Annotated in this window: 52 protein-coding genes, 1 tRNA gene and 1 pseudogene; 37 read left to right on the forward strand and 17 right to left on the reverse strand. The window is 69.8% G+C overall.

What is annotated here, in order from left to right:
- The first annotated feature begins 208 nt into the window (after positions 1-208).
- From Aut01nite_RS13240 to Aut01nite_RS13250, 4 genes are all read left to right on the forward strand, one after another.
- Positions 209-1,324: a hypothetical protein gene (locus Aut01nite_RS13240; protein WP_152628999.1), complete on the forward strand. Its 1,116-nt coding sequence runs from the start codon at positions 209-211 to the stop codon at positions 1,322-1,324.
- 437 nt (positions 1,325-1,761) lie between these two features.
- Entirely contained in the window at positions 1,762-1,893 is a 132-nt protein-coding gene (locus Aut01nite_RS44275; protein ID WP_275409690.1) for a hypothetical protein, read from the forward strand.
- Entirely contained in the window at positions 1,875-3,257 is a 1,383-nt protein-coding gene (locus Aut01nite_RS13245) for a recombinase family protein (protein ID WP_236643060.1), read from the forward strand. The genes Aut01nite_RS44275 and Aut01nite_RS13245 overlap by 19 nt, the downstream gene beginning before the upstream one ends.
- A gap of 207 nt (positions 3,258-3,464) precedes the next feature.
- Positions 3,465-4,559 (forward strand): TIR domain-containing protein, encoded by a 1,095-nt coding sequence (locus tag Aut01nite_RS13250; RefSeq protein ID WP_161790728.1) that lies wholly within the window; start codon positions 3,465-3,467, stop codon positions 4,557-4,559.
- Between the two features lie 164 nt (positions 4,560-4,723).
- Here Aut01nite_RS13250 and Aut01nite_RS13255 read toward each other — a convergent pair whose 3' ends face one another.
- The 3 genes from Aut01nite_RS13255 to Aut01nite_RS13265 all read right to left on the reverse strand — a co-directional run bounded on the left by Aut01nite_RS13255 (position 4,724) and on the right by Aut01nite_RS13265 (position 9,540).
- Positions 4,724-5,290, reverse strand: a complete 567-nt coding sequence (locus Aut01nite_RS13255) for a RipA family octameric membrane protein (protein ID WP_201775606.1) — start codon at positions 5,288-5,290, stop codon at positions 4,724-4,726.
- Between the two features lie 217 nt (positions 5,291-5,507).
- Complete coding sequence (locus Aut01nite_RS13260) at positions 5,508-7,904, reverse strand: P-loop ATPase, Sll1717 family (protein ID WP_152628997.1); 2,397 nt, start codon at positions 7,902-7,904, stop codon at positions 5,508-5,510.
- Positions 7,905-8,808: 904 nt separating this feature from the next.
- The gene (locus Aut01nite_RS13265; protein ID WP_043530536.1) at positions 8,809-9,540 is read right to left on the reverse strand and encodes an XRE family transcriptional regulator; all 732 of its coding nucleotides are present in this window, start codon (positions 9,538-9,540) and stop codon (positions 8,809-8,811) included.
- A 141-nt stretch (positions 9,541-9,681) separates the two neighbouring features.
- Here Aut01nite_RS13265 and Aut01nite_RS13270 point away from each other — a divergent pair, with 141 nt between their 5' ends.
- Positions 9,682-9,915, forward strand: coding sequence for a hypothetical protein (locus Aut01nite_RS13270; protein ID WP_152628996.1), 234 nt, complete (start codon positions 9,682-9,684; stop codon positions 9,913-9,915).
- Between the two features lie 39 nt (positions 9,916-9,954).
- Positions 9,955-10,503 (forward strand): HD domain-containing protein, encoded by a 549-nt coding sequence (locus tag Aut01nite_RS13275; protein WP_043530532.1) that lies wholly within the window; start codon positions 9,955-9,957, stop codon positions 10,501-10,503.
- On the opposite strand, the gene Aut01nite_RS13280 is transcribed toward Aut01nite_RS13275, so the two are convergent.
- The 3 genes from Aut01nite_RS13280 to Aut01nite_RS13290 are packed head-to-tail and all read right to left on the reverse strand — an operon-like array spanning position 10,500 to position 12,170.
- Positions 10,500-10,958 carry a hypothetical protein gene (locus tag Aut01nite_RS13280; RefSeq protein WP_043530531.1) on the reverse strand — a complete coding sequence of 153 codons (459 nt, stop codon included), beginning with the start codon at positions 10,956-10,958 and terminating at the stop codon, positions 10,500-10,502. The genes Aut01nite_RS13275 and Aut01nite_RS13280 overlap by 4 nt on opposite strands.
- Positions 10,951-11,427 carry an NUDIX hydrolase gene (locus Aut01nite_RS13285; RefSeq protein ID WP_043530530.1) on the reverse strand — a complete coding sequence of 159 codons (477 nt, stop codon included), beginning with the start codon at positions 11,425-11,427 and terminating at the stop codon, positions 10,951-10,953. Before Aut01nite_RS13285 ends, Aut01nite_RS13280 begins: the two co-directional genes overlap by 8 nt.
- A gap of 8 nt (positions 11,428-11,435) precedes the next feature.
- Complete coding sequence (locus tag Aut01nite_RS13290; RefSeq protein WP_043530528.1) at positions 11,436-12,170, reverse strand: helix-turn-helix domain-containing protein; 735 nt, start codon at positions 12,168-12,170, stop codon at positions 11,436-11,438.
- A 153-nt stretch (positions 12,171-12,323) separates the two neighbouring features.
- Here Aut01nite_RS13290 and Aut01nite_RS13295 point away from each other — a divergent pair, with 153 nt between their 5' ends.
- From Aut01nite_RS13295 to Aut01nite_RS13315, 5 genes are all read left to right on the forward strand, one after another.
- The gene (locus Aut01nite_RS13295; protein WP_043530526.1) at positions 12,324-12,515 is read left to right on the forward strand and encodes a hypothetical protein; all 192 of its coding nucleotides are present in this window, start codon (positions 12,324-12,326) and stop codon (positions 12,513-12,515) included.
- Complete coding sequence (locus tag Aut01nite_RS13300) at positions 12,512-12,706, forward strand: hypothetical protein (RefSeq protein ID WP_043530524.1); 195 nt, start codon at positions 12,512-12,514, stop codon at positions 12,704-12,706. The genes Aut01nite_RS13295 and Aut01nite_RS13300 overlap by 4 nt, the downstream gene beginning before the upstream one ends.
- Before the next feature lie 40 nt (positions 12,707-12,746).
- Positions 12,747-13,067, forward strand: coding sequence for a hypothetical protein (locus Aut01nite_RS13305; RefSeq protein ID WP_043530519.1), 321 nt, complete (start codon positions 12,747-12,749; stop codon positions 13,065-13,067).
- Complete coding sequence (locus Aut01nite_RS13310) at positions 13,064-14,806, forward strand: FtsK/SpoIIIE domain-containing protein (protein ID WP_043530517.1); 1,743 nt, start codon at positions 13,064-13,066, stop codon at positions 14,804-14,806. Before Aut01nite_RS13305 ends, Aut01nite_RS13310 begins: the two co-directional genes overlap by 4 nt.
- Positions 14,807-15,096: 290 nt before the next feature.
- Complete coding sequence (locus Aut01nite_RS13315; protein WP_083999747.1) at positions 15,097-16,791, forward strand: recombinase family protein; 1,695 nt, start codon at positions 15,097-15,099, stop codon at positions 16,789-16,791.
- Here Aut01nite_RS13315 and Aut01nite_RS13320 read toward each other — a convergent pair.
- A tRNA-Leu gene (locus tag Aut01nite_RS13320) sits at positions 16,753-16,840 on the reverse strand. The two genes, Aut01nite_RS13315 and Aut01nite_RS13320, sit on opposite strands and share 39 nt — an antisense overlap.
- Positions 16,841-17,014: 174 nt before the next feature.
- On the opposite strand from Aut01nite_RS13320, the pseudogene Aut01nite_RS44790 reads away from it, so the two are divergent.
- Positions 17,015-17,194, forward strand: a pseudogene (locus Aut01nite_RS44790) (hypothetical protein); the annotation flags it as partial.
- A 568-nt stretch (positions 17,195-17,762) separates the two neighbouring features.
- Here Aut01nite_RS44790 and Aut01nite_RS44280 read toward each other — a convergent pair.
- On the reverse strand, positions 17,763-17,894 hold the full coding sequence (locus Aut01nite_RS44280; protein WP_275409691.1) for a hypothetical protein: 132 nt from the start codon (positions 17,892-17,894) through the stop codon (positions 17,763-17,765).
- Positions 17,895-18,346: 452 nt separating this feature from the next.
- On the opposite strand from Aut01nite_RS44280, the gene Aut01nite_RS13330 reads away from it, so the two are divergent.
- The 5 genes from Aut01nite_RS13330 (at position 18,347) to Aut01nite_RS13350 (ending at position 25,893) form a co-directional block, all read left to right on the forward strand.
- Positions 18,347-18,727, forward strand: coding sequence for a fibronectin type III domain-containing protein (locus tag Aut01nite_RS13330; protein ID WP_152628991.1), 381 nt, complete (start codon positions 18,347-18,349; stop codon positions 18,725-18,727).
- Positions 18,728-18,895: 168 nt separating this feature from the next.
- Entirely contained in the window at positions 18,896-21,430 is a 2,535-nt protein-coding gene (locus tag Aut01nite_RS13335; RefSeq protein ID WP_083999740.1) for a fibronectin type III domain-containing protein, read from the forward strand.
- Positions 21,424-22,395 (forward strand): AAA family ATPase, encoded by a 972-nt coding sequence (locus Aut01nite_RS13340; protein ID WP_043530457.1) that lies wholly within the window; start codon positions 21,424-21,426, stop codon positions 22,393-22,395. The genes Aut01nite_RS13335 and Aut01nite_RS13340 overlap by 7 nt, the downstream gene beginning before the upstream one ends.
- Before the next feature lie 31 nt (positions 22,396-22,426).
- Complete coding sequence (locus Aut01nite_RS13345; RefSeq protein WP_083999738.1) at positions 22,427-23,536, forward strand: DUF58 domain-containing protein; 1,110 nt, start codon at positions 22,427-22,429, stop codon at positions 23,534-23,536.
- Positions 23,530-25,893, forward strand: a complete 2,364-nt coding sequence (locus tag Aut01nite_RS13350) for a transglutaminase TgpA family protein (RefSeq protein ID WP_052164345.1) — start codon at positions 23,530-23,532, stop codon at positions 25,891-25,893. The genes Aut01nite_RS13345 and Aut01nite_RS13350 overlap by 7 nt, the downstream gene beginning before the upstream one ends.
- On the opposite strand, the gene Aut01nite_RS13355 is transcribed toward Aut01nite_RS13350, so the two are convergent.
- The 3 genes from Aut01nite_RS13355 to Aut01nite_RS13365 all read right to left on the reverse strand — a co-directional run bounded on the left by Aut01nite_RS13355 (position 25,871) and on the right by Aut01nite_RS13365 (position 28,239).
- Positions 25,871-26,230, reverse strand: a complete 360-nt coding sequence (locus tag Aut01nite_RS13355) for a 4Fe-4S dicluster domain-containing protein (protein WP_043530454.1) — start codon at positions 26,228-26,230, stop codon at positions 25,871-25,873. The two genes, Aut01nite_RS13350 and Aut01nite_RS13355, sit on opposite strands and share 23 nt — an antisense overlap.
- Entirely contained in the window at positions 26,230-27,822 is a 1,593-nt protein-coding gene (locus tag Aut01nite_RS13360) for an FAD-dependent oxidoreductase (RefSeq protein ID WP_043530452.1), read from the reverse strand. The genes Aut01nite_RS13355 and Aut01nite_RS13360 overlap by 1 nt, the downstream gene beginning before the upstream one ends.
- A 249-nt stretch (positions 27,823-28,071) precedes the next feature.
- The gene (locus Aut01nite_RS13365) at positions 28,072-28,239 is read right to left on the reverse strand and encodes a hypothetical protein (protein WP_173476732.1); all 168 of its coding nucleotides are present in this window, start codon (positions 28,237-28,239) and stop codon (positions 28,072-28,074) included.
- A gap of 104 nt (positions 28,240-28,343) precedes the next feature.
- Here Aut01nite_RS13365 and Aut01nite_RS13370 point away from each other — a divergent pair, with 104 nt between their 5' ends.
- From Aut01nite_RS13370 to Aut01nite_RS13420, 11 genes are all read left to right on the forward strand, one after another.
- Positions 28,344-32,069 (forward strand): HEAT repeat domain-containing protein, encoded by a 3,726-nt coding sequence (locus tag Aut01nite_RS13370; protein ID WP_043530449.1) that lies wholly within the window; start codon positions 28,344-28,346, stop codon positions 32,067-32,069.
- 75 nt (positions 32,070-32,144) lie between these two features.
- The gene (locus tag Aut01nite_RS13375) at positions 32,145-32,576 is read left to right on the forward strand and encodes a PPOX class F420-dependent oxidoreductase (protein ID WP_043530447.1); all 432 of its coding nucleotides are present in this window, start codon (positions 32,145-32,147) and stop codon (positions 32,574-32,576) included.
- Between the two features lie 4 nt (positions 32,577-32,580).
- Positions 32,581-33,438, forward strand: coding sequence for a DUF6929 family protein (locus tag Aut01nite_RS13380; RefSeq protein ID WP_043530445.1), 858 nt, complete (start codon positions 32,581-32,583; stop codon positions 33,436-33,438).
- A 197-nt stretch (positions 33,439-33,635) separates the two neighbouring features.
- On the forward strand, positions 33,636-34,436 hold the full coding sequence (locus Aut01nite_RS13385) for a slipin family protein (RefSeq protein ID WP_043530443.1): 801 nt from the start codon (positions 33,636-33,638) through the stop codon (positions 34,434-34,436).
- An 86-nt stretch (positions 34,437-34,522) separates the two neighbouring features.
- Positions 34,523-35,068: a hypothetical protein gene (locus Aut01nite_RS13390; RefSeq protein WP_043530441.1), complete on the forward strand. Its 546-nt coding sequence runs from the start codon at positions 34,523-34,525 to the stop codon at positions 35,066-35,068.
- A complete protein-coding gene (locus tag Aut01nite_RS13395) occupies positions 35,068-35,739 on the forward strand; it encodes a PIG-L deacetylase family protein (RefSeq protein WP_043530439.1) in 672 nt (223 codons plus the stop codon). The genes Aut01nite_RS13390 and Aut01nite_RS13395 overlap by 1 nt, the downstream gene beginning before the upstream one ends.
- Positions 35,736-37,100, forward strand: a complete 1,365-nt coding sequence (locus tag Aut01nite_RS13400) for a glycosyltransferase family 2 protein (RefSeq protein ID WP_043530437.1) — start codon at positions 35,736-35,738, stop codon at positions 37,098-37,100. Before Aut01nite_RS13395 ends, Aut01nite_RS13400 begins: the two co-directional genes overlap by 4 nt.
- On the forward strand, positions 37,097-39,247 hold the full coding sequence (locus Aut01nite_RS13405) for an ATP-grasp domain-containing protein (RefSeq protein ID WP_204037528.1): 2,151 nt from the start codon (positions 37,097-37,099) through the stop codon (positions 39,245-39,247). Before Aut01nite_RS13400 ends, Aut01nite_RS13405 begins: the two co-directional genes overlap by 4 nt.
- Positions 39,244-40,404 carry a non-hydrolyzing UDP-N-acetylglucosamine 2-epimerase gene (wecB, locus tag Aut01nite_RS13410; RefSeq protein WP_043530769.1) on the forward strand — a complete coding sequence of 387 codons (1,161 nt, stop codon included), beginning with the start codon at positions 39,244-39,246 and terminating at the stop codon, positions 40,402-40,404. Before Aut01nite_RS13405 ends, wecB begins: the two co-directional genes overlap by 4 nt.
- A gap of 33 nt (positions 40,405-40,437) precedes the next feature.
- Entirely contained in the window at positions 40,438-41,133 is a 696-nt protein-coding gene (locus Aut01nite_RS13415; protein ID WP_043530767.1) for an HAD family hydrolase, read from the forward strand.
- A 12-nt stretch (positions 41,134-41,145) separates the two neighbouring features.
- Positions 41,146-41,673: a hypothetical protein gene (locus Aut01nite_RS13420; protein ID WP_043530765.1), complete on the forward strand. Its 528-nt coding sequence runs from the start codon at positions 41,146-41,148 to the stop codon at positions 41,671-41,673.
- Here the strand turns inward: Aut01nite_RS13420 and Aut01nite_RS13425 are convergent.
- Positions 41,624-42,436, reverse strand: a complete 813-nt coding sequence (locus tag Aut01nite_RS13425; protein WP_043530763.1) for a PaaX family transcriptional regulator — start codon at positions 42,434-42,436, stop codon at positions 41,624-41,626. The genes Aut01nite_RS13420 and Aut01nite_RS13425 overlap by 50 nt on opposite strands.
- 93 nt (positions 42,437-42,529) lie before the next feature.
- Between Aut01nite_RS13425 and Aut01nite_RS13430 the strand changes: the two genes are divergently transcribed.
- The 5 genes from Aut01nite_RS13430 (at position 42,530) to Aut01nite_RS13450 (ending at position 47,108) form a co-directional block, all read left to right on the forward strand.
- On the forward strand, positions 42,530-43,690 hold the full coding sequence (locus Aut01nite_RS13430; RefSeq protein WP_204037529.1) for an ABC transporter substrate-binding protein: 1,161 nt from the start codon (positions 42,530-42,532) through the stop codon (positions 43,688-43,690).
- On the forward strand, positions 43,687-44,475 hold the full coding sequence (locus tag Aut01nite_RS13435) for an ABC transporter ATP-binding protein (protein WP_307837503.1): 789 nt from the start codon (positions 43,687-43,689) through the stop codon (positions 44,473-44,475). The genes Aut01nite_RS13430 and Aut01nite_RS13435 overlap by 4 nt, the downstream gene beginning before the upstream one ends.
- On the forward strand, positions 44,472-45,155 hold the full coding sequence (locus Aut01nite_RS13440; protein WP_043525646.1) for an ABC transporter ATP-binding protein: 684 nt from the start codon (positions 44,472-44,474) through the stop codon (positions 45,153-45,155). Before Aut01nite_RS13435 ends, Aut01nite_RS13440 begins: the two co-directional genes overlap by 4 nt.
- A 79-nt stretch (positions 45,156-45,234) precedes the next feature.
- Positions 45,235-46,095 carry a branched-chain amino acid ABC transporter permease gene (locus tag Aut01nite_RS13445; protein ID WP_043525645.1) on the forward strand — a complete coding sequence of 287 codons (861 nt, stop codon included), beginning with the start codon at positions 45,235-45,237 and terminating at the stop codon, positions 46,093-46,095.
- Positions 46,092-47,108 (forward strand): branched-chain amino acid ABC transporter permease, encoded by a 1,017-nt coding sequence (locus tag Aut01nite_RS13450; protein WP_083999057.1) that lies wholly within the window; start codon positions 46,092-46,094, stop codon positions 47,106-47,108. Before Aut01nite_RS13445 ends, Aut01nite_RS13450 begins: the two co-directional genes overlap by 4 nt.
- 35 nt (positions 47,109-47,143) lie before the next feature.
- On the opposite strand, the gene Aut01nite_RS13455 is transcribed toward Aut01nite_RS13450, so the two are convergent.
- The 3 genes from Aut01nite_RS13455 to Aut01nite_RS13465 all read right to left on the reverse strand — a co-directional run bounded on the left by Aut01nite_RS13455 (position 47,144) and on the right by Aut01nite_RS13465 (position 49,539).
- Entirely contained in the window at positions 47,144-47,722 is a 579-nt protein-coding gene (locus Aut01nite_RS13455) for a hypothetical protein (RefSeq protein WP_043525644.1), read from the reverse strand.
- Between the two features lie 78 nt (positions 47,723-47,800).
- On the reverse strand, positions 47,801-48,658 hold the full coding sequence (locus tag Aut01nite_RS13460) for an alpha/beta fold hydrolase (RefSeq protein ID WP_043525643.1): 858 nt from the start codon (positions 48,656-48,658) through the stop codon (positions 47,801-47,803).
- Positions 48,659-48,705: 47 nt separating this feature from the next.
- Positions 48,706-49,539, reverse strand: coding sequence for a rhamnogalacturonan acetylesterase (locus Aut01nite_RS13465; protein WP_043525642.1), 834 nt, complete (start codon positions 49,537-49,539; stop codon positions 48,706-48,708).
- 178 nt (positions 49,540-49,717) lie between these two features.
- Between Aut01nite_RS13465 and Aut01nite_RS13470 the strand changes: the two genes are divergently transcribed.
- From Aut01nite_RS13470 to Aut01nite_RS13480, 3 genes are all read left to right on the forward strand, one after another.
- On the forward strand, positions 49,718-50,779 hold the full coding sequence (locus Aut01nite_RS13470; RefSeq protein ID WP_236642733.1) for a hypothetical protein: 1,062 nt from the start codon (positions 49,718-49,720) through the stop codon (positions 50,777-50,779).
- A 128-nt stretch (positions 50,780-50,907) separates the two neighbouring features.
- Complete coding sequence (locus Aut01nite_RS13475) at positions 50,908-52,101, forward strand: hypothetical protein (RefSeq protein ID WP_204037530.1); 1,194 nt, start codon at positions 50,908-50,910, stop codon at positions 52,099-52,101.
- Positions 52,098-53,492, forward strand: a complete 1,395-nt coding sequence (locus Aut01nite_RS13480; protein ID WP_043525639.1) for a hypothetical protein — start codon at positions 52,098-52,100, stop codon at positions 53,490-53,492. Before Aut01nite_RS13475 ends, Aut01nite_RS13480 begins: the two co-directional genes overlap by 4 nt.
- Before the next feature lie 267 nt (positions 53,493-53,759).
- On the opposite strand, the gene Aut01nite_RS13485 is transcribed toward Aut01nite_RS13480, so the two are convergent.
- Entirely contained in the window at positions 53,760-54,266 is a 507-nt protein-coding gene (locus tag Aut01nite_RS13485) for a hypothetical protein (RefSeq protein ID WP_043525638.1), read from the reverse strand.
- A gap of 126 nt (positions 54,267-54,392) precedes the next feature.
- Here Aut01nite_RS13485 and lexA point away from each other — a divergent pair, with 126 nt between their 5' ends.
- The gene (lexA, locus tag Aut01nite_RS13490) at positions 54,393-55,100 is read left to right on the forward strand and encodes a transcriptional repressor LexA (RefSeq protein ID WP_043525687.1); all 708 of its coding nucleotides are present in this window, start codon (positions 54,393-54,395) and stop codon (positions 55,098-55,100) included.
- Positions 55,101-55,164: 64 nt separating this feature from the next.
- On the opposite strand, the gene Aut01nite_RS13495 is transcribed toward lexA, so the two are convergent.
- Complete coding sequence (locus Aut01nite_RS13495) at positions 55,165-56,661, reverse strand: GGDEF domain-containing protein (RefSeq protein WP_236642732.1); 1,497 nt, start codon at positions 56,659-56,661, stop codon at positions 55,165-55,167.
- Positions 56,662-56,707: the final 46 nt, after the last annotated feature.

Consider the following 56,707-nt stretch of genomic DNA (forward strand, 5'->3'; position numbering starts at 1 on the left):
GGGGGTCGCCGCCGTCGATCCGAGTGCCGGCAGCGTCGATGACCGCCTCCTCCAAGTTGCGGCAGCCCAGGCGCCACAGGGCCTCGACGAGCCGCCCAGCGGCTGGCTCGCTCACTATGAGATCAGGCAGGCCCGTGCGGCTCTGGTCATACAGCCTCGCGCATCAGTGCTGCTTCCCGAGCCCTATCCGGCTGCTACCTTGAATAGAGTGGATTTCCACGCCGCTGCTGCGCCACATCTGGAGCAGCTTGAGGATCGTGTGAAGCAACTGCTGGCCGAAGCCGACCTCGAAGCCGCGGATATCGGTGCCGTGGTGCTCCGCGGCGGCGACCCCGTGATCCCGGACCTGGAAGCCGGACTGACTCGGAGCGGACTTCCCGGGGCGGTCGTTCTCCGCGAGCCCCACGCGATCGTGCGTGGTGCACTGCGCCTTACCCAACCGCTGAGCGCCGCTGCCGGCGGAACCGCCGAGACGATGCGGTTGCCGCGGACCCGGCTGACCCTGGCGAGCCTGGCTCGAATCGCCGTCCTTGCCGCGTGCTCCGTTGCGTTGTTCCTGCAGACGGTCACATCCGCGTACGTCTCGAAGATCGGCGGCACGATCGTGTGGGTGCTGTTCCAGGTCGAGAACCTCGGCCTTGCCGCCGCACTCGCGGCCCTCACCGCGTGGGCGGCAGCTCAACTCGCGCCCACCACCTGGGTTCTTGCCAAGCAGGCTGACGACGAGGTCACTACCGGGACTCTGCTGCGTCGTGGCTTCCTGGGCGCGGCGGCTCTGGGACTCGCCATCGCCGGTCTCTGGGGGCTGGGCGCCAGCATCGGTGTCGGCAAGACTGACGAGACCTACTTGACAGTGGCTCTTGCTGCTACGGCGCCTATCGCCCTCAGCGCCGCGGTCATCGCGCTCGTTGCCCCGCGGATTCCCGCACCTTCCTTGCTGGCGTGGCTGCACCGGGCCAGCCCCCCTGTGCTGCCGATCGCGCTGGCTACAGTCGGCGTCTACGCGCAGTGGACGGTGTACACCACCCGTCATCTGCCGTACCTGAATTTCGCTTTCGGGCTTTTGGAGATCGGGGGAGCGGCCCTTCTGGGCGTCGCCACCGCCTTGACAGCGACCCGTCAGCCGTTACTGCGCATCATCGCCGCGGTCATCCTCGGTGTGGGATACGTGCTCGTAGCCGACGTCTCCACCACTGGATATCTCACCATCGCTTACACCGTGCTTCTGGCATGGTGGGCAATAACTACTGCCGTCGCCACTATGATGACCGGCTCAACCGGCATAAGTGCATGGCTTACGCGGATGATTACGCCGCCTAAATAGCAGGTACCGTCGTCCGCTGTTCTGCCGTGAGCGCAGGGTGTGGCTGACCGTTCCGATCCGGGAACAGTAAGCCGCACCCTGTGGCGTTTCCGTGTAACCGGATGCCGGGGCTACCTACCGCTCATGGCTGCCTCCGTCGAGGTTCGCCAACGAGGGCGCGATCCCGTGCAGTGAGCCGAGATCGCAGGGGCCCAGGCAGGTTGAAGTCCGAGTCCAACATGTCTCCAGCTAGGCGAGTTGGCCTGGGCGGTAGCAACATCAAGTAACTACGAGTGAAGGGGGAGTGATGAACCCGGTCGGTGGATTGTGGAAGATGTGGCCATTCTCGGAATCGGGGAAATCTATTGAAAGATCATGTTGCTGATTCGGCGGATTCGCCTGTAAATGGATATGATGGGATAAGCGGATCGACGGGTTCACCGTCGAATGATCATGATGTGATCGTTCCGCCGCTGCCGCCCGAATTCGGTCCGGCGGCAGCCCGTTCCATGTTGCGCCTGCTTGTGTCGATTCATCGCAAGCAAAAGAGTGTTGAGGAAACCGTCAGCAAATGCGTGGAGGAAGAATGATAGTAGACCATGAACGGTTGGAGCGTGAGATCGCAAATGCCGGCTTCACCGCACCCAAGATCTCATTCGCCTTCTATGGCCGGGTCTCAACGGAAGACAACCAGGACCCGGAGTCCTCCCGGCAGTGGCAACTCTCGCTGGCCCGGTCGCTGATCCTGCCGCACGGAGGGCTGATCGTCGCGGACTTCTTCGACATCGGCCAGAGCCGCTCCCTGCCCTGGGCTCGCCGGCCGGAGGCCAGCCGGCTCCTCGCGTCGTTGAAGGACCCGCAGCGAGGTTTCACCGCGGTGGTGATCGGCGAACCGCACCGTGCCTTCTACGGCAACCAGTTCGGCCTCACCATGCCGCTGTTCAGCCACTACGGCGTCCAACTCTGGGTGCCCGAGGTGGGTGGCCGGCTCGACCCGAACAACGAGGCCCACGAGCTGGTCATGTCGGTGTTCGGCGGTATGAGCAAGGGTGAGCGCAACCGCATCAAGGTCCGTGTCCGTACCTCGATGGAGGCGCAGACCAAGCTGGAAGGCCGGTACCTCGGCGGCCGGCCGCCATACGGCTACATGCTTCAGGACGTCGGGCCGCATCCGAACCCGGCGAAGGCGGCCGAGGGCAAGTGCCTGCGCAGGCTCGTTCCGGACCCGCAGACAGCGCCGGTGGTCCAGCGCATCTTCGCCATGTATCTGGCGGGGTACGGGATCTTCGCTATCGCGGAGAGGCTGACCCGCGAGGACATCCTGTGTCCGTCGGCGTACGACCGCGCCCGGAACAAGCACCGTGAGGGAAAGGCCTGGTCCAAGGAAGCGGTCCGGGTCATCCTCAAGAATCCGCGGTACACCGGACATCAGGTCTGGAACAAGCAGCGGACCGACGAGGTCCTGCTCGACGTCGAGGACGTCGCCCTCGGGTACACGGCTGTCACGAAGTGGAACGACCGTGACCAGTGGGTCTCCTCCGAGAAACAGGTCCACGAGGCGCTCGTCGACCAGGTGGCCTTCGACCAGGTGCAGCTGATGATGTCGACCCGGGCGCGGACCGCCACCGCACCCAAGCGGGCGCACCGCTCCCGGCATCCCTACATCTTCAAAGGGCTCATCCACTGCGGTGTCTGCGACCGTAAGTTGCAGGGTCACCACTCGCACGGCACCGCCTACTACCGCTGCCGGTATCCCGAGCAGTACGCCCTGGCGAACAAGGTGGAACACCCCCGTACGGTGATGCTGCGCGAGGACACGCTGGTCGGCCCGCTGGACGCGTGGCTTGCTCAAGCGTGCGCACCGTTGGGATTCAGTTTGTGTCCGAGGCCCAACACTCGGGCTCCGCACACGGTACTCGCGGTTGGTCAGTGGCAGGTCGGCAGTAGCGGCTAGATGGTGATCTGCCGGCAGTACTAGCAGACTCTCGCCAAATAACGCCACAGTACCGGGCGGCGCAGATCCCGCAGAAACGGTTTGACTGCAGTAAATTCTCTTGGGATATCAAGATCAATAGAACGAGCGGGTCCTTGCCGGAGGTGGCCCCTGTAGTCGATGTAATAATGTTGCGGAGTACTCATCGAGGATGATGGAGGGGCCCGCGTGAGTCAGGTTAGGTCGGTTGGATTCTGGAGCTACACCCGCCGCGATGATGACCTCGAAGGGGGGAGAATCCTCAGGCTAGCCGGAAAAATCCAGAACGAGTACGAGTTGATTACTGGAGAAGAGCTTAAACTCTTCATCGACAAGAAAAGCGTCGAATGGGGTGAGGAGTGGAAGCGAGTTACCGATACGGCGCTAACGGAAACCGTCTTCTTTATTCCCATCATTACCCCCAAATACCTACAAAGCGAGGAGTGTCGCCGAGAATTCATCGAGTTCGTTGGTCGAGCAGCGAGCGTCGACGCCAGAGATCTTGTCCTTCCGATCTTGTATATTGACACGCCAGCGGTAAACGATGTGGATACTGCAGATGAGGTTGCGCGCCTCGTGCGCGATACCCAACAAAGCGACTGGCGCACTCTCCGCCTTACTTCCGAGGAATCAGAAGCATATCGGACTGCAATCAACTTGCTCGCACAGCGATTGGCGGATATCACCCGAGAGATGGCAGATCGGCCGCTGCCGGAGTTGGCGGAGGAACAGCAGGATGACAAGAATGAGCAATTGGACGACATAGCGGAAGCCGAAATTGCACTAGAACGGTGGTCCAAGATTCTTCAGGAGCTGGGTGAGGCAACCCAAGATCTTCAACCACTCCTGGAAAAAACGACTGAACAAATTACGGAAAGCGATCGCCGAGGCCGGGGTGCGCGTGGGAGGATTCAGGTCTTAGCGAGATTCGCTGGTGAACTGAAAGGCCCGTCCGATCGGCTATTCGAACTCGGTACCGAATTTGGTCGAACTGCGGTCGATGCGAACCCCGGAGTCATTGCGGCCATTAGTATGGCAAAAACTGCAAGGCAGAATCCTGCCGAGGCCGCAGATGCCGAAGAATTTATTGCGACAGTTCGAGGGCTCGTCGAAATGTCGGAAGATATCGCCACGGCTCTTCGTCAACTGTTGAGCAATATGGAGGACGCCGAATCAGTGTCGCGTGTTGTCAGATCGCCTGTGCGACGAATGAGAAGCGGCCTCGCAGCCATGCTCGATGCACTCACCGTCCTAGACGGATGGATTCAACTCGCTGATGAGTGATTAGATTCGTTCTTTTGTTGCTAGGCGGCTCGATCAATTATCAACTGGGCCGCCTAGCGTAGCGTCAAGGGTATGAACAATTTACTGTTGTACTTCGACGTCCGCTCAGTACGCTTACCGTCTAAAGCAGAAATCTGGACGGTAGTCTTGCAAGTTGAGAAAGTTTAGGCCACCAGCGCTATAGCGAAAGCAGCACCGTAAACTAGCGCAAACATAATTGGAATCCATTGCTCCATATGGCTAAGTGGCCAATACCGTGACGGGTTCCTCCCTTCACCTAGAGCCCTCCACTCAGCGCTCCAATATGGCGACGCAGGTAGTCCTTCCTCCAGCAAACCAATAACAGTGTACTTAGCAGAATTCAGCTGACGATAGAATCGCAAGATCCAGAACCACGCGGCACATTGAATCAACAGCGCCGAGAGGGGAATCAGTAAGTACAAAGGATTCGCGCTTGGTTGATCCTTCCAGAAGACGCCTACCGTTGCAAGGACAAGCGTGTTGAGCGTTAAGAAGAATGAATTGGCAAGACTGCGACGTGCACTGATTCGGTCAGCCATTTCGACATAAATCTTGTACTGCTCAAGTATTGCATTTCGGTATTTCTCTTCGGAGCCGGTGTAGCTCTGGTCGCTGATCGCAGAGGTCCATAGCGATGGACGTATTTCATCAGGACTAGCAACCGTAGTCTTAAGGTAGCGGCCGGCGGATGACCAGAATCTCATGTTCATATTTCGGGCAATTCCTAGATTCGTGGGTTGATGTTGCGAAGAACCATAATCCTGTTGGAGTCGGCGCACCAGGTCAGATACCTAATGGCTGGGCCCCACATAACGAATCCTGTAAGCAGCCGTCGACGTCTGGTGCTTGGTTCGAGTTACACCTTAACCGGCTCGATCGTCTGCGATGCCGCTATAGATGCGACATCTATATCCTGAGTCCTGGATATCAGTAGAAACCGATATCTAGTGCAGCTCTGAAAGCGGGATGAACAACTAGGGAGGCATCGGCAACTTCCGTTTGGAACTGTAGGCGCCTGATGTTGTCTTTAACATGATATGCATACCTAGGTTCGCCCTTTGCGCTTACGACACCGAGAAATCCGAACCACATTAAAAGTTCGATCGTCGCTTTGAGTTCATCGCCGTCGATATTATTCATTGAACGAAGCCGGTCTTCGACATCGGAGATCGATATAGTCTTCGGAGCACCTTCGAATGCGTATAAAACATCCCTCAGTTTTGGATGAGTGTCGGATATCTCGAATGATAAAGCGAGGAGCTGATCCTCCGAGTACCCCTTCTCGGCATATATGATGTCTTCTTCAGTGACGCGCGTGTGACTGCGGTTGATGGCCGTCTGAACCGCTGCGCGAAGGAACTGCAGGAGATCTCTAGGGCGCATGAGGGTACGCTCAAGGATATACGCAAATGATCCGTGACCTTCCACAAGAGGTTCACACAAGTGCGACCACATCTCCTCGAAGTCCCCTCTCAGTCCGGTAGAGGCTTCTATTCTCCGCGCTACAATTTCCTGGAATAATGAGGCGTCTTCCCAGTCAAGCCGGATAGCTGTATCTTTGCCTTTGTCCGGGATTTCGCGTCTAAGGTGCTCATAAATATCAGATCGAAGGAATACAAGACATTCAAAGTGAACGTCTTGTGCCTCTAATTGGTGCTGGAGCTTGCGGGTGGCATCAAGAAGCGCGCGAACAATGAGAATGTCTTCTGAGGAGGTTCCTCTTACAGGCCAGCCCTTGTCAAGATTATCAACGAGAAGCCAAACCGACTGCTTTAGCCTTAGGTACTTCACAACCGCATCTGTCAACTGCCTGAACTCGCCTGAGTAAACGACCTGTGTCAGGCGAGGGCCGACTTCCTCTGGTTTGAGGGATCCTAGTCGGCGGCCAATCCGGTCGACTTGTAGAAGAAGTCGCTGGGAGAAGTCTGATTCCAGTCCCGGATCGTGCTTCTCGTAAATCTGAGCGAGTTCATTGTATGGCGTATTTCGCGCGGGATCAACTTGAGCAATATTCCTATCTGTTTCTAGGGCGCTACGCGCGAGTTCTCCAAGGAGAATGTAGTTCCAGAAGGCAACCATCGTATGCTCCTGGAGGCCTGCGCCCAATCGGTCCAAAACTTCTTCTCTGAGCCTTACGAACTGGTGGCCTTCCGGCTTCAAGTCCAACACCATTCGGTCGTGTCCCCGGCCGATCGAAGTGCGGACGTTATAGAATATAGCTGTTTTCCCTGCCCCCTTACGTCCGATTACTAAACGTGCGTGACCCTGACGGGCTTGCGTTGACTGCCCTGTACTAACGAAATACTGTCGAAGTCCTGAAATTTCGTTTTCAGCAGCCACATCGCCCAGGTCGAGCTTTTGCAGTAAGCCCTGCGATGTCTTTTGCTGCCGGTCCGTTCCTTCTTGCAACCGCTCAAATACGCGGGCAAAGACATCATGGAGCAGGGCGGGAAGATTATTGGGATTGGTCCACGGGAGAACTATGTCCCTGTAGTCAATCGGTTGAACTTCCACTCCCTCTTGAACCATGGCTACAGCTTTACCGGATCCGAGCGCCATTCCTGAAATCAGGGCACATTGCGCATTGTGGGCTAAAGCCTTGGTGCGTTGGGGGGCAAGTAGGTTGGCGATTACGCCGGCCGAACCCGCAACTTGCCGACGAGCCTCATGGAGGGAAAGTCTTGGCGTTTCGACCGGATCATAGGTTCGGAATCGTATAGACGACTTCTTGATAGTACTCTGCAGTCGGATCGTTCCCTCTGTCGGTACGGGACCCTTTAAGAGGTAGATCGGCGACTGCCGAAATTCCTGCGCTGGAACATTAGGTAACGACTTAGCAGCCGGCACTGCCTCTAAAAGTCGCCCGGACAGTTGGTCTGAGTTTGTGAAATCTATGTAGCCTAGAGTGTCCAATAATCCAACCTCTTCGAATACTCTCTTGTCTGCTGAAAAGGTTGGGTCGCGAATAGGGATGACGGGCAGTCCTAGGGACAGGCTGTACCCGATTTCGAACATCACGTTGAAGCTTAAGGTCGTGACGTCGGCTACCACTACGGATGAGGTTCGAAGCGAACGGCAGATTTCGCAGAATATAGTCTGTCCCGGAACGTCCATGTTCTTCCAAGTTTTCCACGCATATGGAGATCTTCTGCCCTCTAGCTTGATGACGGCAGCCTCGATCGTTGAGGCGATCGGTTCGGGTTCAGACGGATATGCAAAGAATACGGTTTTTAGCGCGGATTGGTCGAACGACTGGTCGCATTGGCCGCTCGCATAGTGGCAGTACGACGGCGGAATCAAGATCGAAGGGGCCTGCGGGTCCATGGCAAGACCTTACAGTTGGCTGGAAGGTGATGAGTGCCATCTCTTATGGCGATCCGCCCTATTTTGGGTCGAATGAAGGACCGTCTCCTGTGCTGCCTGGGCGGCTTCGTAGAGGTGGTGTCTCAGGACGTTGAAGGACGCGTAGGCGTAACGAGACGTCCTGATAGAAGCGGTCGGCCTGCCTCGGTTTCGGATGCAGGGTTGTGGGCAGCCGGTATTCAGGTTGCGGGATGGATTGGGACACCGGTGGCTGAGGACCCCGGCCGTCCGTGAGCAGTTTCCGGGCGGTCGGGTGTCACTCGACGGTGTTGCCTCGGCCGGTTCTTGCTGAACGTCGACGGGCGACTGAGTGTGCCGTGACCGTAGATCGGAGTGGTTGTCGTGGAAGGCACCGTCCCTGAGAACGTCCTCCGAATCTCCGCCGGCGCGTACGCAGCTCCCGTGTCGGATCCGATGCCGGGACTTGTTGGGGCCTACGAGATAAGGCTTTTGCTGGGTGTTGGCCGTCAGCGGGCTTTCATGATCACCTGTCGGGACGGGTTTCCGAAGCCGGTTGCTGAGCTGGCGTCGGGGAGGGTCTGGCGTAGGGATGATGTTGTGGCCTGGATCGGGCTGCATCGCCCGGAGGACTATGCGCGGATCACCCGGCGTGAGGCCGAGGGGTTGTGATGGGTCCCAGGGCAAGGATCTCGGGTGTCTATCCCGGCCGTGAGGTGCTTGATCAGATCGGGCAGGTCGAGCGGGACCTCTACGCGCACCTATCGGTCACCGCCGACGGGTTGTGTGCCACGTGTAGGGAGCCGGAGCCGTGCCGAGCTAGGTACGACGCGTTCGGGTTCCTCAACCGGTACGGCGTTCTGCCCAGACGGCGACCCGGCGCCGCCGGTGTCACCGCTTCGGTCGGTCAATCCTTCAACGGCTTTGCTGAGCCCCATACTCGCTCGAACGCGGCGATGTGAGTTGAACTCATGCCGTCGTTGTTGCCGCTGGCCAGATGCAGCACTGGTGCGTGGGCGGCGGGGCTGCCGTACACGTGGGGGTTGACGAGCATTTCGTCGTCGGCGCGGCAGAAGGAGTTGTAGAGCACCGTGTCGTGCAGGCGCACGGTGATGCCGGGTACGCCGGTGAGCGGCTGGAGGTTGACGAGGGCGGTACGGATGCGGACGCTCATGCCGGTCCCGACCCGTTCCTCGGTTCCCCGGTTGGCGATGTGTTGGCCGTCCGGGTCGCCGAGCGCGATGCGTACACGGACGCCGTTGCTCGCCTTGTCCCGCAGGAGGGAGGGCACTGATGCGTCTTCGGCGAGGAAGAGTGCGCTGTACGCGAGGATGTCGATCTCGCGCTCGGCACGGCTGAGAAGGCGAGCCCAAGCGTCCGAAGGCACCGAGGAACGGTGCGGATAGACGATGCGCACCTCGGTAGCCGCCGGGGTGGATGCCGACGGGCGCGGGAGGTTGGGCCACAGGTCGTAGGCGGTCCATCCGGTGAGTTTCACCAGGGCGTCGCGGTGGCGGGGGTAGGGCATGCGGCCGCTGGTCCAGCGTTGGACGGTCTTCGGGTCGACGTCGAGGCGTTCGGCGACGTCGATGACGGTGAGTCCAGCGCTGCGTAGCGCACGGGCGAGTGGGTGGTTCACGCAACGACTCCGATCGCTGGCGAGAGCGTCATCGTAGCCAAGAAGTCCCTAGACGTCCTAGCGCCGCGGTTCACGTTCGGTTACCTACCGCGAAGAATCGTCCTGAGCGGCCAGAGTTGGAGCGAGCGGGGGAGTGGTGACATGAAAGGCGACCGGCCAGGTGCGGACGCTGCACGCACGTCGGCTGACCGTCTGGCGCTGGCCCTCGAAGAGGCAGGCTTCGACGTCGGCCAGGAGTTCCCGGCTCTGCACGACGCAGTGGGACGTCAGGGCACAGCGGTGGTGCGGGTCGGCGATATCTCGCCAGCAGTCGCGGACCGGCTCTCGGCGGTGCTGGCCGGGGTTGAGAACCCGGAGGGCTACGTCGATACATGATCTTGGTTTGCTGCTGGGACGGTCGCATAGTCTGCCTATGTGGATCAGGTTGATCGTGCCCGTGACCTCGCACATTCGCTGCTGGCGGGGCCGATCCCGCGCCGGTGGGCACACAGTCAGGGCGTGGGGCGTAAAGCCGCATCGGTGGCGCACCTGGTCGGCGATCAAGGGGCGGTGATGGTGGCCTCTGCCTGGCTCCACGATGTCGGCTACGCACCCGACCTGGTCGTGACCGGCATGCATCAGCTCGACGGTGCCCGCTATCTGCGCGATGTCGCCAAGGTCGACGACCTCGTTTGCCGGTTGGTCGCTCACCACTCGTGCGCGCACATTGAGGCCCGCAATCGCGGCTTAGCCGAGCAACTGGTGAGCGAGTTCCCGCCGGTGGAGGGCCTGTTGTCGGATGCGATCACGTATGCGGACATGACTACCACCCCGGACGGGGAGCCCGTCGAGGTCGAGCAGCGTCTCGGGGAGATCCTGTCCCGCTACGGCAACGGCGACCTGGTCGCGGAGTCCATCCGGGAGGCGAGCCCGTTGATCATCGGCGCGGTGCGGCGGGTGTCCGTGCTGCTGGCGGCAGGTTAGGAAGCATCGGTACGGGTGATCGAGCCCTGTTCGTCGCGGCTCCACCGTCGGCCGGCGCTGTCGAGGAATTCGATCTGTACGGGTTCGGGCTCGACGTACGTGCGTAGCCACTCCGCCGGCGCCGGGCGCTGGATGGTGCGACCGGGCGGGACGAGACCGACGAACTCCGAGTGGGACTCCTCGCCGCCGCGTGCGGGCAACGGCAACTCCACCTCGTAGATCGGCATGTCGCTCGCGTTGTGGATGTGGAACGCGAGTTCCCGCGTCCCGTCGACCTTGCGAGTGAGTTCCACCCAGGCGCTGATGCGTTCAGCTTGGGCACGGCGTTGGTCATCGGCGCGGTCGGCTTCGCGCCGGTGCTCGCGGCGCAGCAGCGTGAACCCGACGATGAACGCCCCGACCGTCCCGACCGCCGCGAAGCTGTCGGCACCGGCACCGACCCAGTCGCTATCCAAGGTGAATACTGCCCGGCGCGGTGAGGTACTGGTCGACCCGCATCCGCATCGAACGGTCCATCGGCAGTGCAGGGATCTCTGCCGGTGGCACCCAGCGCACCTCGGTCGACTCCGAACTCGGCGTCGGTGCGCCGCCGACCGGCCGGGCCGTGAACACGATCGAGAACTCCTGCCGGGCCTCGTTGTTGCTGGTGTAAAGGATGACGTGCCGGGGGTCGGTGTAGATGCCGACCAGGCCGGTGACCTCGACGTCGATCCCGGTCTCCTCGGCCGTCTCCCGAACCGCCGTCTGCGGCAGCGACTCACCGAGGTCCATACCGCCGCCAGGGAGCGCCCAGTTGTCGTTGTCCGAGCGGCGGATCAGCAGGATCGCGCCGTCGTCGTTGACCACGACGACGTTCGCGGACGGTACGACGCTGTTCGCCTTCGGCGCGGCAGGGTCGTTGTAGTAGTCGATGCGTCGTCCCACGTGTTGCCTCACTCCACCGGTGTCGCGTCGTCCCAGACGCGCTCGAAGCTGTCCAGGTACGTGTTGACCATGCCGCCGCCGGCCACCCGCCGCAGGTGCAGCACCGGGGCTTGCGAAGCGGCGAAGCTGTAGATGTGGGTGTTGACCAGGACTTGGTCGTCGGCGCGGTAGATCGAGTTGTACAGCACGGTCCGGTGTAGCCGGAACTCGATGCCCTCGACACCGAGCAGCGGCCGGTACATCACCAGCGCGTTCTTGATCTTCGCTGCCTGGACCTCGTCCACCCCCTCGTCGGCGCCGCGTTGCGCTACCGACGCGGAGTCCGGGTCGCCGAGCAGGATGCGTACCCGCGCCCCGTTGCGGGCTTTCTCCTGGAAGATGCGGTGGATGCCCGCGTCCTCGGACAGGAAGAGACCGCTGTAGACCAGGACACCGATCTCTTCCTCGGCGTTGTCGAACAGGGTGCGCCACACCTCGGACGGCACGGTCCACCGGTGCGGGTAGATGTTGATGATCTCGCTTTCGCTGGCGCTGGCGACCTGGTCGGAGCTGAGCGCGTCCGGCCACAGGTACACCTCGTCGACTCCGAGACGGGCGGCTACCGCGTACCGATGGCGCCGGTACGGCGTACGCCCGGTGATCCAACGCTCGACGCTCTTCGGGTCGACGTTGAGCACTTCGGCGAGCGCGGCTGGAGTCAATCCGCGTTCCAGCATGGCGGTACGTAGTCGCTCGTTCGGCATCGTCTTCCCGTCAGGACGTCCCGGCAGCCTGACCACCCTAACCAGACGTCTTGGACACGTCCAGCCACGACCTGATCACGTCCCGTCGCCTGATCGCACTCTCAATGGCGTCGATGCGAGCCCTCGCCTCGCCGTACCGAGAGGAGATCAGCAATGGACACTCACCACTTCACCCACGAGGCCCCGGCCTGCCCGTGCGGCGCACAGCTCACCGCCGGACATCCGGCTCTGTGCCGCAAGTGCGTGGCCCGCAACCGCTGGACCCGCCGGCACCAGCCGCGCGGCAGTCACACCGGCACCGATCGCGCCATCCGGACCCGCCGCCGCCGTGGTGGTGACGCGTGACGATCGCCGTCTCCGCCGTCATCCTGCTCGGCGTCTTCGTCTACCTGCTCTGGCGGTACGCCCGGCTGCCGCTCTGGCAGGCCGCCGTCTGCGCGGCCTTCGGCTACTTCCTCGCCTCGTCGTCGGTCGGTCCCGAGGTCGGCAACGGGCTGCGCGCCCTGGCCCGCTTCGTCGCCGGACTCACCCTCTGACATGAGCCCACACCCACCGGAAGGAGACCCGATCCCGCACATGACCCAGGACCCGAACATCCCGCGCCCCACCCTCGACCAGGAGGCCGTCCGCACCCATCTGCACGCCGCCCGCCTACGGGCAACACCGGCAACCATCTGGACCGCCATCGGTGACATCCCGGTCATGCTCGCCGAGCTCGACCGCCTCGCACGCCTGCTCACCCGCACCCGCTGGAACTTCGCCGACCTGCTCGCCGCCGCCCGCGCCACCCTCGCCGCCGACCACGACGGCGAAGCCGACCCGCTGAGCTACCTGCGCGACGCGGTCGCCGAGCACCACGCCTGGGTACGGCCGGATGAGGGCGAACTCGCCGAATGAGATCGTACGGACGCAGGCACCGCCGCTGGAACCGCCGCAACCCGCAACCGCTGCTGTTCGTACCCGATGAGCCGTTGACCCTCGCCGCGCTGGCCGCCATCGGCCGTGCCCTGTACCGCTACCGCTCCGAACTCGCCCCGATCACCACCGCGGTGATCCTCGCGGTCGCCGGACTCATCCTCCACCACACCCACCCTGGAGCGTGGCCACTGATCGCGGCGCTTACCGTGGCCGCAGCGCTGGCCGCCGCACTCCGCGGGGTGCCGTGGGGTCTTACTCGCACCGCCGAACGTGCCTACGCCGCGACGACGACCGCTGTCGCGGGAACCTGGCTCGCCGTCGCAGCGGCGCTCGGACCGGTGCGGTCACCGTTGCTGACCGTCCTTGTCGTGGCTGTGGTCCCGTTCGGTATCCCGTGGTGGGGACACCGGCGACGCCGCGCCCGGGTGCGTGTGGACCGGGTCATCAACGCCTGGCCGAACCTGGCCGAAGTGATCGGGCTGACCGGGTCACGGATCATGTCGGCCGTCGTGGACACCTGGGGCTGGCGTGCCCGGCTGAAACTGCGACCAGGTCAGAGCGTCACCGACGTCGTCACCCGCGTGCCGGCCATCGAGTCGGCCCTCGGCACGAGGCCCGGTGCGGTCCGGGTCGAGCAGGACCCGGCACATGCCGGCCGGTGCACCATGCGCGTCCTGGCGATCGACCCGCACGCCGGGGCGATCCCGTGGCCCGGTCCGACCGCCCGGACCCTGGCCGACCCGATCGAGTTGGGCGTCTTCGAGGACGCGACACCCGTACGCGTCGCGCTGCTGCGCAAGCATGCCCTGATCGGCGGGACCACCGATTCCGGTAAGAGCGGCGTACTCAATGTGGTCCTTGGCAACCTCGCGGCGTGCGCCGATGTCGTGCTCTGGGGTATCGACCTCAAAGGCGGCATGGAACTCCGGCCGTGGGCGCCCTGCCTCGCCCGGCTGGCCACCACCCCGGAGGAGGCGACCGAGCTGCTCGCTGACGCGGTCGCCGTGCTCGACGCCCGCGCACACGCCTCCGGACGCGACAACAGCCGCGTCTGGGAACCCACACCGGCCGCGCCGGCGCTGGTCATCGTCATCGACGAGTACGCCGAACTCGCCGACACCGCACCGGACGCCGTCGGGCACGCCGAATCGATCGCCCGGCGCGGCCGTGCCCTCGCCGTCGACCTGCTCGCCGCCACCCAACGGCCGACCCAGAAAGCTATGGGTGGGGGAGCACTGCGCTCGCAGATGAGCATCCGCGTCTGCCTGCGGGTGCGGGAACGCCGCGACGTCGACCTCATCCTCGACAAGGGCATGCTCACCGACGGCTGGCACGCCCACACCCTCGACGCACCCGGCAAGTTCTACATCCTCGCCGACGGCCACGACCAACCACGCCGCGCCCGCGCCTACCTGGTCACCGACGAACTCGTACGCCAGACCGCCGCCCGCTACGCCGACCAACGACCCGACCTCGACCCGCTGTCCCGCGCGGCGATCGACCACCAACCGAAGCCGATCGAACCGCCACGACCGGCAGCCGACGACCCGGAACAGACGCTGCTGACAGTCCTTGATCAAGCGCCCGCCGACGGGCTGACCGCTCGGGAACTCATCGACCTCACCGGCATGGGACGCACCTGGATCTACAACCGGCTCCAAGCCCACGCCACCACCGGCCGCGCCCGGCAAGTCACCCGCGGGCACTGGCGCACCTGACCCGAACGTCCGCGCGGACGTCCGTCCGCTCGCGCGCGTCTGCGCATAACAGCGCGCGGACGGACAACGGACGGACGACCGCGCGGACACCCCACCCACGACCCGGAAGGAGGCCCGACGATCACCACCGACGACCAGACCAGCGAAGGGAGAAATTGCAGCATACGAAGCTGCAAGACACTGATTCTCGAAGATTCGCAGCTCAAGACGTCCCTAGAAGTCCCGCTGTCTGATGCGGCCGCAGACGCACTGTGGCGCATCATCGACCGCGCCCGGAAGACTCGTCGGTCATGAGATTCGCGTTCTACGGACGAGTGTCGACCGAAGACCAACAAGACCCGCAGGCCTCCAAAGCGTGGCAGCTCTCCCGCGCCCGCAGCCTGATCGAACCGGCCGGGGGTGAGGTCGTCGCCGAGTTCTTCGACATCGGGCTGTCCCGCTCGCTGCCATGGAAACGCCGGCCGGAAGCGACCCGCCTGCTCGACGCGATCAAGGGTGCGGGTCGTGACTTCGAGGCCGTGGTCATCGGTGAGCCGCAGCGCGCGTTCTACGGCAGCCAGTTCGGTATGACGTTCCCGGTGTTCGTGCACTACGGCGTCGGGCTGTGGGTGCCCGAGGTCGGTGGCGCCATCGATCCCGGTTCCGACGCCCACGATCTCGTGATGGCGCTCTACGGCGGGATGAGCAAGGGCGAACGTAACCGGATCAAGATCCGTGTTCACTCCGCGATGAAGGCACAGACCGAACTCGAAGGCCGCTACCTCGGCGGACGCCCACCCTACGGCTACCGCCTCGCCGACGCCGGCCCGCACCCCCACCCCGGCAAAGCCGCAGAAGGCAAGCGACTCCACCAGCTCGACCCCGACCCGGTCACCGCACCGATCGTGAAGCGGATCTTCGCCGAATACACCGCCGGGCGCGGCATGACCTCGATCGCGCGCGGTCTCACGCAGGACGGCATCCCGTGCCCTTCGGCCTACGACCGGGCACGCAACCCGCACCGCAACACCCAGGTCTGGGAGACCACCGCGGTACGCGCGATCTTGCAGAACCCGCGCTACACCGGCCACCAGGTCTGGAACCGGGCGCGCACCGACGAGGTCCTGATCGACGTGGACGACGTCGCGCTCGGCCACGAGAGCCGCCACCGGTGGAACGACCCCAGCAAGTGGATCTGGTCGCGCACCCCGTCACACACGCCGCTGATCAGCACCGACCTCTACGAACAAGCCCAGCGCACGATCAAGAAGCGCGGCACGAACAGCGACGCCGGTAAAGCGCCCCGCCACACCGGGCACCCGTACCTGTTCCGGGGCCTGATCACCTGTGGCGTCTGCGACCGCAAGATGGTCGGCAACCCCAACCACGGACGCCTCTACTACTGCTGCACCGCCAGCCGCGACTACGTCCGCCAACACCAGATCAGCCACCCGCCAGCGCTCTACCTGCGCGAAGACCAGATCACCAAGCCCATCGACCGGTTCCTCCGCGAGGAGCTGACCGGGTCGGCGCTGACCGACAACACTCAGCGGGTGGCCGAGGCGCAGTACCGCGCCGCACTCGCCGCCCATGACACCGCAGGTGAGGTTGAACGACTCCGGCAGACCATTGCCGACGCGGACGCCAAGATCAGCCGCTACCGGGCGACCCTCGACGCGGGCGGCGACCCCGCACTGATCGCCGACTGGATCAGCGAGACCACGACGATCAAGAAAGCCGCCCAGGCGCGACTGGGCCTCACCGAGGCACCGCCCCAACGGATGACCACCGACCAGATCGACGCCATCGCCGAAGCGTTCAACGACCTGTTCCGGCTGCTACGAGACGCCGACCCGCGCGACAAGGCCGAGCTGTACAGCCGCATCGGCCTACGGATGATCTACAAACCTGGGCCAGAAACACTGATCGCCGAGGTTTGCACCCCGGCGAGTTCTCGTGTCTTTGATTGGTGTCCGAGGGGGGACTTGAACCCCCACGTCCGATAAAGGACACTAGCACCTCAAGCTAGCGCGTCTGCCATTCCGCCACCCGGACCGGTGTTGTTCGTACAGCTTAGCGGGAGCGTCTGCCAGGCTTTCACCTGGGTTTCGGCTGCCCGGTCGGCCGCACGGACAGAACTATATACGGCCGCTGGGTGGGGTCGAAGTGGGGGTGGGAGGCCGTGGTCATGGAGATCGAGTGTGGCGCCGGGCGGGCGAACGGGGGAGCATGGCGGACGTGTCGCAGCCGTCCCCTCTCGTTCCAGTTCTTGACCGTGCGCGTGGTCTGATCGCGGCCGGCTCCCTCGATGCGGCCGAAGTGCTGCTCAAACGGGCGGTGGAGATCGGGCGGGACAAGCTCGGTGAGGATGATCCGGATGTGCTGACCGCGCAGCGGGAGCTGGCGGGGGTCTATCTGCGCATCGATGATCCGATGGCGGCCCGGCGGGAGCTGGAGGACGCGTACGCGGCGGGGATCTGGAAACTCGGTGACAGTGATCCGCTCATGCTGCACATTTCGCATGACCTGGGGGTCGTTGCGGAGGAGCTCGGCAACAAGCATGAGGCGCGCAAGGCGTTCGGCAGGGTTCTGGCGCACGGGCCGGCGGCTCTCGGTGACGGGCACGCGTTCATCGCCCGGGCGCGGACCTATCTCGGTGAGGACACTTCGGGCGCGACGGCGCTGCTCCAGACTGTTCCCAGCCCGGCGCCCCCTGCCCCCGCTCCCGCGCCGAACCCGGCGCCGGTGCCCGCGCCTGCACCGCCGCCCGGTCCCACTCCGGGACCCGGCCCGGCCCCGGCTCCTGCACCGAGCCCGAGCCCCACACCCGATCCGGGCCCTGTGCCGACGCCCGATCCGGCGCCTGCTCCTGCGCCCGGTCCGGCTCCCGCTCCGGCCCCAAACCCGACTCCTGGCCCAAACCCGACTCCTGGCCCAAGCCCCGCGCCTGGCCCAAGCCCCGCGCCGAGTCCGGCACCTATGCCTGGTCCTGCACCCGCGCCCAGCCCGGCTCCTGCACCTGGCCCGGATCCTGCACCTGGCCCGGCCCCCACACCCGGGCCGGCTCCTGCGCCCAGCCCGGCTCCTGCGCCCAGCCCGGCCCCCACACCCGGCCCGGCTCCGGATCCGGGCCCCGCTCCGGTGCCCGGCCCGTATCCGCCCCGGCCTGCGCCTGGCCCTGTGCCCGGCCCGGCTCCCGTGCCCGGCCCGTATCCGCCCCAGCCCGCGCCGCGCCCCGTGCCGGGCCCGTATCCACCCCGTCCGGCGCCCGGCCCGACCCCGCAGCCGCCATACCCGACCCCCGCACCGGGCCCGGTCCCGCCGCGTCCGGGACCCCCGTCCTACCCGAGCCCGCAGCCGCACCCCGGCCCGCAACCGCACCCGGGACCGCAGCCCGGCCCGTATCCCGTGCCCGCTCCGGGCCCGAATCCCTACCACGTCACCCCGCAACCGCAGCCCTGGCTACCCCAGCCGCATTCGGTCACCCCGTACCCCCATCAGGAAAGGACCGAGGGCAAGGCCAGCCGTGCCGTCGCCATCACCCTGACCGCCGTCGCGACCTTGATCTCCGCGCTCGCCGTAGGCGCGCTCGTCGTCGTGCTCGCGGACCGTTCGCAGAAGGACGAGCCGGAGGCGGCGCCGACGGCGGAGGTGACCGGGCCGCAGGATTCGGGTGCGCCGCCGACGGCGGTGACGATCGTGGACCGGGGCACGTCGGTGCGGATCGCCTGGAAGGACCCTACGGGTGGCAAGTACGGGTTCATGGTGTCGATGGCGCGCGCCGGTCAGCAGTTGAAGCCGGTGGCGCAGGTGGGGCCGGGCAAGACGCAGACGGAGGTGATCGGTCTGCAGCCGTCGTTGCAGTACTGCTTCGTGGTGGTGGCCGTCTATTCGACCGAGGAGTTCGGCACTTCGACACAGGTGTGTACGGAGCGTAAATAACTTATCCACAGCGGTGCGGAGCGGGTACCCGCGATCGACGCGGGTTCCCTATGATGGCCTGCGTCCCGTAGTCGAGCCGCAAGGAGGACGACCACTGTGACCAGCGCAGATGCCACCAAGGTGGCGGGCCGTGGGCGGCGGGTGCCCAGCCGTGGGCAACTGGTCACGATGGCGACGGTCCTCGTTCTGGTGGCGGGCCTGGGGTTCACCGTCCGTGGCCTGGGGGCCGCGGACGAGGCGCTGGCCAGCTTCGACGCCTCGTCGTGGGTGTGGAGCCGGGGCAAGGCGGAGATCGCCCGGATCAACGGGCCGAACGCGAAGGTCGACACCCGGGTCAACATCGGGCAGGCGTTGCGCGGGCATTCGCTGCAGGTGATCCAGAGCGACCGTTACGTGCTGTTGCGGGACGTCAACACGGGTGCGATCGGGTCGATGGACCTGACCGACCTGCAGGCGTTCTGGAACGGGACGTCGCAGGCCGGCATCGGGGTGAGCGTGGCCCTGCACGAGGACGTGGCCTTCGTGGTCGACGCGGTGCAGGGCAAGGTGCAGCAGGTGGATCCGTCGAGCCTGCAGCCGGTGGGGGAGGCGCTGCAGTTCCCGCCGGGCATCGACGGCGGTGTGTTCGACGGGGCCGGCATGCTGTGGATCGCGGCGCCGTCGGAGGGCACGGTCACCTCGATCCGGCCGAGCGAGGATGCGGCGGGGCCGGTGGTGGTGCGCAGCGACGCGGTCGCCGGGCCGAGCCACGACCTGGCGGTCAGCGCGCTGGACGAGGGTGTCGCGGTCCTCGACCGCACCACGAACGCGCTGGTCAAGGTCGATGAGAAGGGTGCGGGCCAGGCGACCACGCTGCCGTTGGAGGGGCTGGGCCAGCTGCCGCCGCGCACCGACGGGGAGACGATCGTCGTCACGGTGCCCGACGACCGGAAGGTGTTCACCATCGGCCCGGCCGGGGTGCGGGACGTGACCGTCCCGGACGGCGGCGACCTGCGGCCCGCGGTGGCCTACCAGGGTTACGTCTACGTGCCGGAGAACGACGGCACGGTGCACGTCTTCGACCAGAACGGGCAGCGCAGGAACCCGATCGACATCAAGCGGCCGGGCGGTGACCTGGAGCTGGACGTCCGGGAGAACCACCTGTTCATCAACGCGCCCGGCACCTCGACGGCCCGGGTGGTCGACGACAAACACATCGTCCGGGTGGTCGACAAGTACGACAACAACGTTCTCGGTGGCGATCCGCCGCCCACGAAGCCGCAGCAGGAGCAGCCGAAGCAGCAGGAGAAGCCGAAGAAGCCGGTGGTCGGCAAGCCGGGCGCGCCGCGGAACGTGCGGGCCGCCGCGGGCAACGCCGAGGTGCGGGTCAGCTGGCAGGCGGCGGCGCCGAACGGCGCCGACGTCACCCGGTACGTGGTGGCCGGCGCGGGCCGGACCTTCCAGGTCGGCGCGGACCAGCGGTCGCTGCTGGTGACCGGGTTGATCAACGGGCAGTCGTACAGCTTCCAGGTGCACGCGGTCAACCGCAAGGGTGACGGCCCGGGCCGGATGAGCAACGCGGTGATCCCGACCGCCGAGGTGCCGGATCCGCCGGGCACCCCGGTGGCGGAGGCGAAGAACGACGGCACGGTCACGGTCACTTGGCCGGCCGCGAACGGCCAGGGCCGGACCATCCAGCGGTACGCCGTGACGGCCGTCACCGAGGGTGGCAGCGCGCCGGTCGGTGACGTCGCCACCCCGACGCTGACCGTCCCGGCGGGGCAGCTCGAGCTGGGCAAGCAGTACGCGTTCACCGTCGTCGCGGTCAACGACCGGGGCGCCGCTTCCAAGGCGTCGGCGGTCAGCAACACGGTGGTGCCGTTCAGTCCACCGGCGAAACCGGAGAACCTGGAGGCCACCACCGTCGGCGACCAGGCCGGCGCGGTGAAGGTGACCTGGACGGCGCCGGTCGACAACGGGCGGGCCATCACGAAGTACGTGGTGAAGGCCGCCGGCAAGGAGACCGAGGTCACCGAGACCGGGGTGACGCTGACCGGGCTCGGCGCCGGCGCGACCGTGCAGGTCGAGGTGACGGCGGTGAACGAGGCCGGCGCCGGTGCTGCGGCGACCGCGTCAGCGCGCACCGTGGCGGCGCCGACGGTCACCGTGACCGGCGTGGACGCGACGTTCAACACGGCGAAGGTGTCGTTCACCGTCAACGACGGCGGCGGCGCCGCCACCTGCACGCTGACCGTGTCGGACGGCGGCAAGGGCTCCGACGGCAGCTGCACGTCGCTGAGCGCGAGCGGGCTGAGCCCGTCCACGGCGTACACGTTCACGGTCACGGCGAAGAACGCGGCCGGCAGCGCGGAGAAGTCGGCGGCCAAGACGACCGACGCCCTGTACGGGACCGCCACCTGCATCAACGGCGACACCGGGGACCAGCGGACGTACTGCGACAGAGACGTCGACGGCCGGAACGGCAACGAGATCTTCAAGGGCACCACGCAGGACGACGACAATCAGGCCGGCTGGGTGGGGAACGGCACCCGTCTGAAGACGTACTGCAAGAAGGCCGGCGAAGAGGTGTACGCCTTCGTCTACAACAAGAACAAGAGAAGCACGTGGTGGATCCAGGTGGACTACAAGGGCAAGACCTACATCCCGTGGGCGTGGCTGAACCTCGACGGTGGGGACGACCTCGCGGATCTGCCGAAGTGCTGACCCCGGCTCACGTTCAGGGATTCGCCGACGTCGCCGCGCAGCTGGCCGCCCGGATCGGCACGGTGGTGCTCGGCAAGCCCGAGGTCGTCCGGCTCACTCTGACGGCGATGTTCGCGCAGGGGCACGTGCTGTTGGAGGACGTGCCCGGCGTCGGCAAGACCACCCTGGCGCGGGCGCTCGCCGCGTCGATCCACGGGCAGTGGCGGCGCATCCAGTTCACGCCCGACCTGCTGCCCTCCGACGTGTCCGGCGTGACCGTGTTCAACCAGGCCAACCGGGGTTTCGAGTTCCATCCCGGCCCGGTCTTCGCGAACCTGGTGATCGCCGACGAGATCAACCGGGCGTCGCCGAAGACCCAGTCGGCGCTGCTGGAGGTGATGGAGGAGCGGCGGGTCACGATCGACGGCGTGCCGCATCCGGTGCCGCAGCCGTTCCTGGTCGTCGCCACCCAGAACCCGGTCGAGATGGACGGCACGTACCGGCTGCCCGAGGCGCAGCTCGACCGTTTCCTGGTCAAGCTGTCCGTCGGCTACCCCTCCGAGGACGTCGAGATCGAGGTGCTGCGCGGCGCGGCGGGCCGGTCTCCGGACAGTCTGGACCCCGTCACCGACACCGCCATGATCGGCGAGATGACGCGGATGGTCGCGGCGGTGCACATCGCCGACCCCCTTTACACGTACGCCGTGCGCCTGGCCACCGCCACCCGCAACCACCCGCAGGTCCGGGTCGGTGTCAGTCCCCGCGGCGTGATCGCCCTGACCCGCGCCGCCTCCGCGTACGCGCTGATCAACGGCCGTGGCTACGTGCTGCCGGAGGACTTCAAGGAGCTGATCGAACCGGTCTTCGCCCACCGCGTGCTGCTGTCGGCCGACGCCCAACTGCGCGGGGTGACCCCGGCCGACGTGCTGGCCGACGCCCTGCGCGCCATCCCGGTGCCGTTGCCCGACCAGCACGTCCCGGTCTGATCCGTTGCCCGCCACACCCTCCCGCAGCGGCGTGACCGCGCGCGGCGCCGGGCTGCTCGCCGCCGCCGTGGTCCTGTTGTTCCTCGGTTTCCGGTACGGCTACCCCGACCTGGCCCTGCTCGGCGCCGCCGCCGGTCTCGCCCTGCTCGCCGCCGTCGTGTTCGCGTTCTGGCGCCCGCGGCTCGGCGTGACCCGGATCGCCGACCCGGATCGGGTCGCCCGCGGTGAACCCGCCACCGTGACCCTCACCGTCAGCAACACCAGCCGGATCCGGGCGGCCACCCTGATCGCCACCGACCGGTGCGGTTCGGCGTCCGTCGAGGTGCCGCTGCTGCGGCTGCGGCCCGGTTCGGACACGGTGGAGACCTATCCGGTGCCGACGCACCGGCGCGGGCTCGTGCCGATCGGGCCGCTGCACGTGACCCGCCGCGACCCGCTCGGGCTGATCACGCTCGCCCGGGGGTACGGCGGGACCACCGTCGTCCGCGTGCACCCGCGGATCCACCCGTTGCGGGCGGTTCCGGCCGGCCTGACCCGCAGCCTCGACGGCAGCGCCGACAAGGTGCCGCAGGGCAGCATCACCTTCGACACGCTGCGCGAGTACGTGCCCGGCGACGAGCTGCGGCGGGTGCACTGGCGCAGCAGCGCGAAGGTCGGCGAGCTGATGGTGCGGGAACAGCTCGACACCGCCGAACCGACGATCGTGGTGTTGCTGGACGACCGGAGAGCGGCCCATCGCGGGGACAGTTTCGAGGACGCGTGCGAGGCGGCGGCGTCGATCGTGGTCGCGGCCGTCCGCGAGGACCTGCCGGTGAGCCTGCACCTGGTGGGCGCCACCATCGGCGGGCCGCATCTGGACGTGCTCACCGAGGCGGTGCTCGGCGACGGTGATCTCGCGGCCACGTTGCGGCGGCTGCGCGCGCAGAAGCTGGGGGACACGCTGATCTTCCTGACCGGGCCGGGTGGGCGCGCCGATCTCGGGGCGGTCAGTGGGCTGCGGGCGGCGTACCCCGTGGCTCTCGCCGGAATCCTCGGCGACCGGGACTCCTCGCCCGCCGTACCCACCGACCGCCTGCTGGTGATCGAGGCCGTCGACGGTGCCGAGTTCGCCGCCGCGTGGGACGGGGTCCGCGGATGGTGACCCGGCTCCCGGGGCTGCTGCGCCGTGCCGTCGTGCCTGTCGCGCTGGCCGGGACGCTGATCCTGGCCGGGGCCGTGCTGGGCCGGATCTTCGCCGACGACCTGCTGTTCCGGCTGGTCGCGGGCGCGGCGCTGGGGTCGGTCGGAGTGGGGGTGGCGGCCCGCCGGCTGCCGTCGTGGACTGTCGCGCCCATCTCCACCGTGCTGCTCGCCGGGTACACCGCGCTGGCCCTGCACCTCGCCGCGGGTGGCGCCGGGCTCACCGCGGACGTCGCCCGGGACGCCCTGACGAACGGGATCCCGCGCCTGCTCACCGCGATGATCCCGGTCGAGGCGGCCCCGGACACCATCGTGATCGCGGTCGCCGCCACCTGGGTCGCCGGGCTCGCCGCGACCGAGATCGCCGTCCGTGGCGGGCGGGTGCTGTTCGGTCTGCTGCCACCGGTGCTGGTCTACGGCGGCGCGCTCTACGTGGTCGGCCCGAACGCGTCGGCCGTCGCCGGGTACACCCTCGCCTTCGCCGCTCTGGCCGTGGCGGCGCTCACCGTGTCGTCCGGAGCCGGCGCGAGCACGCACGCGGCGGTGCGGGTGCGGGCGCTCGGCGGCGCCGCGGTGAGCCTCGTGGTGCTGCTCGGGCTGATCGCCGCGGCCGGTCCCTGGGTGGGCGATCACGTCACGGCCACCCCGGTCGACCCGCGGCGGTACGTGCAACCGCCGCGCGTGGACAGCCTCGACGAGAGTCCCCTGAACCGGATCTCCGGCTGGGCGCTGGACCCGCGACAGCGCCTCCTCGAATACCGTCCCGGCGACCCGGGCGTGCCGGCCGCCGTACCGTCCGCCTCGGCCCGGCCCGGAGTCAAGCCGCCCGCGCCGCGCACCGTGCGGCTGCGTCTGGCCGTGCTGTCCGACTACGACGGGGTGACGTGGCGGGTCGGCGGCACCTACCGCAACGCCGGCCGGGTGCTGCCGCCGGCCGAGGTGCCGTCCGGGGCGACGGTCAGCGAGACCCAGCACCAGATCACCATCACCGGGCTGACCGGGCGGCTGCTTCCCGCCGTGCCGACGCCGACCCGGATCACCGGCGTGCGGGTCGCCTACGACGCCGTCTCCGGCACCCTGATCCGGCCGGAGAGCCTGCAGACCGGGCTGCGGTACACCGCGATCTCGCAGGTCCAGGCGCCGGACCTGAACCTGCTGCCGATCGCCGACGTGCCGTCGGGAGATGCGGTCGCCCGCTATCTGAGCCCCGGCGCCGACCCGCCCGAACAGATCAAGAAGCTCGCCGACCATCTCGCCGAGGACACCGGGGCGCCGTACGAGCGGGCCGTCGCCATCCAGGACTTCCTCGCCGAGCACTACCGGCAGGTCGCCGACGCGCCCAGCGGGCACGCCTACCCGAACCTCGGGCACTTCCTGTTCGGCCGCCGCGACCTGGGCGGGCAGAAGGGGACGTCGGAGCAGTTCGCGGCGGCGTTCGCGGTGCTCGCTCGGATCAACGGCCTGCCCAGCCGGGTCGTCGTCGGGTTCGTCGCACCGGCCGCGGGCGGCGTGGTCACCGCCGGGGACGCTCTGGCCTGGCCCGAGGTGTACTTCGACGATCTCGGCTGGGTCGCCTTCAACCCCCTGCCCAAGAGCGATCAGGTACGCCCGGTCGAGCAGGACTTCACCCCTCCGCCGCCGACCCCGACCCCGTCGCGGTCGGACCCGCCGACCGCCGCGCCGGCCGGATCCTCGGAACCACCCGCCGCCGTCGCCGCACCGCCCGCGGCCACCGGTCCGTCCACCGTCCTGATCGCCTCCGGAACGTCGGGTACGGTCCTGGTGCTGCTGGTCGCCGCCGCCGCGGCGGTCGCCGGGCTGCGCGGCGCGCAACGACGGCGCCGGCTCACCACCGGCGACCCGGCACAGCGGATCACCGGCGCCTGGCTGGAGTTCACCGACACGCTGCGGCTGGCAGGCCGCCCGGTCCCCGCCCACCTGTCCGCCACCGAGGCCGCCGGTCATGCCGCCGTCCTCCCGCCGCCGGCGAAACGGACCGGCCTGCTCCGCCGGGCCGTGCCCCCACCCTCGCCGCCCGACAGCGATGGCGCAGACGCGGTGGGGCCCGGCTCGGTGGGCCCCGCATCGAGCGGGGAGCCGCTGCCGGCGCTGGACGCGCTGGTGGATGCGGTCAACACGGCCGGGTTCGCGCCGGAGGCCGCCGACGCGGGGCAGGCGGAACGGGCCGGGGCGCAGGTGGTGGCTTACGCGACGGCGGTGCGGGCACGGCGGTCCTGGTGGAAGCGGATCTGGTGGAGCGTACGGCCGGGACCGCTGCGCTGGAACCGTGGTCAGGTCAGGAGAGGGCGGCGGGGGTGATGCGGGCGCGGCCGAGTTCGGGGCCGACGGCCAGCCGCGCGCCGGGTCGGCGGCCGCGGCCCCAGCCGATCTCCCGGCGATAGCTGCCGAGCAGGCCGGAGGAGGCCAGGTGCGACTCGTCGCGCAGCGGTGAGCCGTCGGGGACCGGGTGGGTCTGCGGGGCGACGAACAGGGCGTCGGCGGGGCAGTGGGCCTCGCACATGAAGCAGGTCTGGCAGTCGGACTGGCGGGCGATCACCGGGATGCCGCCGGGTCCGGCGTCGAACACGTTCGTGGGGCAGACCGCGATGCAGACGTCGCAGCTCACGCAGCGCGACTCGGAGACCAGTTCGATCATCAGGCCACCGCCAGGCCACGGCCGGTGACCGCTTCGGGCCGGGTCCACAGGGTGTCCAGCCCACCGACCGTGAGCCGGTGGTACTGGTTCGGGTCCAGCTCCGGGAACTCCTCACGACGAGCCATACCCCGGCTTTCGGTACGGGCCAGCGCGCTCGTGTACATCCACCGGGCGTGAGCGACCATCGCCGCCGCCTGCCGCAGGCCGGGCAGGTCCCCGCCGGTCGCCCGGGCGCCGCCGCGCAGAGCGTCCCAGACGGCGTCGAGTTCGGCCAGCGCCGGCCGGAGCCGGGAGCCGTTGCGCAGATAGTTCTTGTCGTACGGATGCACCTCCCGCCGGATCACTTCGAGCGCCTCGGCCCGGCCGATCCCGGATTCGTCGGCGGAGGTGACGCCGACCTCGCCGACGCCGGTGAGCTTGCGGCGGGTGGCGGCGGCGCCGAGGCCGGCGGCGAACGCGGCCGCGCCCCGGCCCGCGAACGTGCCGGAGGACATCGCCCACGCCGAGTTGTGGCTGCCGCCGCCGGTGAAGGCGCCGCACACCAGTTCCCGGGTCGCGGCGTCGCCGGCGGCGTAGAGGCCGGGCACCGTGGTGGCGCAGTCGTCGGCGACGATCCGGATGCCGCCGGTGCCGCGGACCGTGCCCTCCAGCAGCAGTGTGACCGGGAACCGGTCGGTGAACGGGTCGATGCCGAGCCGGTCGAAGGGCAGGAAGAAGTTCGGCTGGCCGAGCCGCATCTGCCGCTGCTGTTCCGGGGTGGCCTGGTCGAGGCGGCACAGCACGGTCCCGGCCCGCAGCAGCTCGGCGGCGATCACCGACCGTCCACCCTGGCTGCCGGCGCCTGCGAGCGGGCTGCCGTCGCCGCGGAAGAACGTCGCGAAGCTGTAGTACGCCGTCTTGGTGACCGAGGTGAAGGCGGGCGCGATCCCGTACGCGTTGGAGAACTCCATCCCGGACATCTCCGCGCCGGCCTCCGCCGCGAACAGCGCCCCGTCCCCGGTGGCGACGTCGCAGCCGAGCGCCTTGCTGAGGAACGCGCACCCGCCGGTGGCCAGGATGACCGCGCCGGCCCGGACCCGGTAGTCGCCGGCCTGCTGGCGCCGGTGCCCGCGTACGCCGGCGACCGTGCCGATCCCGTCGACCAGCAGTTCGGTGACCGGGCTGTGGTCGAGGATCCGGACGCCCTTGCGCTTGATCCAGGAGCGCATCCGCCGCATGTACTCCGGTCCCTGCACGCCCCGCTTGTAGGGGACGCCGTCGACGAGCGGGAACGGATAGCGGGCCTCGGTCTCGAGGCGGTTCATGTTCTCGTACGTCTGCTCCAGCACCCGGGCCATCCAGCGCCGGTCCTGCAGGAACCCGCCGAGCGCCTCGCGGCTGGCCATGGCCGCCTCCCGCTCGGCCGGGTCGGGCCGGGTGTACCAGACGCCGGTGCCGCCGGAGGCGGTCGGCCCGCTGGTGCCGCAGTAGCCCTTGTCCAGCAGGATCACGTCGGCGCCGGCAACGGCTGCGGTCAGCGCGGCCCAGGTGCCGGCCGGCCCGCCACCGGCGACGACGACGTCCGCGGTGAGATCGAGAGTGGATGACGACATGCTGGCTCCTTCGCAACCCCGCGAACGCAGGCGGAATGCCCTGAGCCTTAGCCCCCAAATCCTATCTGTCAACTAGGTGATTAAGGGTTGGGACGGGCCCGCCGGGGCGACCGGAAGCGACTGGGGGGCCGGTCGCCCCGGCGGGAGCTGGGGATCGGTCACACGCCTTGTGGTGCGAGAGCGGTCTCGTCACTAGGCACGGATCTTGAGGCCGAGCGGTTCTCCCGCGGGCCCAGACTTAAGCCTCCCTTAAGGAATCCGGCCCCGGAACAGGGCTTTCAGGACGGCCAGAGCCGCGGCCCGCCGGGACGACCGGCGTGACCAGACGGCCGGCAGGACCACTCCTCCGAACAGGAGAGCGGTCAGCACGGCAGCGAACAGGACCAGTGGCTCGGGAAGCAGCTGGAGCATCGTCATGACCACCACGATCCGGTCCCGCCCGGGTGTCCGGCGACGGCCCCGGACGCACTCCGGACAGGATCCGGACAGTCCCGGTCCCGATCTTTCCTTAACATTCATGGATGGACGTGACAGCCGCGCACCGGTTCGCCGGGAAGCTGACCGAACTCCGGGCGCGTTCGGGTAATCCCTCGGTGCGTGAGCTGGAACGGCACATGCCGTTCGCGCGGTCGACCATCAGCGACAACCTGAGCGGCAGGTCGCTGCCCTCATGGGCGTTCGTCGAGGCGTTCGTCCGGGCCTGCGGCCACGCGGCGGGCACCACCGAGGAGAGTCTCCACCTCGCTCAGTGGCGCGAGGCCCTGCGCCAGGCCAAAGGCATCGCGGCGGCGGCGCCCGACCGGGATTTCCCGCGGGTGCGGGAGGCCTACCTGGAGCGGATCCGGCGCAGGTACGGCCACGCCGAGCTGGGCGCGCTCGCACCCGGCGGTGATCCGGACCGGCCCGGCCTGATTCCGCTGCGGGAGATCTTCGTGCCCCCGGAGGTACGCGCCGACCCGCCCCCGGTCGAGCTTCCCCGGGAACTCGTCAGGCGTCTCGTCGACCGTGGCGAGATCCGCCACGGCGACCTGCCACCCGGCATCGACGCCGAGACCCTCGACCGCATCCGCCGGTCCCATCGCGGGCAACCGGCCCGGCCCGTCCTCGACGTGATCGCCGACGACACTCGGCACGGCCTGGTCCTGCTGGGTGACCCGGGCGCCGGCAAGTCCACCGTCGCCCGCTATCTGACTCTCCGCCTCGCGGAGGCGGGTGACGAGGGCACGCTCCCGGTTCTCGTGGAGTTGCGCGCCTACGCCGACGCGCGCTGGCGGACGGGCACCCTGCTCGATCTGATCGAGCGGCTCAGCGAGGCCGGCGGTCACGGCCTGCCCCGAACCGTCCTGGAGGGATATCTTCGAGCCGGCGGCCGAGCCGTCATGATCTTCGACGGGCTGGACGAGATCTTCGATCCCCGGCTGCGCGAGGAGGTCGCCGACGAGATCGCCGGCCTCGCGGCACGCTTTCCCAGCGCCCGCGTCGTCGTCACCTCGCGGGTGATCGGCTACCAGCGTTCCGTCTTCGACCGCGAGGAGTTCCGCACCTACCTCCTGCAGGATCTGGACCGTCCGCGCATCGAGCGGTTCCTCACCGCCTGGTACCGCCTGGCCGCCGGGGACCGCCCGGCCGAGGCGGACCGCCTGCGGGACCGGCTGCTGGCGGCGATGGATGAGGTGGCGGCCGTCCGGGAACTCGCCGGCAACCCGCTGCTGTTGACGATCATGGCGATGCTCGGGCGCAAGCGGGATCTGCCGCGCGACCGGCGTGACGTCTACGAGCACGCGGTCGCGGTGCTGGCCGCCCAGTGGGACCCCAGCCGCCACCTCCGCGACGAACGGCACACCCGGGAACACGCCGACCTGGACGTGCAGGACCGCCTCGCGCTGCTGCGCCGGATCGCCCGGCGGATGCAGGACGCGCCGGCCGGTCTCGCCGGCAATCACCTGCTGGATCACGACCTGATCGATGAGGTGGCCGGCTTCCTGCGCAGCGAGCACGGCCTGCCGCCGGGCCGGGCGAAGGCGGTGGCCAGGGCGATCACCGATGAGTTCCGCACCCGGAACTTCATCCTCAGCCACTACGGCGCCGGCGTGCACGGCTTCGTCCACCGGGCGTTCCTCGAATACCTCACCGCGGCCGGCATCGCGGACCGCGTCACGACCGGCGACGACGATCTTCTCCAGGTGTACGCCCGGCGCTGGCCCGATCCCGCCTGGGAGGAGACCCTCGTCCTGCTCGCCGGAATGGTCGAGCCCGCACAGGCTGGCCAGATCGTCGACCACCTGCTGACGGCGGATCCCCTCTGGTTCCTGGGCCCGCGCGATCCCGGGATCGGCCGGTCCTCCGAGTCCGGGGCCCGGAACATCATGACCGCGCTGCGCTGCCTCAACGAGGTTCGCGACGTGGCGGCGCTTCCACGGCAGTGCTCGGCAGCGGTGAACGCGGTGATCAACATGCTGGAGCACATCGCGGAACAGCGGGTGTTCGCCGGCTCGCCGGTCGCGCGAACACTGGTGGAGACCGCCGCGCCGATGCTGACCCGGATCGGAGGCCACCATCCACGGATCCGCTCGCGCTACCGCGACTGGTACCTGATGCGCGGCCGGTTCCTGCGGATTCCCCTGGAGGGCGAGGACTTCATCGACTTCCAGGTGCCGCCGGCCGCGCAGACCGGCGCCGGTCTGCTGCGTGACGACGGCGAGTTCGCCGCCGTTCTGAACGGCCTGGTCCGGTTCGGGGATGTGCCGGCGCTCCGTGACGACGTGCTCGATGCGCTCGCGCGGGGGCGTCCCGGCGACCCGGAGGTCCTGGCGTCGCTTCGTGACGTCGCCGAACATGATTCGATCGGGGCTGCTCGCCGCGGCATGGTGCAAGGCGTCGCGATGGCGGCGAGGCCGGCGGGCGCCGCCTGGGACTGGGTGCAGGCGTGCCTTGCCGACGACGACCCCTTTCTCCGCGATGGCGCCGTGGCCGCCTTCGGGTTCGAGTGGCGGGCTCATCCGGAGGCGCTGCCGATCGTGTGCCGGGCCGCGGTCACCGACCGGGACCCGTCGGTCAGATCAGCGGCGATCGGCGTCCTCGCGGTGAACTGGACGGCTGATCCGCGGGCCGGAGCGGCACTTCGCGAGATCGCCCGATCCGATGCCGAGCCGAGTGTGCGGATCGACGCCGCGGACCGGCTGATCGCCGCCTGGTCCACCGAACCGGAGACGGTGTCCCTGCTGCGCCGGGTGGTGGACGACCCGGCGATACCGCGCTGGTTCCGGAGCAGACTGCGCCAGGAACTCGTCGGTGTGACGACCGCCGGCCCGGTCGCTCGCCCGCTCCCGGAACGCTCCGCCGATCCTCGGCGGATCAGGCTGGACGCGGTCATCGACGCCGCCCGGGGGACGGACCTGTCGCGGGAGCGAGCCGTGGCCGCGAGACCGGAGGACCGGATCGCCATCGTCCGTGCGCTGGCCGTCGGCTGGGCCGGCGACCCGGCCCTGCTGCCCTGGCTCTGCGACCTCGCCCGGACCACCACTGACGGCCGGCTCACCGAGACGATTCTGTGGACCGTCGCGACGACCTGGCCGGACCGGTCTGAGCAGACGGAACTGATGCGCGATGTCCTGGCCGGCGACTTCCCCGCCGATGTCCGGGGCACCGCGATGATGCTGCTCGCTGCCGGCGGCCGCGCTGATCCGGCCGTCCCCGAACTGCTGCGGAAGCTCACCGGAGCCGAGGACGACCATGTGCGGTCCCTGGCCGTCGAACTGCTGGGGACCGGATGGCCCCGCGACCCGGAGATCGTCGCGCTGGTCCGTTCCTTCGCGGAGACCGACGGCGCCGACGCCGTCCGCTACGCCGCACTCAAGGCGCTGTTGCTCGCCCGCCGCCCGGACCCGGAGACGCTGGAACTGCTGCGCCGGATGGCGGTCGCCGACAGCGATCCGCGGATGCGGCGGTTCGCTGTCGAACACCTGACGGTGGGCTGGCACGACGACCCGGCGACTCTTGCGCTGGTGCGCCGGCAGGCCGTGAACGGCGTGACCGGGGACGACCGGGCAGCGGCGGTGCAGGCGCTGGCCGGTGGCTGGCGGGGCGATCCGGCGACCCGGGAGCTGTTGCACGGGTTCGTGGCGCAGGGGGAGGAGGCCGATCCGGATCGCTGGAGAGCGGCGATCCGTGCGCTTGCGGAGCGGTGGCCGTACGACCAAGAGATCGTCGGCCTCGCCGGCCGCATCGAAGCGGAGGAGGAGTGGTGAGGACGGCCGCGGCCGTACCGGAAAAGGAGAGAACCGGAAGGGAATAGGGCCGGGAGGAAGGGGATTGGCAGGGTTATGACCGATGCTGATTTCGATCCTCGTGAATTGCTGGCCGGGACCCGGATCGGGGTTCTCGCCACCATCAAGGCCAGCGGGCTGCCGCAGTTGTCGCCGGTGACCCACTATTACGACCGGGATGCCGAGGAGATCCTGGTGTCGGTGACCGAAGGGCGGGCGAAGACCGCCAACCTGCGCCGGGATCCGCGGGCCGCGCTGGAGGTGACCAGCGCCGACGGGTGGGCGTGGGCGACCGCCGAGGGTGATGTGACGCTGATCGGCCCGGGCGCCGATCCGCACGGCCCGGAGGTGGAGGCGCTCGTCGGCTACTACCGGCGGGCCGCGGGGGAGCATCCGGACTGGGCGGAGTACCGGCAGGTCATGGTCGACGACCGGCGGGTGCTGCTGAAGCTGAAGGTCACCCACGTGTACGGCCAGAAGCTACGCTGATCCGGTGCGGCTGGAGATCGAGGAGACCGCGGCGCTGACCTTCGACGACGGCTCGCCTGTCCGGGCCGCCTCGGCGATCGCGCCGTTCGGTGACGGTTGGCTGGTGGTGCAGGACGACGCGACGCATGCGGCGTGGTGGCGGCCGGGTTCGGTGACGCCGGTGCGGGTCGTCGATCCGGTGGACGGGCTGGAGGTCTTCAGCTCGGCGGCCGGCACCAAACCGTTCAAACCGGATTTCGAGGCGGCGTGTGCGCTGCCCACCGGCGAGGTGCTGTTGCTCGGCTCGGGGTCGTCGCCGGCCCGGATGCGCGCCTCGCTGGTCGGGCCCGCCGGTTTCACCGTGCTCGACGTCCGGCCGGTGTGCCTCGCGGTCGCCGAGACGCTCGGCCTCCCCGAGGAGCACCTCAACCTGGAGGGCGCCTGTCTGGTCGGCGACCGGTTGCGCTGGTTCCAGCGCGGGAACGCGGCCGCCGGCGTGCCGACCGCCTCGGTGGACGTGGAGGTGGCGGCCCTGCTGTCGGGCCGGGCCGAGGTCCGCGACCCGCTGCGGTACGACCTCGGCACGGTCGGCGGCGTGGCGCTGGCGGTGACCGACGCGGTGCCGCTGCCGGACGGCCGGGTGCTGGTGAGCGCGGCCGCGGAGGACACTCCGAACGCGGTGGACGACGGCCCGGTGGTCGGTTCCGCGCTGGCCCTGCTGGACGGCGACGCGGTGACCGCCGTCGAGATCCCCGGCGCGGAGAAGGTGGAGGGCCTCGCCATCCGCGAGACGTCACCGGACGGGATCCGGCTGATCGCGGTCGTCGACGCCGACGATCACGAGGTCCCGTCGCGCCGCCTGTCGCTGCGGCTGTGGTGGTGAGCCGCCGATATTGCGTTGCCGCCGGGGCCGGGCGTTTGCCATGCTCGGTCCGGCCCCGGCGGCTTCAGAAGTAAGCGCTTACGCAGCGGGCGCACTGGCGATCAAACCACGCTGGTTCGCTGCCATCATCCGCGACCGATCCTTCACATCGGAACCGCTACGGGGCCACCCTTTTCTTTTCGTGACAGAGGTGTGGCATGTCCAATGAGGTGATCGTTCGCAGCGGATTCCGTGGCCTGCGGTATATCGACGGCCGGTTCGACCAGGTGCTCGAGCCGGGCCGCTACCGGATCCCGAGCCGCCGGTATCCGTGGCAGCGGGTGGCGACCGTCGAGATCGTGCAGGTCGATCTGCGGGAGCGTGAGCTCAACATCAAGGGCCAGGAGATCCTGACCGCCGACAAGGTCGCGGTCCGGGTCAACATCATCACGCATTTCCGGGTGACCGATCCGGTGGCGGCGGTGGAGCGGGTGGCCGATTACGCCGACCGCGTCTACAGCGATGTGCAGCTCGCGGCCCGCCGGTCGCTCGCGTCGATGACCCTGGAGGCGATCCTCACCAACCGTAACCAGCTGTCCGAGGACATCCTGCGCGATGTCGAGGGCGTCTCCGCCGGTTACGGTGTCGAGATCATCCGGGCGGACGTGAAGGATCTGGTCTTCCCCGGCAATCTGCAGGACGTGATGAACCGGGTGCTGACCGCCCAGCGTCTGGCCGAGGCGCAGATGGTCGAGGCGCGGACCAAGGCCGACCGGGAGGGCTTGGAGGCGACCTCCCGCGCCGACGCGGCCCGGCTGGCCGCCGAGGCGGACGCCGCGGCCAAGCGGATCCGGGCGGACGCCGAGGTGGACGCGCTGCGACGGCTCGCCGAGGCCGCCGAGGCGTACGCCGAGCACCCGGCCCTGCTGCGGCTGCGCGAGCTGGAGACCCTCGGCGCGCTCGGCGCCAACGCGTCGGCCCGGCTGTACATCGGCTTCGACAAGCACGTCGCCGACTAACTGGACAAGACCTCAACCCGCCGATGGCGCGACCGATCTGTCAGGTCGCGCCATCATCCACGTCCGGACTGCGGAGGTCTCATTTCATGCGTCTCGTACCGTTGCTGCGCCGGCGCCGTACCGCCTTCGCGGCCGGCGCTGTCGCCTTGGTCGCCGCTGTCACAGCGGCGCTGTTCCTGAACACCGGGCCGGCCGCGGCCACCCTGACCAGCCTGAACGGCACCCCGACCTGTGACTGTGTGGTCAAGGACAGCAGCACCGGCAAGTACCGTGCCGTGTTCGGGTACGTCAACAACTCCGGCACCGCCGGGAAGATCGCGGCCGGCGACAACAACCGGCTGGAGCTGACCGGCGGTTCCATCGCCACCGACGGGAAGGTGACCACCACCTTCGCGCCGGGTACTCACAAGGCCAGTTTCGCGACCGGCTGGGTCAGCAAGAACACGCAGGTCACCTGGAAGGTCGGCGGCAAGAACGTGGCCGCCCACTGGAACCGTCCCACCTGCGGCAACGACGTGGCGCTGCCGGCCGGCGGCAACGGCTTCGGCCCGATCATCGCGCTCGTCGCGGCCGGTCTGGTCGTCGTGCTCGCCGCGGTGGTCCGCAAGCGCCGGGCGGCCCGCCTGTCATGATGCGCAGCGTGCTGGCGGTCGGGGCGCACCCCGACGACATCGAGCTCGGTTGCGGCGGCGCGCTCGCCGCACACCGGGCCGCCGGGGACGCGGTCACCATGCTGGTGGTCACCGGTGGCCAGAACGGGCCGGGCGTCACCGCCGGCCGCCGCCGCGAGGCCGAGGCGGCCGCCCGCAGCCTGGACTGCCTGCTGCTCTGGGGCAGTCTGCAGGACTGCGCGGTGACCGCGGACGCCACCACGATCGCGCTCATCGAACGCGCGATCGGCGAGTCGGAGGCCGACGTGGTGTACGTCCACGCCCCCGACGACTCGCACCAGGACCACCGGGCCGTGGCCGCGGCGACCCTCTCCGCGGCCCGGCACTCCCGGCGGGTCCTGCACTACCGCAGCCCGTCCACCACCCGGTTCGAGCCGACCGTGTTCGTCGACATCTCCGCCCACCTGGACCGCAAGATCGCGGCCCTGTCGTGTCACCGCAGTCAGGTGGAGAACTCGGCGATGGTCGATCCGGAGGTGGTGGCGGCGAGCGCCCGGCACTTCGGGGCGCAGGCGCGGGTGCGGTACGCGGAGGCGTTCGTGCCGGGCCGGTTCGTGTGGGATCTGGCAGCCCCGATCAGCGTGACCGAGATGCCCGACTTCTCGGTAGTGAAGATGAGGACAGCGGCGTGACCCGGCGGGGGCGCCGCCGGGCGGTGCCCCCGCACCACCGCCTCGGCCTGCTCATGCACCTGGTCGTCTTCGGGATCACGGTGGCGGCGTTCGGTCTGGACGCCACCCTCGGCGGGATCGCGACCGTACTGAACGTGGTCTTCCTGCTGTTCTTCTTCCGGCACCTCGGGTTCGCGGTGTCGGCGGCCCGCTGGGCCGAACGCGACCTGGACGCCCCGCTGGTGGGCTCGGAGAACTTCACCCCGCCGGTGGCCGTGCTGGTCGCCTGCAAGGACGAGGAGCTGGTGGTCGACGGGATGGTGGCCGCGCTGCTGTCCCTGGACTACCCGCATGCGGACCTGACCGTGGTGGTCGTGAACGACGCGTCCACCGACGGCACCGGCGCCCGGCTGGACGCGTGGGCGGCCGCCGACCCGCGGTTGCGCGTGCTGCACCGGCAGCCGGGCGCGGGCGGCGGCAAGTCGGGGGCGCTCAACGACGCGCTCGCGCTCGTCGACGCCCAGATCGCGGTGATCTTCGACGCCGACCACCAGCCGGAGCCGGACGTGCTGCGGCGGCTGGTGCGCCACTTCCGCGACCCGAAGGTGGGTGCGGTGATGGGGCGGTGCGTGGTCCGCAACGGCGTCGAGTCGGGGCTCGCCTCGACGATCTTCATCGACTACCTGTCCGGCTACCTGGTCAACGAATACGGGCGGCAGGCCCTTTTCGAGCTTCCGGCGTACGGGGGAGCGAACTGCGCCGTCCGTACCGATCTGATCCGGTCCCTCGGTGGCTGGAACCCGCACACCGTCACCGAGGACACCGACCTCACGCTGCGGCTGCTGCTCGACGGATGGCGGGTGCGCTACGACCCGTCGGCTGTCGACTTCGAGGAGGCGGTGCTGTCGTCGCAGCGCTTCTGGAAGCAGCGGTACCGGTGGGCGCGCGGGCATCAGAAGTGCCTGCGCGACTACTGGCGGCCGATCCTGCGCACGCCGCACCTGTCGCCGATGGAGAAGCTCGAGACGATGCTCTTCCTCTGGGTGTACCACGTGCCCGTACTCTGCGGTCTGGGTCTGCTTCTGATCATTCTGCGGGCGGGCGGCATCGGTGACCAGTCGGCGATCTCGATGGTGGCGCTGTCGGCGCTGCTGTTCGCCGGCCCGTTCACCGAGTTGGCGGTCGGCCTGGTGCTGGGCCGGGTGGAACGCCGCGCGGTCTGGATGCTGATCGGGTTCATCCCGGCGTTCGGCATGTCGATCCTGACCGCGACCAAGGCGTACCTCGACGGCATGTGGGGCACCACCTACACCTGGTCGAAGACGGCCCGCTCGGGCGCCACCTCGACGCCGGTGGCCCCGCAACTGGAGACCGCCGCATGACCGCTTTCGATCGCCGCCTGGAGAAGATCCACAAGAAGCGGAAGACCCCTGCGACGGTACGCCGCCGCCAGCTCGTCCTCGCCGAGATGATCGGCGCGGTCGTCGCCTGTGTCGGCGGGTACCTGCTCTTCATCGACCCGGTCCGCCGGTTCGAGGTGAACCTCACCTCGAAGATCATCGAGTTGATGGGGATCGACCGGATCTCCGGCGCCCTCGGCGACTCGTTCGTCGTGTTCGGCCCCGGCCTGGAACCGGTCGTCGCCGAGATGACCGGCTCCTGCTCGGTGTGGAGCAGTGTCCTGGCACTGGCCGCGCTCGCCGTGGTCGCGCTCCGGCAACGCCCGCAGGCGCTCACCGGCTTCCTCGCCGCCGCCGCGTTCGTCCTGTTCGCCAACCAGATCCGGCTGCTCGGCTCGCTGCTGGCCGGCCGCTACTTCGCCGTCGACGCGCTGGTCTTCTTCCACGACTGGATCGGCGCGGTCCTCAACTTCGCCTACACCCTCATCGGACTCCTCATCATGATCGGACTGACGATGTACGACGCCCAGCGCGCCGAGCAGGACCGTGCCGGCCGCCACACCGCTGACCGGCCCGCCGCCTGGGCCCGCCCCGGCCTCGGCCACCGCGTCCCCCTCGACCTCACCGATGAGGAACAGCGTGACAGCGGCCTCCAGATCGCCGCCGTCGTGCACCGGCGGATCCTGCCGAAGGCGATCTCCCGCCGCCTCGCCAAGCGCCGCGAGCAGCGCCGCATCGACTACCGGGTGGGCCACGAGACCCCGGCCCGGCGTGCCGCGATCATCCGCGAACTGGCCGCCAAGGGACTCGGCGTGCACACCGCCACCCTGCTCGCCGTCGCCTCCTACGAGACCGACCCGCTGGTGCTGGACGCGCTCGCCGGCGCGGTCGCGGAACGCCAGTGGGAGCCCGTCGCCGGCGCGGACGTGATCGCGCTGCGGCTGTGGGCCCGCGCCTGGCTGATGCGGGCGCCGCGGGAGCGTACCGTCGCCGAGACCGGCCGTCTCATCGCCGTGACCGGCGCCGGCGGCCCCGCCGGGGTCGCGGTGATCCGGGCCCTGCAGGCGGCGGGCGACCATGTCCTCGCGCTCGACGCCAACCCCGACGCCGTCGGACTGCGGCTAGCGGGCCGCTCCGCGGTCCTTCCCCGAGCAGACCACGAGGGGTACGCCGCCGCCCTGCTCGCCGCCTTCGACGAGCACCAGCCGGCCGCGCTGATCTGCACCGTCGCCGAGGAGTACGCCGCCATCGCCCCGCTCGTCGGAGTCCTCGACCACATGGGCGTGCGCACCTGGCTGCCCGACCCGGCCGCCGCCGAACTCTGCCTGGACAAGGTCGCCTTCGCCACCACCATGCACGCCGCCGGCGTGCCGCACCCGGCGACCGCCTGGACCGCCGCCACCGCCGGGCAGGTCCCCGGCCCGTGGGTGGTCAAACCCGCCCGCGGCCGCGGCAGCCGAGACGTGATCATGGTGGACGACCCGGCCGACCTGGACCACGCGTTCGCCGCGGTGCCCGGCGCCATCGTGCAGACCCGGCTGCCCGGCCGCGAGTTCACCGCCGACGTGCTGATCGGCCGGGACGGCACACTGCTGGCCTGCGTCCCCCGTTGGCGCGACGAGACCCGCGGCGGCATCTCCACCCGCGGCACCACGTTCGAGTCCCGCGCCGTCACCGAGGTGGTGACGGCGACCCTGCGGGCGGTACGTCAGACCGGGCCCGCCAACGTCCAGGGCTTCGTCGCCGACACCGGCGAGGTGACGGTCGTCGAGGTCAACCCGCGGTTCTCCGGCGGCCTGCCACTGACCCTCGCCGCGGGCGCCGACGTGGTCGGCACCTACCTGGCCGGGATCCTCGACCCGTCGGCGACCCTGCCGCCGGCCGGTTTCCAGCCCGGCGTGCGGATGGCCCGGCACTTCGCCGAGGTGTACTACGCCGCCGACGGCACGCCCATCCCCGACCCCCTCGACCCCGTCTCGTCGTCGGTCCCGAACTTCCCGTCCGCTTCCCCCGCCGCCTTCCCGTCGGCGCCCGCCGCCTTCCCCCAGGCGCCCGCCGTGGGACGGCCCGGACATGCGGAGGCCGTCGGGCACGCGGCGGCCACCGGCGCCGTGGCGGTGGCCCGATGACGCGGCGGCACATCCTCGTCCCGTTCGGCACCCGGCCGGAGGTCATCAAACTCGCGCCGGTGGTGCACGCGCTGCGCGCCGCCGGGCACCGGGTCACCGCCGTCGACACCGGCCAGCACCAGGACGCCGCGATGAGCGGTGACGTGCAGCGCAGCCTCGGACTCGTGCCCGACCTGCGCCTGCCGAAGCCGAACGGGCTCGGCGGGCTGGTCACCGCCGCCCTCGGCGTCCTCGCCGGCACCCCCGCCGACCTGGTGATGGCGCTCGGGGACACGCACACCGTACCCGCCTACGCCCTGGCCGCCCGCAACGCCGGAATCCCGTTCGCGCACCTGGAAGCCGGTCTGCGCAGCTTCAACGCGCGCAGCGCCGAAGAGGTCAACCGCCGGGTCGCCGCCGCCACCGCCCAGCTCCACTTCGCACCGACCGCCCGGTCCGCCGCGTTCCTCACCGCCGAGGGCGTCCCCGGCGACCGGATCTTCGTGGTCGGCAACCCGGTCGTCGACACGCTGCGCGAGAAGGGCGTCACCCCGGTCGCCCCGACCGCGCGGACCGGTGTCCTGGTCACCGCCCACCGCGCCTCCAACGTCGACGACCCGTCCCGCCTGGCCCGCCTCGTCGACGTCGTCGGCCGGCTCGCCGCGATCGGCCCGGTCCGTTTCCCGGTGCACCCGCGCACCCGCGCCCGCCTGCACGAGCACGGCCTGCACGACCGGCTCGCCGCACTGCCCGGCGTCACCTGCGAGGACCCGCTGCCCTACGACGACCTGCTCGCCGCCCTGGCCCGCGCCCGGGTGGTGGTCACCGACTCCGGCGGGCTCCAGGAGGAGGCCGCCTATCTGGGCGTCCCGGTCGTCGTGCTGCGCCGGTCCACCCCACGCTGGGAGGGCGTCGAAACCGGCGCGACCGTGCTCACCGGCATCACCAGCGACGACGAGGCCGACCGGGCCGTCGCCGCCGCGCACCGGCTGAGCAGCCCCGGCGAACTCGCCCGGGTGGCAGCGTTGCCGTGCCCGTACGGTGACGGTCACACCGGCAGCCGGGTTGCCGCGGTCCTCGCCGACCCGGCCCTGGAACCCCTGCTCGCACTGGACGAACCCGACCACACCGACGGAACGTTGCCCTGGGACACCCGTACCCCCGCAGCCGTCGTCTGATCCACCGCACCGCCGCAACCACACCGGAGCCGCATGAACCTCGCCGAGAACCCCCCGCTCGCCGTCGTGATCGACCTCGACGACACCTTGTTCCCGCAGTGCAGCTACCTGTACGGGGCGGCCCGCGCGGTCGGCCGGGCCGGCGTCGCCGCCGGGCTCGACCCGATCCGGCTCAGCCGTGCCGTCCGCCGCCAGTTCCTCGCCGGCTCCGACAAGGGCGGCACCATCGACCGCGCGCTGGAGGCCTACGGGATCGGCCCCGACCTGGCCGCCGACCTGATCCCCACGCTGGTGTCGGCGTTCACCACCTACCGCCCGCGCCGGCTGCCCCGCTACCCCGGCGCCCTGGCGGCCCTCACCGCGATCAGCGCCCGGTACCCGGTGGCGTGCCTGACCGACGGCAACCCGGCGATCCAGCGCGCCAAACTCGCCGCCACCGGCCTGGCCGGCTCGTTCGCCACGATCGTCATCACCGACGAACTCGGCGGCCGCACGCTGCGCAAACCCCACCCCGAGGGCCTGCGCCAGGCCGCGGAGACGCTCGGCGTACCCCCGAAGGATCTCGTCATGATCGGCGACCGCCCCGGCAAGGACATGGCGGTCGCCGCGGCCCTGGGCGCCCGCTCGATCCGCGTTCGCACCGGCGAATACGCCGACGCCCCGAACGACCCCCCACCGACGGCCTGCGTCCCCGACCTCGCGGCCGCCGCCGCCCTCCTCGGCGTCTGACAGAGTGGCCGGATGAACGACGATCTCCGGGAGCTGATCGAGGAGTTGCGCGCCGATCTGCACGGGGGCGGCGACCCGCCGGTGATCGCCTACATCCGGGACGGGGCCGCGCCCGGCTCGATCCCCGCCGAGACGCCGACGCAGGTCCGGCGGTTGCTGGAGGTGGCCGACGGGATCTGGACCCCCGATGTGGACCTGCGGAGCGCCGGCGAGCTGGCCGGCATCCAGTTCCATCTGGACCTCATGCCGGAGTTCACCGGGGTCCGCGACGATCCGGGTGCCTGGTTCGTCTTCGGCACCCGGAACCAGGAGCCGCTGTTGATCCGCCGGGACACCGGCTCGGTGTGGTGCTTTCCCGACGACGGTGTCTGGTACACGACCGACCGCTTCTTCGAGATCGCCCTGGACTTCGACGAGTTCGTGGCCTACTACGTCTTCGGGGCCGGTTACGGCGAGATCGGCTCCGACCACGACGACTGGTGGGCCTATCTCACCGCTCAGGGCCTGACGACGACTCCGGACGAAGATCCAGCAGGGTAGCGGCGATGGCGGTGGCCGGGGCCAGGGAGGAGGATTCCAGGTCGCGGAAGAGTTTCTGGGCGCGGACGGCCGGCCAGTCCGGGGGCAGGTGCTCGACCGGGAGGCGGGGGTCGCGGCGGATCGCGCCGAGCCATTCGGCGATCAGGCTCAGCCGGGCCGCGAGGGGGTCGGTGTACGGGGGCGTGCCCTCCCACCGCGCCAGGAACTCCTGGTAGCGGGCGGCCAGACCGGCCAGGTCGTACGCGTCCCCGACCATCGCCGCGATGTCGGTGAGCTCGGCGGCGCGGGCGTGGAAGACCCGGGCGTGCGCGGACAGGCCCAGCCCGGTCACGATGTCCTGCGCGGGCACCCGGCCGGGGGCGATCCACAGTCCGCCCTGCAACGGCCCGAACCCGGCCCAGGCCAGCTGGGACCGCAGGTCGTGGCGTTGCCGCTGCCATGACTCCGGCAGGGAGAAGCTGAGCAGGGTCCACGTCCCGTCCCACCGGTCGTTGACCGCGCCGGTCTCCCAGATCCGCCGGCGGCCGTCGTGCAGGATCCCGGCGGCCCGGGCGGTGAGCCCGAAGTACATCCGGCGGCCGTCGCGCTGCCGGCGCAGCAGGCCGCGGTGGACCATCCGGGACAGGGTGGAGCGGGTGGCGTGTTCGGAGACGCCGACGCGGCCGAGGGCGTCGATGGCGCTGCCGGAGAAGACGCACACGTCCCGGTCCAGCACGAAGTCGCCGAGCAACATCAGCATCAACGTCTGTGGATTCGACGGCATGCGCTAGATGTTAGGCACTTTCTTGACGGCCGTGAAAGACACCGCCTAACTTCGATACCTCGAAACACCCCTGTAATCCACAGGAGGTCACTCGTGCACAGATCCGGGCCGATCCTGCTGGCCCTCATCCTCGGAACAGCCGCCTGCGGCGCCACCGGCGACGATCGGGCCGACGTCATCCGGGTCGGGCAGATCGTCTCGCTCACCGGCAACTACTCACCGCTCGGCACCGAGAACCAGAAGTCGGTGGCCCTCGCCGTCGAGCGGATCAACACGGCCGGCGGCATCGGCGGCCGGCGGATCGAACTGTCCGTCCGCGACGACAAGAGCCTGCCCGACCAGGCCGTTCTCGCCTTCAACGAGCTCAAGGGCGACTCCGACGCGATCATCGGGTCGCCGTTCAGCAACTCGGCGCTGGCCACCATCCCGCTGGTCGACCGGGAGGAGATCCCGTACGTCTCGCTCACCCCCGCCGACGAGCAGGCGAACCCGGTCCATCCGTACGTCTTCGTCGTCCCCGCCACCTCCGGCACCTACGCCGAGGCCGCTCTCCAGTACTTCCAGGACACCGGGCTGACCCGGATCGCCCTCGCCTACGACACCAAGAGCAGCTACGCCGTCGCCGGCGCGAAAGGACTCCAGGCCAAAGCCGCGCAGTACGGGGTGACCGTCGCGCCCGTCGAGGAGTTCCAGACCGGCGCCACCGAGTTCGGCGCCGTCTTCACCCACGTCCGCTCCTCCGGCGCGCAGGCCCTGATGGTCTGGGCGACCGGCGCCCCCGCCGTCGCCCTCACCAAGCAGTACGCCACCTCCGGCCTGACCGTCCCGCTGGTCCTCACCGGCGCCCAGGCCAGCCGGCTCTTCCTGGAACCGGCCGGCGCCGCCGCCGAGGGCGCCACCGTCGCCAGCAGTGTCGGCGTCGTCGGCGAGCACCTGCCACCCGGCGAACTGAAGACCGCCGTCGACGAGCTGACCAGCGCGTTCACCGCGAAATACGGGTACGCGCCGCCACAGTTCGCCCAGGACGGGTACAGCGGCGTCAAACTCCTCGCCGCCGCCATCGAGAAGGCCGGCGGCCCTGATCGTGCGAAGGTCCGCGACGCCCTGGAATCGCTGACGCTCACCACCCCGAACGGCACCTACACCTACTCGCCCACCGACCATGCGGGCCTGACCACCGCCTTCATCTCGATCAACACGATCGAGGGCGGCAGGTTCGTGCCGACCGGCTTCTCCCGGGAACGGTTCCCGTGACGGTGCGCCTGGCCGTCGGCGGCGTGTCCCGCGCGTTCGGCGGCGTCTACGCCGTCCGCGACGTGAGCCTCACCGTCGCCCCCGGTGAGCTGCGCGCGATCATCGGCCCCAACGGCGCCGGCAAATCCACCCTGTTCGCCCTGATCGGCGGCCAGCTCGCCACCCACCACGGCAGCGTGACGCTCGACGGCGCCCGCGTCGAACGTCTCCCCGCCCACCGTCGCGCCCGGCTCGGCGTCGGCGTCGTCTTCCAGGGCGCCCGGATCTTCCACGGCCTGACCGCCCTCGAGAACGTCATGGTCGGCGCGCACGCCACCACCCGCGCCGGCTTCCTGTCCGCCGCGCTGCGCCTGCCCGCCCACCACCGGGAGGAACGCGCGATCCGCGAACGCGCCCTGACCTGCCTGGACCGCGCCGGGATCGCGGACTGGGCGCACCGGCCCGCCGAGGAACTGCCGCTCGGCCAGCAACGCGCTCTCCAGCTCGCCCGCGCCCTCTGCGCCCGGCCCCGGCTGCTGCTGCTCGACGAGCCCGCCTCCGGCCTGCGCGCCGCCGAACGCGAGCACCTCGCCGGCCTGATCACCGCGCTGCGCGCCGAGGGCCTGACGATCCTGCTGGTCGAGCACGACGTCGCCTTCGTCATGCGGCTCGCCGACCGGATCACCGTCCTCGACCTGGGCCGGGTGATCGCCGACGGCTCGCCGGCGGAGATCCGCGAGAACCCCCGGGTCATCGAGGCCTATCTAGGACCCTCTTTCGTACGATCGCCGCACGGTGCGTCATGACCGGCGTCATCGAGGTACGCGACCTGACCGTCCGGTACTCCGGCGCCACCGCCCTCGACGGCGTCGACCTGACCGTCCACGCCGGTGAGCTGGTCGCCCTGATCGGCGCCAACGGTGCCGGCAAGTCCACCCTGGTCAAAGTCCTCTCCGGCCTGGTCCACCCGGCGTCCGGCACGATCACCGTCGACGGCCGGCTGGCCCAGGTCCCCGAGGGCCGGGAGATGTTCGGCGACCTGACCGTCGACGACAACCTGCGCCTCGGCGGCTGGCGCAACGGGCGGAAGGGCCGCGACACCACCCACGTCTACGACCTGTTCCCCGACCTGATCCCGATCCGTGCCCGCCGAGCCGGCGCCCTCTCCGGCGGCCAGCAGCAGATGGTCGCGATCGGCCGCGCCCTGATGGCCCGCCCCGACATCCTGGTCGTCGACGAGCTCAGCCTCGGCCTCGCCCCGCTCATCGTCACCACCCTGGTCGGCCACCTCCGCAGCCTGCACGCCGACCGCGGGCTGGCCGTCCTGCTGATCGAGCAGAACGCCCGCCTCGCCCTCGACCTGTGCCACCGCGCCTACGTGCTCGAATCCGGCCGGATCGCCCTGCACGGCGCGGCCGCCGACCTGGCCCGCGACCCGCGCGTCGCCGCCGCCTACCTGGGCGGTCACGTGCCGGTGACCCCATGACCCCGGCCGGTTCTCACTGCTGTCTCACCCGCGCTGAGACGGCAGCCACGGCCAGCCGGGGGGAACCGGGTGGGGCGCGATGAGTGACCTCGTCGGATACCTGCTGACCGGGCTCGGGATCGGGGCCGGGTTCGCGCTCGTCGGCAGCGGCCTCGTCGTCATCCACCGGGTGACCGGGGTCGTCAACTTCGCCCAGGGCTCGTTCGCCGTGCTCGCCGCCCTGCTCACCTCGACGCTGCTCGGTGCCGGACTGCCGCACGGCGTGGCGGAGGCCGGGGGAGTGGCGCTCGGCGCGGTCGCCGGGCTGATCGTCGGCGTGATCGCGATCGGCCGCCCCGGCACCAGCCCCGGGACGTCGCTCATCGTCACCCTCGGGCTCGGTGTGCTGGCGTACGCGATCGAGGTGCTGATCTGGGGTGATCAACCCCGGTCGTTCCCGGGCCTGACCGGGGTCGCCGAGATCGGCGGCGCCCGGATCCCCGCGCACTACCTGTTGATCATCGCCGTGGCCGCCCCGGTGTTCCTGTTCCTGGCCTGGTTCTTCGCCCGCACCGATCTGGGCCGGGCGCTGTCCGCGTGTTCGTCCAATCGCTACGCCGCCCGGGTCGTCGGCATCGACGTGCGCCGGATGGGCCTGCTGGCGTTCCTGATCGGCGGCGCGCTCGGCGGTCTCGCCGGGGTGCTGACCACCCCGGTTCAGCAGGTCACGTTCGACAGCGACGTGGTCCTGATCGTCAACGGCTTCGCCGCCGCGGTCCTCGGCGGCCTGACCCGCCCGGTGATCGCCCTGGCCGGCGGCCTGCTGCTGGGCGTAGCGCAGACCCTGACCGCGGGGTACGGCGGCGGCGCCTACCAGGTGGAGGTGGCCCTCGTGCTGATGCTCACCGTCATGATCGTCCAAGCCGCCCGGACCGGCGGCATCCCGGAGCCCGCCCGATGACCGCCGGCCTCCTCCGCCCGGCCTCGGCCGCCGGGACCGGCCGGGCCGCGCGCTGGTGGCTCGCCGGGTTCACGATCCTCGGTCTGGCGCTGCCGCCACTGCTGCCGGAACGGCATCTCGCGACGTTCGTGCTGTTCGCGCTCACCGCGACGGTCACGGTCGGCGTCTCCCTGCTGATGGGGTACGCCGGGCAGGTCTCGCTCGGGCAGGCCGCCTTCTACGCGATCGGGGCGTACGCCGCCGGGCTGCTCGCCGTGCACGGCGTCCCGTCCCTGCTCGGCCTGCTGCTCGCCCCGGTGATCGCGGCCGTCGCGGCGGTGCTGCTCGGCGCCCCGCTGCTCCGGTTGCGCGGGCACCACCTGGCGTTCGCGACACTCGCCGTGCAGCTGATCCTGTTGTCGCTGCTGGCGCAGGCCGACTGGGCGGGCGGAGCGATCGGCCTCCAGGGCATACCCCGGCTGACGATCCTCGGCTACGAGTTGAGAGAGGACCTCGGTTACGCGTACGCCGCAAGCCTGGTCCTCGCCCTCGCCGTGCTGATCGCGCGCAACGTCATCGTGTCCCGCGCCGGTCGCGCCCTGCGTGCCGCCGCCACCAGCGAGACCGCGGCCGCCGCCAGCGGCGTCCCGATCGGTCGGTACCGTCTCGCCGTCTTCGCCCTGTCCGCCGCGATGGCCGGCCTGGCCGGCGGCGTCTACGCGTACTACCTGGGCTACCTCTCGCCGGGTTCGTTCCCGGTCCTGCTGTCCATCGAGTTCGTCGTGATGGCCGTCGTCGGCGGCCTCGGCACGATCACCGGCCCGGTCGCCGGCGCCGCCGTCGTCATCGTCCTGGTCCAGGTGCTGAACACCCTCGCCACCCGGCCCGGAATGCCCGGCTACGCCCCGGCCGTCCTCTCCTACGCCGTGTACGCCGTCGTCCTGATCCTCTGCGTCCTCTACCTCCCGAAAGGCCTGGTCCCCGCCCTCCGGCGTGCCACCCGTGCGACAGCACCGGACCGGCGTCAGTCGTAGAAGCCGGTCCGGAAAGCCTCCGCTCGACCGGGCCCTCAGCTCCAGTCGGTCTGGTAGCCGTCCGGGCGCAGGAACCGCAACAGTTCGGCGTCGTCCGGGGCGTGGGTCTCGGTGATGATCCGGCGCAGCCGCGGCACCATCTCCGGATGATCGCCCAGGACACGGGCCTCGAACATCAGGTCACCCACCCGGCGGCGTACGGTCGTGCCGGGGTCGCTGTTGTCGGTGTCGCGTTCGTGCAGCAGGGTGTACCCGTCGCCCAGATCGGTGCAGACCACGACGACGGTGGCGTCGCAGTCGACGGTCCAGAGTGGCTCGTCAGGGCCGTCGGTCAGCAGCACGGCGTACGCGATGGGGTCCGCGCCCGGATCGGCGGCCGCCGGGTACCACAACCGCAGGCCGTAGGCGCTGACCTCACCGGTGACCCGGTCGGCCGGCAGTTCGTCGGGCACCGGCAGGTCGCCGAGTGGCCGGTTCCACCCGCGGGTGAGGTCCATCAGGTCCCGCCGGTCCTTGGCCTCGTGGTAACCGTGCCGCAGCCACAGCGCCGGCACCGCACAGGCCAGCGTCACCGCCGCGACGACAGCCGTGATCCATTTCGTGGTCGTTCGCATCGCGACCATCCTCGGCCGGAAGCCGGCGACGTCGGCGGAGGGCCGGTGCCGATCCTGTGCGGGTTCGGTGAAGGCGGCTCAGCCGGCGAGAACCCGGCGGAGGGCGTCGGCGAAGGCGGTCGGGTCGCCGTGCTGCCCGTACTCACCGCCGAGGAAACCGGCGTGGTTGCTCGGGAAGACGGTGGGCTCCAGGCCGAGACGTCCGGCGACGGCGCGGCCGGCCCGGTGGGCGAGCTCGCCCTCGGACTCCGCACCGACCCCGAGGACGATCCTGGTGGTCGCGGCCTTCAGCGCGGCGAAGTCGGGCTGGTACAGGCAGCAGGTAACCAGGTTCTGGCCGAGGAGCACGTCGTCGCGGCTGCCGTCGTCCTCGGTGGGCAGGCCGAAGGTGGCCGGATCGGGGCCCGGCTCACCGGCGAAACCGGGCGGGATCGGGCCTTTCAGCGAGACGATCTCGATGAACTTGACCATCGCCGGGCCGAGACCGGAACGCTGGTAGAGGTCGCGCATGCCGAGGACGGCCGCCTCCGCGTCCACATGGTCGGGCAGCAGGCGGACCGCTGGCGGCTCGTGGGCGACCAGAACCCGGACCAGATCAGGATGCGCCGCCACCAGGGCCAGGGCGTTGACCGCGCCGCCGCTGCTGGCGAAGAGATCCACCGGACCGGCGGCGGCCGCCTCGATCACCCGGCGGATGTCGTCGGCGTGCTGCACGGGCGTGCTCTCCGGGGCGGGATCGGTGCGCTTGCTGCGGCCGGTGCCGCGCGGATCGTAGGTGATCACCCGCCGGTCGGTGAAGTGACCGGCCAGGGTGACGAACCCGCTGGCGTCCATCGGCGAGCCGACCAGCACCAGCGCCGGCTCGGCGGACGGAGTCGCGGGCTCGCGCACGTCGTAGGCGATGACTGCGCCGGGAACCTCGATGGTGTGAGTCACACCCCGACCCTAACGGGCGGGGCCCGGCGACGGGCCCCGCGCGGCTCTCAGCTTTCGGCGGGCCGGGTGACGGGCCAGGTCAGGACATCATCGGGAATCGAGGTACGCCGTAGCGCACGCCCGTCCCGCCCCGGAAGGCCCCGCCCGGCCGCCACGACGACGCGGGCCAGCTCGATCGCCCCGTGCGCCTGGAAGTGCGTGTTGTCGACGACGCCGTCCGGGTGGTTCGGGGACGCGCCCGCGTCCAGGTGCAGGAAATGGTCCTTCGTGCCCTCCGGCCCCAGTCGGCCCCACAGGTCGAAGGAGAGGGCGGTGAGGTCGATCAGCGGTGTCCTCGTCGACGCGGCGAGCGCCCGCATCGCGTCGGGGTACTCGCCGTGGGAGAGGTACGGCGTACCGTCCGCGGTGAATCTCCGCCGCTCGACCGGTGTCACCAGGATCGGGGTGGCCCGCGCCCGCCGTGCCCCGTCGAGGTACCGCCGCAGGTACTCCGGGAAGGTGGTCCACGGATCGGTGCCGCGGGCCGGATCGGTGACCTTCTCGTCGTTGTGCCCGAACGACACGAGCAGCACGTCGCCCGGCCTGATCGCGGCGAGGATCCGGTCGAGCCGGCCGAGGTCGAAGAAGCTCTTGGAACTCGCTCCGGACAGGGCCTCGTTCACCACCGTGACGTCGTGGCGCAGGAACACGTGCAGGGCCTGGCCCCAGCCGGCGCGGGGATGGTCCGCCACGGCGTAGGTGGCGGCGGTCGAGTCACCGGCCACGAAGATGGTGGGCCGGCGCCGGCGGGGACCGGCGAGCGCGGGTGCCGCAGTGGGGATGATCCCGGCGATCGTTCCGCCGACGCCTGCGCGGAGCAACGTTCTCCGATTGATCTGCATGCGGCCACATTCAATCAGGGAACATCGATGCAGGCAAGCGCTTTCCTGCTGGTGGACGTCCCGGCGGTCGGCTCCGGGGTCGAGGGGCGGGCGCGATCGGTCTACTGTCGAATCGAGCCATGTAACAGAAGCGATGTAGGGTGCTGGCGCCAGGCGGCCGATCAGGGGGACGGTAATCGTGACGACAGTGGAGAACCAGACGGAGCCGGTCCGGTCCGGCGTGGCGCCGTTCAGCGCCCGCGAGCGGTGGGTGCTGGTGGTCGCGAGCGCCTGGCTGGTCATCGGGTTGCAGCTGGACGCGTACGCGCATGCCACCACCCCGGAGCTGGAGACGTTCTGGACCCCGTGGCACGGCGTCCTCTACTCCGGCATCGCCGCCTCCGGCTTCACCCTGCTCTGGATCATGCGGTCCCGGCTGCCCGGCATCCCCACCTACCGGTCCGTGCTGGCCCTGCCCAACGCGCTTCGCCTGCCGCTCGCCGGCATGGCGTTCCTGCTCGTCGGCGGCGGCGTCGACACGCTCTGGCACAACATCTGGGGCATCGAGCGGGACATGGAGATCTTCGTCAGCCCCAGCCACGAGTTCATCATCCTCGGCATGGTGCTCGTCGCGATGGGCCCGGCCCTGATGCTCGCCACCGGCCCGGAGCGCACCCTCGGCGCCGGCGGGGCCCTGCTCGTCGGCATCTCCACGCTCTTCACCGTGCTGCCCGTGCACATCTACTCGCTGCACGCCACCGCGATCGGCTTCCGCCACCTCGGCAGCGACCTCGACCCGATCCCGGTGTTCTCACCCGACGCGCAGCTCATCCACGGTTACATCTTCAGCACCATCCTCCTGCTGGTGCCGTTCATCGTCATCGGCCGCCGCTGGCCGCTCCCGATCGGCCTGCCGTCCGTGCTGGTGTCGCTCGTCGCCGTGTTCATGCACCTGATGTTCGACTCGCAGCGCGCCTGGTGGCCGGCCCTCACCCTGGCCGCCGCCGCGATCGCGCTGGAGGTCGTGCTGCGCGTCGCCATCCCGTTCGTGCGACTCTCCGCCAACGCCCGCTGGATCCTCTTCGGCCTGCTCACCCCGCCCGCCGCCTGGGGCGCCGTCCTGCTCGTCGGCAAGATCCAGACCGGCACCACCGGCTTCAACATCCACGTCGTCACCGGCCTGCTGACCATGACCGCCCTGACCGGTGCGGGCACCGTGCTGGTCGCCCGCAGCGTCCAGCACCTCCCCAAGCCCGAGTGACCCACCAGCACAACCCCGGCCCGGCGTCCCCCCGTCGGGCCTCCGCCCTGCCGTCGTCTCGCGGGCCCTTCGCCCTGCCGTCGTCTCGCGGGCCCTTCGCCCTGATTCTTCTCCGCCGGGCGTCTACGATGCTCGGCCGCCTCGCCGTCGTCCTGGCCGCGATCGCCGGAACGCTCGCCGCGACGGGCGCGCCTGCCGCCGCCCACGCCGGGGGCCTCACCGCCACCGACTCCCGCGGCCGGGTGACCTCGGTGACCCCCGCGATCCCCGGGCTGGAGATCGAGGCGATCGAGGACGGCGCCCGGCTGCGGCTCCGCAACGGCACCGGCGATCCGATCACGATCAAACCCGGCGGCGGTACGGCCACACCCGCCGTGGTCGCCCCCGGCACCGAGCTGACCTGGATCGACGCCCGCGCGACCCCCGACGGCCGTACCGTCGCCGCCGGCCGGACCGTCACCTGGACCGTCCCCCTGGACGCCGGCGGAACCGCCGTCACCGTCACCGGCGTCCTGACCGGCGAGCCCCGCCCCACCGCCGCGGCCTGGTGGATCGCCGCCGCCATGACCCTGGCCGCCGTCATCCTGCTCGCCCGCCGCGTACCCCGGGCCGACCTGCTCCTCGCCTCCGCCGGCGCCCTCGCCGCCACCGCCTCGATCGTCCACGTCGCCGGTTCCACCCTGGCCGTCGAATCGGCTCCGCTCGCCGGCACCTTCCTCAGCGCCGCCGGCATCAACCTCCTCGCCTGGCCCCTGATCATCGGCGGCGTGATCACCACCGTGCGCGGCCGGCCCGCCGGAGTCCTCGCGGTCTGCGGTGGAGCCGCCCTGACCGCCGTGTTCGTCCTCCCCGACGTGACCTCGTTCCACCGCGCCGTCCTGCCTTTCGCGGGCCCGGCGGTGGTGGAGCGGATCCTGGTCGTCCTGGCCCTCGGCCTCGGCGCCGGCGTCGCCGTCGCGGGCGCGCGCGTCCTCCGCGACCTAGCCCAGAAAGCCGATCCCCCGGCTCCCGCCGATTCCCCGGCCCTCGATTCCCCGGCCCCCGCCGGCACCGAGAGGTCGGCCGGCGTCCCCAATATCGAGCCTCTGCGGGCGACCGAGCCCGCGGCAACCACGGAATCCTCGCGAGCCGCCGGGCGAGCCGCGGAGCCGTCACAAGCCACGGAATCCTCGCGAGTCGCCGGGCGAGCCGCGGAGCCGTCACAAGCCACGGAATCCTCGCGAGTCGCCGGGCAAGCGGCGGAGCCGTCACAAGCCACGGAATCCTCGCGAGTCGCCGAGCGGGCCGCGGAGCCGTCACGAGCCGCCGAGGGCGAGCGGTGACCCCACTCGCGCACGGTGTGGGCAGCGCCGAGAACCTCCCGCTGCCCCTCGACCTGGTGTTGCAGGCCGGTGCCGCCACCGTCGTGCTGTCGTTCCTGATCGCCGCGTTCTGGTGGCGTACCCCACGCCTCAGGCCGTCCGGGCCGCGTTCGTTCGGCATCACCCGCTGGTTGCGTTACCCGGTGCTCGCCCTGACCCTCTACATCACCGGTTACGCCATCGCCGGCCCGAGGACCGCCGAGAACCCTGCCGCCCACGCCCTGTTCGTCTGGCTCTGGGTCGGACTGGTCCTGGTCAGCGTCCTCTTCGGTCCTGTCTGGCGCACGGTCAACCCGTTGCGCACCCTCTTCACCCTGCTCGGTCTGCCGAGCCGCGGGCTGCGCCCGCTTCCGGCCGGCCACCCCCGTACCTCCTGGCCGGCAGCCGCCTTCCTGCTGATCTTCGTCTGGTTCGAGCTGGTGGCGCCCCATCACGGCGATCCGGTCACGGTCGGCCTCTTCCTCCTGGCGTACGCCGTGAGTCAACTGGCCCTGGCTACCCTCCGCGGCGAGGAGTGGTTCGCCCGCGGCGACTGCTTCGAGACCTACTCCGACCTGGCCGGCCGGCTCAGCCCGTTCCGCTGGCGGCAGCCCCTCTCCGGCCTCGTCACCACCCACCCGCCGGTCCTCGTCCCGCCGCCTCCCGACAGCGGCCGTCCCGCCGCGGACATCTCTCCGCCGGACGCCTCTTCCCCCACGGCTCCCAAGAATCCGGTCCGGGCAGTCGCCGCTTCGGGAAGTGGCGGCCACTCCCCGGCCGTCGCCGCCACGCCTCCGCCCACGTCCACCGCGGCGGCATCAGCCAGGCGCACGCCGCTGGCCGCCGCCGGGCTCGCCGCTTTCGTCGCGGTCTGGTGGGGTTCGACGGTCTTCGACAGCGTCTCGGCTTCGCCGCTCTGGTCCGGGTTCGTCGACCGTGCGGGTTCACCCCTTCTCTGGGGTACGGCCGGACTCGCCCTCCTCTGCACCCTGGTCTTCCTGGCCGTCCGCTGGACCGCCGGCCGTCTCGACGTGACCATGTCCCTGATCCCGATCGCCGCCGGCTACACCCTGGCCCACTACCTGTCGCTCCTGATCGTCGAGGCTCCCCGCGGTCTCCTGCTGCTGGTGGGTGCTTCCCCCGACCGGTGGACCGTGACCCCGGCGCCTTCGTTCCTGGCCGCCGCCCAGATCGTCCTGATCCTGATCGGTCACGTCCTCGGCGTCATCGTCGCCCACGACGACGCCCTGGCGACTTCCCTCGCCGCCGACCCGGCCCGCCCGTCCCTGGCCGTCCTGGCCGACGAGCTGCCCCTGGTCCTCTTCATGATCGGCTGTACCTGGTCCGGCCTCTTCCTCCTCTTCGTCCGCTGACGGCCCGCCCCCGGAAGCCCGTACTGTCGGCCAGCCGGCGGTCAAGCCGTGCACCGGGTTACTTCCGGCTGGCTCTCACGGCTGTCTCGGAGCCGGCGAGACAGCCGTGACGACCAGCCGGAAGTAACCCGGCTGGTCGTCACTGTCGTCTCAACGGGCGGGAGACAGCCGTGAGAGCCAGCCGGAGAGGTCCGTCACTGCGCGGACAGTCGACGGTCCCGGTTGCGGGCGTGGGCGAAGCGGGGGCGGTGTGCGGACCGGGTGGTGTCAGACGATGGTGGGACCGAAGGTGTCGGCCATGGCGGCCACGCCGAGGCAGAGCAGCGGCCCGGGGAAACCGTCGTCGACATCGGCCAGGTCGTGCCACTGCTGGACCACCGGGTCGCGGGAGTGCCGGCCGAGGGCGCGGGGTCCCGGCTCGGGGATCCGGTGGCCGGCGGTGCGGAGCATGGCGGCGACGCTGTCGAGCAGGTGACGTACGGCGGCGGCGATGTTGCCGGGTGCGGACTCCGGGCCGGGGAGGGCGTGCTCGGTGACCCAGGCGGCCAGTTCGGGGGCGGAGACGACGTGGCCGGGGATCGGCATGCTCCGGGTCCGTCCGTAGATCACCAGGGCGGTGGTCTGCACCAGCACCTGATGGACCGGTACCCGCCGGGGCAGGCTGATCACCGGATGGGTCGGTGCGAGAAGGACGGCGGTGCGCCGGGTGGCGGCCTGCCAGAAGCCGGTGTCACCCGCCGCGACCTGGTCCGCGTACTCCCAGATGGTCGGCATCGGATGATCTTGGCCAGTCCCGGCCGGGCGGGCATCGGGCGACGGGCCGGGGCCGACGTCACCCGAAAGTGCGGTTTCCGGTCACGATTCGTACATCTGATCTAATCATGGGGTAGGGTGCGGGCCATGAGCATCGACAGCGGTGCAGATGCCCGCCCGCCTCTCACCGCCCGTCAGCTGCGCATTCTCGCGGTGATCGAGCAGTGGGTCCGGGAGCGGGGATTCCCGCCGACGGTTCGGGAGATCGGCGCGGCCGTCGGTCTGGTCTCGCCGTCGTCCGTTTCCTATCAGCTCGGCGTGTTGGAGAAGCACGGCCTGATCCGGCGTCAGCCCGGCAACTCTCGGGCGGTCGAGCTCTGCAAGCCGGCCTCCGGGCGCCCTCACGGCGCCGCCGCGGAGGTGGACCCGGACACGTCAGGCGCGCCGGCGGGGGAGGCGGCAGGCGTTCCGGGTCTCGACCGCATCGTCACGATCCCGCTGCTCGGCGCGATCGCGGCCGGCGCGCCGATCCTCGCCGAGGAGCACGTCGAGGATCACGTGACCGTGTCGGCGGCGATGGTCGGCGGCGGCACGCTCTTCGCGCTCAACGTCAAGGGCGACTCGATGATCGAGGCCGCGATCTGCGACGGTGACGTGGTGGTGGTCCGCCGGCAGCCCGTCGCGGAGAACGGTGAGATCGTCGCCGCCATGATCGACAACGAGGCCACGGTCAAGGTCTTCCGGCACCGGGACGGCCATGCCGAGCTGATCCCGCGCAACCCCGCCTACCAGCCCATCCCCGCGGACGACGCGGTCATCCTGGGCAAGGTCGTCTGCGTCCTGCGCCGCCTCTGACCCCACCTCCGGGCCACTGGGCGCCGCCGGGGAGACGGACCGCTGGGCACTGCCGGGGAGGCGGTCAGGAGGCGGCCGGGAGCATCGTCGGGTCGTAACACATGTAGGTGCCCTTGCCGCGGTGCTTGGCCGCGTACATCGCGGTGTCCGCCGCGTGCAGCAGGGACCGGGTGTCGTCGCCGGGTTCCGAGCAGGCCACCCCGATGCTGGCGTTCGCCAGGATCGGGGCGCCGTCGATCGGGATCGGTACGGTCAACGACTGGAGGATGCGCTGGGCGGTGCGTTCGGCGTCCTGGGCGTCGCAGTCGTGCAGCAGCACCGCGAACTCGTCGCCGCCGAGACGGGCCGGCATGTCCCCGGCCCGTACCGACGTGCGCAGTTTCTCGGCCACCCCGGCGAGCAGCAGGTCGCCGGCGGCGTGGCCGAGGGTGTCGTTCACCGCTTTGAAGCCGTCCAGGTCGACGAGCAGCAGGGACACGGTTCCGGGTTCGGCGGTGTCGAGGGCGGCACCGAGTTCCTCCCGGAAGTGGGTACGGTTCGCCAGCCCGGTGAGGTCGTCGAAGAGCGCCTGCCGCCGCAGCCGGACCTCGTGTTCGCGGAGCTGGGCGATGAGCCGCTGGTTGTCGTGGAAGGCGAGCAGTTGCCGGGCCACCACGAGCGCGACGATCACGCCGAGCCCGCCGACCGAGCCCCACAGGCGTCCGGCGTCGTCGTGTTTCGGCAGGATGTACGTCATGGTGAAGAAGACCAGCACGATCGACCCGTACGGCAGCAGGCTGTAGGGTTTTCGCCGCCGTGTGCCGAAGGCCGTCTCGTCGAAGCGGGCGATGACCTCCTGGAACCGGGGTCCCATGGCGATCAGCAGGGAGGGCACGAAGCGGATCGCGTAGACGTACGCCGGAAGGTTCTGATCTTCGCCGGGCGCGGCGAACAGGCCGACCGCGTTGACCACCGCCGCCATGATCATCGGGATGGCGGCGGTCCGGTGCATCGGCGCGTTGCCGCTGAGGATCATCTTCACCGCGGCGAACGCCGAGGTCAGCACGACCGCCGCGCCGGCCAGCGCGCCGGCCGGATTGTCCTTCGGGTCGATGACGAAGCACCAGGCCACCGTGGCCCCGCCGACCAGAACGGTCGCCGAGTCCAGCCAGAAGGCGACCCGTTCCCGCCCGCTGCGGCCGGAATGCGGATGGATCAGCATCGCCACCACGATCAGCCCGAGCCCGAGAGCGAAGCACGTCGACTGGATCGTGCCGCCCACGGTCGACGTCTGGTTCGGCTGCCAGAGCGAGACGAGCGCCTGAACGGTGTCACCCAGGGTGAACAGGCTCCCAGCGACGGCGAGCATCCGCCAGAACCGGCGGATCGCCCCGACGGCGATCCGCGAGACCCGCCACGCCGAGTAGGCGAGCAGCGCGTCGAGGGCCGGCTGGAACGCCCAGAACACGTTCACCCGGGCATCGGCGCTGTCGACCAGGAACAGCAGGGCGGTGCCGAGCAGGGTCCACGCCGTGGCGACCGCCAGCACCGGGTCCTGTCGTATCGATCCGTTCCCGATCACTCTGACTTCATCGGCTTCCGTGGGCGGTGGTTGAGGAAACCGGCCG

Origin of the sequence: Actinoplanes utahensis, from assembly GCF_016862455.1 — a bacterium.
Taxonomy (GTDB): domain Bacteria; phylum Actinomycetota; class Actinomycetes; order Mycobacteriales; family Micromonosporaceae; genus Actinoplanes; species Actinoplanes utahensis.

Coding starts and splice junctions, on each gene's coding strand:
- Aut01nite_RS13245 (WP_236643060.1), top strand. CDS start 1,875: ATGCGTGGAGGAAGAATGATAGTAGACCATGAACGGTTGGAGCGTGAG.
- Aut01nite_RS13255 (WP_201775606.1), bottom strand. CDS start 5,290: ATGAACATGAGATTCTGGTCATCCGCCGGCCGCTACCTTAAGACTACG.
- Aut01nite_RS13260 (WP_152628997.1), bottom strand. CDS start 7,904: ATGGACCCGCAGGCCCCTTCGATCTTGATTCCGCCGTCGTACTGCCAC.
- Aut01nite_RS13270 (WP_152628996.1), top strand. CDS start 9,682: ATGAAAGGCGACCGGCCAGGTGCGGACGCTGCACGCACGTCGGCTGAC.
- Aut01nite_RS13290 (WP_043530528.1), bottom strand. CDS start 12,170: ATGCCGAACGAGCGACTACGTACCGCCATGCTGGAACGCGGATTGACT.
- Aut01nite_RS13295 (WP_043530526.1), top strand. CDS start 12,324: ATGGACACTCACCACTTCACCCACGAGGCCCCGGCCTGCCCGTGCGGC.
- Aut01nite_RS13305 (WP_043530519.1), top strand. CDS start 12,747: ATGACCCAGGACCCGAACATCCCGCGCCCCACCCTCGACCAGGAGGCC.
- Aut01nite_RS13310 (WP_043530517.1), top strand. CDS start 13,064: ATGAGATCGTACGGACGCAGGCACCGCCGCTGGAACCGCCGCAACCCG.
- Aut01nite_RS13315 (WP_083999747.1), top strand. CDS start 15,097: ATGAGATTCGCGTTCTACGGACGAGTGTCGACCGAAGACCAACAAGAC.
- Aut01nite_RS13335 (WP_083999740.1), top strand. CDS start 18,896: ATGGCGACGGTCCTCGTTCTGGTGGCGGGCCTGGGGTTCACCGTCCGT.
- Aut01nite_RS13350 (WP_052164345.1), top strand. CDS start 23,530: ATGGTGACCCGGCTCCCGGGGCTGCTGCGCCGTGCCGTCGTGCCTGTC.
- Aut01nite_RS13355 (WP_043530454.1), bottom strand. CDS start 26,230: ATGATCGAACTGGTCTCCGAGTCGCGCTGCGTGAGCTGCGACGTCTGC.
- Aut01nite_RS13360 (WP_043530452.1), bottom strand. CDS start 27,822: ATGTCGTCATCCACTCTCGATCTCACCGCGGACGTCGTCGTCGCCGGT.
- Aut01nite_RS13365 (WP_173476732.1), bottom strand. CDS start 28,239: ATGACGATGCTCCAGCTGCTTCCCGAGCCACTGGTCCTGTTCGCTGCC.
- Aut01nite_RS13370 (WP_043530449.1), top strand. CDS start 28,344: ATGGACGTGACAGCCGCGCACCGGTTCGCCGGGAAGCTGACCGAACTC.
- Aut01nite_RS13375 (WP_043530447.1), top strand. CDS start 32,145: ATGACCGATGCTGATTTCGATCCTCGTGAATTGCTGGCCGGGACCCGG.
- Aut01nite_RS13385 (WP_043530443.1), top strand. CDS start 33,636: ATGTCCAATGAGGTGATCGTTCGCAGCGGATTCCGTGGCCTGCGGTAT.
- Aut01nite_RS13390 (WP_043530441.1), top strand. CDS start 34,523: ATGCGTCTCGTACCGTTGCTGCGCCGGCGCCGTACCGCCTTCGCGGCC.
- Aut01nite_RS13395 (WP_043530439.1), top strand. CDS start 35,068: ATGCGCAGCGTGCTGGCGGTCGGGGCGCACCCCGACGACATCGAGCTC.
- Aut01nite_RS13405 (WP_204037528.1), top strand. CDS start 37,097: ATGACCGCTTTCGATCGCCGCCTGGAGAAGATCCACAAGAAGCGGAAG.
- wecB (WP_043530769.1), top strand. CDS start 39,244: ATGACGCGGCGGCACATCCTCGTCCCGTTCGGCACCCGGCCGGAGGTC.
- Aut01nite_RS13415 (WP_043530767.1), top strand. CDS start 40,438: ATGAACCTCGCCGAGAACCCCCCGCTCGCCGTCGTGATCGACCTCGAC.
- Aut01nite_RS13420 (WP_043530765.1), top strand. CDS start 41,146: ATGAACGACGATCTCCGGGAGCTGATCGAGGAGTTGCGCGCCGATCTG.
- Aut01nite_RS13425 (WP_043530763.1), bottom strand. CDS start 42,436: ATGCCGTCGAATCCACAGACGTTGATGCTGATGTTGCTCGGCGACTTC.
- Aut01nite_RS13440 (WP_043525646.1), top strand. CDS start 44,472: ATGACCGGCGTCATCGAGGTACGCGACCTGACCGTCCGGTACTCCGGC.
- Aut01nite_RS13445 (WP_043525645.1), top strand. CDS start 45,235: ATGAGTGACCTCGTCGGATACCTGCTGACCGGGCTCGGGATCGGGGCC.
- Aut01nite_RS13450 (WP_083999057.1), top strand. CDS start 46,092: ATGACCGCCGGCCTCCTCCGCCCGGCCTCGGCCGCCGGGACCGGCCGG.
- Aut01nite_RS13455 (WP_043525644.1), bottom strand. CDS start 47,722: ATGCGAACGACCACGAAATGGATCACGGCTGTCGTCGCGGCGGTGACG.
- Aut01nite_RS13465 (WP_043525642.1), bottom strand. CDS start 49,539: ATGCAGATCAATCGGAGAACGTTGCTCCGCGCAGGCGTCGGCGGAACG.
- Aut01nite_RS13475 (WP_204037530.1), top strand. CDS start 50,908: ATGCTCGGCCGCCTCGCCGTCGTCCTGGCCGCGATCGCCGGAACGCTC.
- Aut01nite_RS13485 (WP_043525638.1), bottom strand. CDS start 54,266: ATGCCGACCATCTGGGAGTACGCGGACCAGGTCGCGGCGGGTGACACC.
- lexA (WP_043525687.1), top strand. CDS start 54,393: ATGAGCATCGACAGCGGTGCAGATGCCCGCCCGCCTCTCACCGCCCGT.